We start from the raw sequence: 53,803 nt of genomic DNA, 5'->3' as shown, positions 1-53,803 counted from the left end.
CTGTCGATTTAACCTGCAAATCGAAGCACTTCGGCCCTGCTTACTTCGTCCAACTCTTTGATTACCAAGGAGTTTTCCGTTTCGTCTGCGCCGGAAGTGGGGCGAATTATAGACACATCCAACACCCCGTCAACAGTTAATCTCAAAATCTCTTCAATTAACTCAAATACAAACCTGGGTTCTGCGTGAAAACCCTTTATTAAGGTGCTGATTGACCATCCTTGCGGTTCTTTGACCCTGCGGGCGCCGCGCTGGCTTTGCAGATTGAGAAGCCGTTACACGATGTCGCTAGCATTTTTAACGCTGTTAGGCCATGTTTACCCACGCTGCTGCTTCATCTAGAAATAGCACGGTTGTTGGCTTAGGCAAGGCAAGCGAATTCAAGCTAGGTACTGAGCGGCACATGCCGGTCAGGTAAGGAACTGAATGAAATACATTTTTATAATCCTGACCATTGTGGCTGTTGCCGGGTGCGCCGCCACCTCAAAACCCGTGAAGCAGGGAAAGCGTGGCATCCATATCAATTGTTCTGGTCTTTCATCCTCTTGGGATCAATGCTACGAACTGGCAACCAATTCCTGCGAATCGAAAAACTACCGGATCATTGCCAAATCAGGCGACTCGGCAGAAGACCCAGGCGACTATCCTTTTGGGTTAAACCCCGCCGGGTACACCAGCCGCAGCATGATCATCATCTGCAAAAAGCCACTCTCACCTTAATCGCGCTCCGCCAGCCCATGGATTTACTGAATAAGTAAATCACGACTGGCGCCTGCCGCTGCCTGCTGCCGGACCCAGTTCGACGACGATGCCCCAAAGCGCCCGTCGACGGCGCAATGAAAGCAACGCAGTATTCGAATGGCTGAGCGGACCACCTCAAACGCAATACAAAAGCTATAGGGCGCTGACTCAAACGGCCGCAGTGCGGGCCCTCAACCACTCCAGCGCAGCGCCCTGTAGCAAAGGACTCAACCGCACATTAACCTGCGCGTGGTAGTCATTGAGCCAAGTTCGCTCATCTTGGGTTAACAGGCTGATATCGAGGCAGCGTGTGTCGATTGGGCACAATGTCAGTGTTTCGAACTTGAGAAACTCGCCAAATTCGCTCTTGCCAGCCTCGCGGTTGATCACCAGGTTTTCGATGCGCACCCCCCATTGGCCAGGGCGATATGTTCCCGGTTCGATGGAGGTAATCATTCCTGGCAGCATCGCGGTCTGGGGAGTTGCCGACGCCTGGTAGGCGATCACTTGCGGACCTTCGTGGACATTCAAGAAATAACCCACCCCGTGACCTGTGCCATGACCGTAGTTAACGCCTTCGGCCCACATCGGCGCACGGGCGATAGCATCTAGCAATGGCGATAGAATCCCGCGCGGAAAATGTGCTCTGGACAGCGCAATCACGCCCTTGAGTACCCGTGTGCAATCTCGCTGTTGCTCGGCGCTCGGAGTGCCGATCGGCACCATTCGGGTAATGTCAGTGGTGCCGCCCAAATACTGGCCGCCCGAATCGATCAGCAACAGCCCATCGCCTTCAATCTGCGCGTGCTCTTGTTCGGTAGCGCGGTAGTGCGGCATCGCGCCGTTACTATTGAAGCCTGCGATGGTGGCGAAACTTTGCGAGATATAGCCTGGACGACGCTCCCGTGCCGCGCTGAGTTTTTCATCGATTGTCAGCTCGCTGACCGGCTCATTACCCAACGCCGAATCCAGCCAGGCAAAGAACTCGCACAACGCCGCGCCATCCTGCTCCATTGCCTGGCGGATGTGCTGGGTGTCAGCCTCGCTTTTTTGTGACTTGAACAGCGTTGTCGGGTTCAAGCCCTCGATCAGTGTCACTTCACTGTTAAGACAGTCGAGCAAACCGCACGTCACGCGAGCGGGGTCCACCAGCAACCGCGCCTGCGCCGGCACTTCGCTCAGGGCAGCGCCAATCTGGGCGTACTCGCGCAAGGTGATACCTTCGCTTTCCAATGCCTGACGCAAAGCGGCGTCAACCTTGTCTGAGCCGACAAATAGACTGACGCTGTCCGGGCCAATCAGGGCGAACGAGATGAACACAGGATTGTAAGAAACATCAGCCCCCCGCAGGTTGAACAGCCAAGCGATATCATCGAGTGTCGCAATAAAATGCCAGTCGGCACCCCGCTCAGCCATAGTGCTGCGCAACCGCTGCAGCTTCTCGGCGCGCAACACCGTCGCCTGAGGTGCTTGGTGCTCATAAATAGCCTGAGCAGGTAATGCCGGCCGGTCCTGCCAAAGCTCTATTAGCGGGTCCAGGTCTGTACGCAAACGTGCGCCGCTTATAGAGAGGTTGTTGACCAGCGTGCGCGAGGACGCCACAGCCATGACGGCACCGTCGACCGCAACGACCGTATCGGCTTTCGCTTGCTCGGCCAGCCATTCGAGCGGGCCAGGCTGCCCCGGCTGCAACTTGACCAAGTCGATGCCACTGCCCGCCAACTCCTTACTGGCCTGCTCCCAATAACGGCTGTCAGCCCACAGGCCAGCAAACGCCTGGGTCACGATCAGCGTACCGACTGAGCCGTGAAAACCGGAAAGCCATTGCCGCCCCTGCCAATAACCCGGCAGGTATTCAGATAAATGAGGATCGGCCGAAGGTACCAGCCAGGCATCGATACCTTCTCGACTCATCAAGGCACGTGCCCGTGACAAACGTTCAGCAACCACTCCATTGGTTTTCGACTGCGTGTTCATTGATTCTCCTGCTCGAAATTTGCGTAGCACGGATCAGATAATGGAGCAGTGCTCATGGCCGAGCAACCGCGAGACACCCGCAGCTTTGACACCGCCTGTTGCGTGAATGAGTAAAGGCCCTATCCCGACCTCACCGCCTGGATGCATGCGCGGTGTCTTCCGGTTTTATTGGCGGGCGCAAGTCAACTCACAAGTCCCTTATACCCGTGCTAGTGAGGCTTATAAGAAGCAGTGATAGTGTTCAGCTCAAACTTAGAGCGCTACAGATAAAACAGATAACAACCTTTATATGACTACTGAGCAATTCCCAAACGCAAAAAGTTCAATTAATGAGCGCCATAAAACCGATACCCCAAGCTGGCGCCCAACTTCTGACGTTAGAAAATCGTCTTTTACAGCGTCTTCCCTACGCAGAACGTCGAAACGTCCCACGGCCGAAAACCGTCATTGCACCGGGATAGCGCGTATGATGTTTTTTTGACTCCGTTATAAATCAATGAGTTACAGATAAAAAACACCCACTTATCAAAAACTTAACAGAATGTTGGCGAAATAATTTGACAGAAAGTGCGCTGCCGTCGATATATATCCCTGTCGGATGTTTTCCAGAAGTGCAGCGGTGCCATTAGAGCGCTACGCGGAACTCATCCCGATATTACCTTTCTGTTACTGCCAACGAAGTTAGTTGCCCCATGGCGTATGTCTAGCGTCAGTGGCGATGTGTTGGGCAAAAGAAAATTTCAAAATAACTGAGTGTGCTCGGTGGGGCGGTAGCTTTGTCCGGAGAAAGCATTGAGTCGCTCAATTGCACTCAATGATTCAAGTACTTGGCAGTCACCCGCATCACCCGAAAAGAACAGCAGGATCTGCAGATTCTGGCGGTAGCGTGCCTGAATGCCCCACTTGATGCCGAGGCACAAACAGGTAGCGACACCGGGCCCTGCGCTTTCACACTACCTTCCTTCAAAGGGCTCAACGCAATGCCACTATCTTTCGACACGGATGAGCGGCAGGTTCAACGCCTGGCTGACGAAATAGATACCCACGGCTTTGCCAAATTGAGCAGCGCCGTTAGCGACACCGACCTCGCACAACTGCGTGCCTGGACCGACGCTCAGGCGCAACAACACCAAGGTGAATACTTTGCGTATCACGGCGAACAAATGCTTGCCGGCAGCCTGCTCGCCACTTTCTGGGCAGACCCCAAACTGAAGCATCTGCTGGCAGGCTTATATCGTCGAGCTGCCAAACGGGACGCCGCCAGTGAGCAAATCTTCCCGGTGCTGCGCTGCGTTCAAGGCGCCCACGGCCAACGCGAATCCAACTGTTTTCACTACGATGCGAGCCTGGTCACCGCACTTATTCCTGTGTTCATTCCCACGCAGGGTGCAGAACGCGGCGACTTGATGTTGTTCCCCAACCTGCGTGGGGTGCGGTCCTGGGTGCTGTTCAACGTGATTGAAAAGGCCCTTCTGCAAAACCGCCTAACCCGTGCGTTGATTGGCAAAGCCATGCAGCGCGGTTGGCTCAAGCCTTACGTTCTGAAGCTCGAACCCGGAAACATTTATTTCTTCTGGGGCTATCGGACCTTACACGCGAACAAAGCCTGCAGCCCTGAAGTAAAACGCGCCACTGCACTGTTTCACTTCGGCGATCCCCATACCGGAAGTCTGGCGACACGATGGATCCTCAAGTTCAACCAGGGCCGCGCCCGCCGGATCAGCAATAAAACCGGTAACCAACCCCCGGCATCCACACAGGGTTAGGTCACTGAACTTGCGTTTTACCCGCCTTAGCGCACTTCGTCCGACATGGAGGCTTCGATGATCAACGTAACCAAGACCTATCTAGGTGATATCGACAAGTTCAAGACCTACGTAGAAGGTATCTATTCCCGCGGTTGGTTGACCAACCATGGTCCGCTGGTGTGCGAGCTTGAAGCGCGCCTGCGCGATTACCTTGGCGTCAAACACGTCATTCTGACCAACAATGGCACCCTCGCCCTGCAAGTTGCCTATCGCGCACTGGGCCTGAGTGGCAGCGCCGTGACCACCCCTTTCAGCTTTGTGGCCACCAGCAGTTCGCTGCAATGGGAAGGCATTCGCCCCATCTTCGCCGACATCGATGCACAGACCTGGAATATCTCGCCAGATCACATTGAGAGCAGGATCGTCTCCGACACCACCGCAATCGTCGGCACGCACGTATTTGGCAACCCCTGTGCGGTTGAGCGCATCGAAGCGATTGCCCGTAAGCACAATCTGAAAGTGGTGTATGACGGCGCCCATGCGTTCGCCGTACGTCACGCGGGCAAATCAGTGCTCAATTGGGGTGACATCAGCACCTTGAGCTTCCATGCGACCAAGCTGTTTCACACCATCGAAGGTGGCGCGATCATCACCAACGACGATGAATTGGCACGCCGCGTTTACTTACTGTGCAACTTCGGCATCGCCGACGTCGACAAGATCGAAGGCATCGGCATCAACGCCAAGCTCAACGAATTCTCCGCAGCCATGGGCCTGTGCATCCTCGACGACATTGAGAATATTCTTCAGGAACGTGCTGAAATCGCTGAGCGCTATGTCAGCCGACTCGCTAACTACGTTGACCTGCAGCGGGCCGAATACGACAGCGAACTCAACAACAGCTACTTCCCGATCGGTCTGGCCGACGAGCAGCAATTACTGCGGGTACGCACCGCACTGAACACCAACGGTATCAACCCACGCCGTTATTTCTACCCGTCGCTGGACACCCTTGAGTATCTGCAACCACAAGCTGCGCAAACAGCTTCGCGCGCGCTCAGTGAGCGCGTGCTCTGCCTGCCGATTTACCCCGGTTTGAAGCTTGAAGATCAGGAACGCGTGATCAATACGATCATCGCCGAATGCAGCGTGGGTCGTGCGCAGTATCAGGTTCCTAATCTCGCTCAGGTTATTTAGTCATCATGCAGACCAGACGCTCAGTCATCCGCAACACCGTGTTGAGCTATGCAGGTCAGGCCTACGCCTTATTGGTAGGGATTCTGATCATGCCGTTTTACCTCGGCCATCTTGGCGCCGAGGCCTACGGTCTGATCGGATTTTTTTCGGTGATGCAGGCCTGGTTGCAATTGCTCGATGCGGGCCTGTCGCCCAGTCTGGTTCGCGCAGTGGCTCATCAGCAGGGCACATCGGCGGCCGAACGCAGTACCGGCCGACTGCTGCGCTCGTTCGAAATGATCTTCCTGCCGCTGGCGACTGTTTGTTGCCTGGCGATGTATCTAGGCAGCACATGGATTGCGCTTCACTGGCTTAACGCAAAAGAGTTGAGCACGCAGACGCTGATCGACTGCATTAGCCTGATGGGACTCATCATCGCGCTACGACTGTATTCGACGCTCTATAAAAGTGGCATTCAGGGCCTTGAACAACACGCCTGGCTGAACGCCGCCAACGTGATCATCGCCACCCTGCGTTACTTCGGCGGGTTGTTGCTGGTGAGCAAGTACTCGCAAGACCCGATCGATTTTTTCATCTTCCAGGCTGCGGTAGGCGTGATCGAAACCTTGATCTTCGCGGCCAGGGCCTACCAGCAGATGCCGACGCCAAAGTGGTACACCGGCTTCGACTGGCGCCTGGTGAAACCGATCATCCCGTTCGCGGCAAATATGTCCGGCGCCGCGATCCTATGGATTCTGCTAACGCAGATCGACAAGGTGCTGCTCTCGGAACTGCTGCCACTCAATGAGTATGGTTACTTCTCGTTGGTGGCGCTGATCACCACCGGCATCATGATGCTGAGCAACCCCGTGGCGCAGACACTACTGCCGCGCTTGACCGTGTTGATGGCCGAGGGTCGCCGGGATGAAATGCATGCGCTGTTCCTCGCCGCGCATCGTTTCATTTGCACCTTCATGTTTCCGCTGGCGGCATTGATTGCGTTGCACGCCGACTCAATGGTCTACGCCTGGTCAGGCGATCAGGCCGCCGCGCAATGGTGCCGCTCGATCTTGCCGTGGTACTCGCTAGGCAGCGCAATCATGGCCGTCAGCGCGTTCCAGTTTTACCTGCAATACGCCTACGGCCAGATGTATTTGCACATGTGGTACAGCGTGATATCGGCGCTGATCACGGTACCGGCGATGTTCCTGGCGATTCATTACTACGGCGCCTTCGGTGCCGCGATCACCTGGTTTGTATTGCGCATCGTGTCATTTGCCATCTGGCCGGCGATTGTTCACAACCGGCTGGCGCCAGGGATTCACGCCCAATGGCTGCGAGATGTCATTCGCATCAGCGTGATGACCGCTATCGGCCTTGCGATCAGCGAGCCGGTCTTTCGCATGATCGCCAGCGAAGACCGATTGAATACGTTCATGGGACTTGCCGTCAGCGGCCTGATCACATTGGTCGTGGTGGTCGCCAGCTACAAGCCACTGGTGACGAAGATTTCCGTTCTGTTCAGCAAATTGAGTACATGAGCCATGGATGCCATTAGTAAAAAGACGAGCACCGAGCAATCTCCCGCTCCCCTGTTGAGCATCGTTTGCCCGGCCTACAACCAGCAAGCCTACATCGCTCAGACGCTGGACGCCTTTCTGGCCCAGCAAACGACATTTGACTTCGAGATCCTGGTCAATGACGACGCCTCCACCGACGGCACGGCCAGTATCATTGCCGACTATGCCAAGCGTTATCCGTCGCTCATCCGCCCTTTCTACAGTGAAGTGAATCAGTATTCGCAAGGCAAGCCCTCGGTACCGGGCCTGTTCGGCGTCGCACGCGGCCGCTACATCGCTTACTGCGAGGCCGACGATTACTGGACCGATCCGCGCAAGCTGCAAATCCAGGTGGACTTTCTCGAAAGCCATCCGGATTACGTGCTCACCTATCACGACGCCATCTCCTTCGATGCCAACGGACAGTACGGCATTCAACTGCAAGGCAAACTGCGCGGCGATGCCACCTCACTGGAACTGCAGCAAGCCCGGCCGATCTCGACCTTGACTACTTGCTTTCGCAACGTGTTCGACAAGCTGCCGCCGGAATTGCAGGCAGCCCCGCTCAATGACCTTGTGTGGTGGTCGTTGCTGGGTGCTTTTGGCAAAGGCAAGTTCCTTGGCGAAATCAAACCTGCCGCCTACCGATTGCATGCTGGAGGTGTGTTCTCAATGCGCTCAAACAAACGAAAGCTGCACATGAGCCTGCAAACCGCCGGGGCGCTGGCGAACTACTACAACCGCTTGGGCAACCAGAAACTGTATGAGCACTTCCTGATGCAGCTGGTGGGTTACTCGCTATCGGCCATGACCCCGCAAAACAAGGTGATCGCACTGTCGCAGGTGGCTCTGAATTTCAGCACCAACATCAGCAAAAGACTGGTGCCCACGTTCAGCAAAGGCCATGTTCAGTAATGTTCTGGTGGTCTGCGTCGGCAATATTTGTCGCAGCCCCATGGCCGAAGCCATGCTCTTGCAACGTGTCTCGAAAGCAGGGGTTTTGGTTTCATCGGCCGGCACCCACGCCATGCTCAGCTCGACCATGGACCCGCTTGCCCAGGCAGTCCTGCAGGTCAACGGTGTGTCCCCACACAAACATCGTAGTCGTCAAGTCGATGTGCAGATGCTGCATCAGGCCGACCTGATCCTGCTGATGGAACACAGCCAAACGCAAAGCGTGCTCAAGCTTGCACCGGAAGTACGTGGCAAAACGTTTTTGATTGGCAAATGGCAGCACGAACTGGAAATAGCCGACCCGTATCGACGCCCGAAACTAGCCTTTGAACAGACCTACGAGCAGCTTTCGCGTTGCGTCGACGACTGGCTTCCTTATCTTCAGTCAGGAGAAACAAGATAAATGACCGTCATGAACCGTACTTCCCTGGAGGACTTTCAGGACTCCCGGATCGATTTGGCGACTATCTTGCGCACATTATTCGATCACAAAGGAATGATTGCATCGATTGTTGGTGTTTGCGCCCTGCTGGGCCTGACCTACGCGATCATTGCAACGCCGATTTACCAGGCCAACGCGATGATTCAGATCGAGCCTAAGAAGATCGGTATTGAGGGTCGCACTGAAATCAACAGCAAGCCGCTGTCGGTGTCCCAGGCGACCACCGAAATCGAGCTGATCAAATCTCGCGCCGTGCTGGGCAAGGTCGTCGAAGACCTGAAACTCAACATCGTGCAGAAGCCAAATTACGTACCTGGCATCGGCGCCTATATGGCTCGCCGTTTCAAGCCTGATCACGAAGGTGCATTGGCCGATCCCATGTTCGGCATGAACAGCTACGCCTGGGGTGGCGAAAAAATCGACATCTTCCAGCTGGAAGTACCCGATGCCCTACAGGGGGCGAAACTGACGTTGGTGGCCGGTCAGCCTGGCAACTTCTCGCTGTATGACGATGATCACACGCTGCTGCTCAGCGGCCCGATCAATCAAACGGTCGAAGGTCACGGGGTAAAAATCCAGGTCGCCGCGCTCAACGCTCGCCCGGACACTGAGTTCACCGTGGTCAAGCAGCGCACCCTGACCAGCGCACTGGACTACCAGGATCGTCTGAAAATCCTTGAGGCCGGCAAGGACTCGGGGATCGTTTACCTGTCGATTCAAGATCCCGATCCGGTGCTGGCCAAACGCATCCTCAACGAAGTCAGCCGCCTGTATGTCCGTCAGAACGTGGAACGCAGCTCGGCCGAGGCGGCTCAGCGTCTGGAGTTCCTGCGTTCGCAATTGCCTGCCGTGCGTAAACAACTGGAGCAGTCGGAAACGGCATTGAACAACTTCCAGACCAGTGCCAAGTCAGTCGACCTGAGCATCGAGACCAAAGCGGTACTCGATCAGGTGGTGAAACTTGATGGCACCCTGTCGGAACTGAAAATGAAGCGCGTTGAAATTGAACGCCTCTACACACCGGAACACCCGACGTATCGCGGGTTGATTACGCAGATCGGTCAGATCGAAGCGCAGAAACAGGGTTTGCTGAAGAAGATCGAAGCGTTGCCTGCCACTCAGCAAGAACTGCTGCGCCTGACCCGCGACATGCAAGTCACCTCGCAGACCTACACCCTGTTGCTCGACAAGAGCCAGGAACAAGACATTCTGCGTGCCGGCAGCATCGGGAACGTGCGAGTCATCGACAACGCCGACGCCAACGTCGAAGAACCGGTCAAACCGATGAAGAAAATCATCGTCTTGATCGCGACACTGGTAGGCCTGTTGATCGCTGTCGCAACTGTATTCGTGCGTCAGGCCTTCTACCGGGGCGTCGACAACCCGGAAGTGATCGAACACCTCGGCATGCCGGTGTACGCGTCACTGCCGTTCTCGCGCCAGCAAGAACGCATGGACAAGACCACCCAGAGCGGACGGGTGAACAAAGGCTCGAAATTGCTCAGCGTCAGCGCGCCCACAGAACTGGCCATCGAGTCGTTACGCAGCCTGCGTACCAGCCTGCATTTCGCAATGCTTGAAGCGCGCAACAACGTGTTAATGATTTCAAGCCCCACACCCGGCGTGGGCAAGTCGTTCGTCTCCAGTAATCTGGCGGTGATCATCGCCCAGACTGGCAAGCGCGTCCTGCTGATCGACGCCGACATGCGCAAGGGCTACCTGCACAAGGTGTTCAACCTGACGCCCAAGCATGGTTTGTCTGACACGCTGGCCGCCCGGTTAACGAGCAAGGAAGTGATCAATCACACCGAAGTGCGCAACCTGGACTTCATCTCTTGTGGTTTCGCGGCACCCAACCCGTCGGAGTTGTTGATGCATGACAACTTCAACAAGCTGATCAGCGAACTTGCACCGCTGTATGACCTGGTGCTGGTCGATACCCCGCCGATTCTCGCGGTCACCGACGCCACTCTGGTGGGGCGTCAAGCAGGCACCTGCCTTCTGGTGACGCGTTTCGGCCTGAGCACCGCCAAGGAAATCGAAGCGTCCAAGCGGCGCCTGGGCCAGAACGGCATCGTTATCAAAGGCGCGATCTTCAACGGCGTACTGCGCAAGGCCTCGACCGCCGATTACGACTGCGCAGCGTATGGATACGACTACACAACGGTTCGCAAATAACAAAACCGTTCACGCACAACTGGAGACGTAAATGGCCAGGACCATTGCAGTGATGCAGCCCTACCTATTCCCCTATCTGGGCTATTTCCAGCTTATCGGCGCAGTAGACGTCTTCGTCCTGGGAGACGACCTACAGTACATCCGGTCAGGCTGGGTCAATCGCAACCGCATTTTGCACAACAATGAGGCGAAGATGATCACCTTCCCTCTCAAGAAAGACCGCTTCCAGTTGCCGATCAACCAGCGGCAACTGTGCGACAACTTCAACGAGGAAGCTGAACGCCTGATCAGGCTCATCAAGCATTGCTACATCAAGGCGCCGTACTTCGCCCAAGTGATGCCACTGATCGAAAGGTTGATTCGTTTCCCGCAACAAAACATCGCGCTTTATGCCGAACATGCAATCCGTGAAATGTGTGCTTATCTACACATCGTCACACCGATTATGCGCGGTTCCGACCTGATTCTGGGCAATCCGGCGGATAAGCAGGAACGCATCATCCGCATTGCTCATACCTTTGAAGCGACGACCTTCGTCAATCCAGAGGGCGGATCGGTGCTGTACGACCGTGATCACTTCGCCCGCAACGGGCTGCTGGTGCGTTTCTTCCGGATGAATCCGGTGGTTTACCGGCAGTTCAGGCAGCCCTTCGTTGCCAATCTGTCGATCATTGATGTGCTGATGTTCAATTGCGTCGAGCAAGTCCAGCAACTGCTTAGCTGTTACACACTGGACAAGGATGGACCGGTGACTGAACCCGACCTGCTGGGCGGGCTCGCGCAACATCCTGACGTCGTATCTACCTTGTCGAACCGGATTGCAGTGGAGTGAAGAATATGTCTCAAACCCATAATCCCGCGCGCTGGTACTTGATTCAAACCAAGCCTCGTCAGGAAGCCCGCGCCGAAGAACATCTGCAGCGTCAATGTTTTGAGTGCTACCGCCCACTCAAGACCGCCGAGAAAAAGCGTGGCTCGCGGGCGGTGGCCGAGGAAGAGTTATTCCCAGGCTATCTGTTCATCCGCATGGACCAAACCCATGACAACTGGTATCCGATCCGGTCTACCCGGGGCGTTGCACGCATCGTGACGTTTGGTGGCCTGCCCGTTCCGGTGCAGGATGTGCTGATCGATCAGATCCGCGAACGACTGCTGGCGCCGCCGCCCAAGCTTGAGTTTCAGCAAGGTGAAGCGGTGCGCATTACCGCGGGTGGCTTCAGCGACGTCGAGGCCATTTTCCTGACAGCCGACGGCGACGAACGGGCGATCATCTTGCTCAATCTGTTGCAACGCGAGCAGAAAGTCACCCTCCCCGTCAGCAGCCTGGCTCGGATCGAAGCTCGGGTCTGAAAACACGGGCTCCCTGTAGGAGCCAACGTGTTGGCGAGTCAGCTGACGCGATGTGCCAGCCCTGACGCTTTGCCAACACGTTCGCTCGTACGGATGAATTCACCAGCTCGCCATTCCCTTGGCCGCGCCCTGCCGTTGCCCTTCGCCCTTCTTCGCCCCGGAACTCACCATGACCAACAAAACGACTCTGGTGACGCTCACCTATGGTGATCGTTTCAATTATCTGCACACGCTCGTCAGCCGCTCGTTGGAAAGTCCGCTGATTGACCGAGTAATCATCGTCAGCAATGCCTCAAGCGCACCGCTGGAGACCTTGCGTCGCAGTTGGCCCGATCAGGTCAGCGTGATTTATCTGCACGAGAACACAGGTTCTGCCCGCGGCTATTCGGTGGGGATTCAGGCCGCACTGGACGCCGGTGCCGAGCATATCTGGCTGATGGATGACGACAACGCACCGACCATCAATGCCATCGCCACTCTGCACAAGGTGTTGGACGACCGTAAAATCATCGATGGCGAAGACAAGGCCGCCGTGCTGGGTTTCCGCCCGACACATCAGGCCGACATCGCCGCCGGCGTGCCGAAGCGCTTTGCCATTCAGCGTCGCTCCAGCTTCTTCGGCTTCCACATCGCGCAATTGCCTTACAAGATCTGGCGTCGTTTGCCGTGGGGTAGGCCACAGCGAACGGAGAAAAAACTGCAGATAGTGCAGTTGCCGTTTGCCACCTATGGCGGGCTGCTCGCCCACCGCAACGTGTATCGCCGGATCGGCTTGCCGCTGGACGCATTGATGCTCTATGCAGACGATAGCGAATACACCTGGCGCATTACCGCTGGCGGTGGACGGATCTTCCTGGTGCCGGATGCCCTACTCGATGACTTGGAGAGTTCCTGGAACATCAAAGCACGCACCAACAACATCTATGAAAGCTTCCTGTTGGGCGGCTCGGATTTGCGGGCCTATTACGGCGCGCGTAACCAAGCCTGGTTCGACAAAAATATCTGGTCCAACTCATCGATGCTGTACAGCCTCAACCGCTGGGTATTTTTCCGCCTGCTGCGCTTGATTGCCAAGCGACGTGGCGCCGAAGAGCGCTTGAGTCTGATCGAAAAGGCCATCCGCGACGGCGAGTCCGGCGTGCTGGGTCTGAATCAATCGTATCCGCTATGAAAATACTGTTCATCAACAGCCTTTATTCACCTCACATTGGCGGCGGCGCAGAAATCATTCTTCAGCGCACTGTCGAAGGGCTGCAACAACGTGGCTGCGAGGTTTGCGTGCTGGCCACCGGCCCCGACGTCGGCCTGGCCGTTGACACGGTCAATCAGGTCAAGATCTACCGCGCCGGATTGCATAACTTCTACTGGCAGTTCAACGCACAGCGGCCAGGCCGGCTGGCTCGTCTGGGCTGGCATGTGCGCGATCGCTACAACGGCGCCATGCGCGCCTATGTCAAGCAAGTGATCGAACAGGAACAACCGCACGTGGTGGTATGCCACAACCTGGCGGGCTGGTCAGTGTCCGTGTGGGATGAAATCACCGCTGCCGGACTGCCCATCGTTCAGGTGCTGCATGACATGTACCTGATGTGCCCCAGCAGCAACATGTTCAAAAAGGGTCGTTGCTGCGAGCAACAGTGCAGCAGTTGCCAGCGCTTTCGCAAAGGCCACGACGCTCGCTCGACGCAAGTCTCGACGGTGGTCGGAGTCAGCCGCTTCATGCTCGAAAAGTTGCAACAACAAGGTTACTTCAGTGCCGCACGCGGTTATGTGGTGCATAACGCCAGTCCCTATGCGGCGGTGCCTACCCTCCACCCTCTGCGACACCGTGCGCCCTCGGTGAAAAAGGCGCCTTTGCGCTTCGGCTACATGGGCACCTTGTCTGAACAGAAAGGCGTGCGTTGGTTGATCGAACAATTTCAACGCTTGCCCTTCGACGCGACGCTGCAGATCGCCGGGCGAGGACAACTCAATGATGAGGCGCAACTCAAGGCCTTGGTGACATCGCCGAACATCAGCTTTGTCGGTTACCAGAAACCTGAAGTGTTTTACCGCCAGCTCGACGTTGCCGTTGTGCCGTCGATCTGGAACGAACCGTTCGGCATGGTCGCCGTCGAGGCTTGCGCACATTCGGTGCCGGTCATCGCCAGTCGCATGGGGGGACTGCCGGAAATCATCCAGGACTCACTCAACGGTTTGCTGTGCAACCCGCAAGATCCAGATTCGCTGGGGCACGCGATGCTTACATTGCACCAGCAACCGGAATTGCTCCAGCGCCTGAGTACGCAAGCCAGGCTCAGCGTCACATCATTGTTGAACCTGGACCTGATGCTCGACAGTTACCAGGGCATCTTCACCCAGACCGTACAGGACAACATTGCGCATCCAGACCCGTTTATCGCATCCAATACCGTTTGACTCACATCCTTGGCTCTCCCCCTGAAAAGCCCGAGCCACACCGCAGGTGATGCTGGCTGTTCTTACCTACGGCCCGAGACCTACCTGAGCAAGCGCTCCGGACCGTGCCTCTTCATTGAGACAAACCATGCCCAACACGCGCCTGACAAGGTTACGACAACCGTTGATGGTTCTTCTGCTGGGCTTGTTTTTCAGCCGTGTAGCGCTCGCCGATGAGTCGTTCATCATCGGCGTCGACACTCACCTGATGAACAAAAGCGCCACTTCAGCCAAAGCGTTGCAGATGCTTGAAGCGGCCGGTGTCGATTCAGTTCGCGACGATGCCTACTGGTCGAGCGCCGAGCCACGACGAGGCCTGATGAGGATCGAACCCGCCTGGCAGGCCTTCTTGAGTAAAGCCCAGGAGCATCATTTGCGTCCGCTGTTGGTGCTCGGTTACGGCAACCCGTTTTACGACAACTACGCAAAACCGCGTGTCCCAGCAGTCAGGGAAGCGTTCGGTAATTACGTCAAGTTCGTCACGCGGCAGCTGATCGACAGCGTGGACTTCTACGAAATCTGGAACGAGTGGGACAAAGAAAACCCCGTGGACCCGGCGTTCGCCAAGGACTACAGCGTGCTGGTTGAGGAAAATGCCCGGCGTATCCGTAGCAATGAACGGCCAATGACAATTCTTGCGGGGGCGGTCACAAGTCAAGGCATGGACCTGGGGTTTGCCGACCGGCTGGTGGAGTCAGGGATTCTCGATCATGTCGATGGGCTGTCGCTGCACCCGTATGTGCATTGCCGCTACGAAGAGCGTCACACGCCGGAGCGCTGGATCGCCTGGTTGCGCTGGGTGAACGCAGACCTCAGAACCATCGCAGCCCGCCCGGTGCCGTTGTACCTGACGGAGATGGGTTGGCCGAGTAACGACAGCAAGTGCGGGGTCGGTGAACAACTGCAATCGGCGTATCTGGCCCGCAGTTTTTTCCTGGCCCAGACACTGCCAGACATCAAGGGATTGTGGTGGAACGGCCTGCTCAATGATGGCGCCGACCGCCATGACCCGGAACAGAATTTTGGCCTGCTCAATCAGGACCTCAGCGTTAAACCTGCGTACCTGACCCTGAAAGCCATCAGTCCGACGCTGCACGAATACAGTTACGACGCGGAAAAAAGCCGTGAAACAGACTCGCAATACTTGCTGCGGTTTGCCAAGGGTTCGGAGCAGATCCTGGTGGCCTGGAGCACAGGCCTGGCCCGTCCGATCAGGGTCGAGGCGAGCAGCGTGCTGCACGGCAATGTGCATTACATCGACACCACGCACCCCCAGAACGGCCTGGTCGACAGCGGTATCCCGTGGTCCTGCAACGACGGTCGCTGCTCGGCACAGGTGCCAATAGACGAGTTTCCGAAAATTATCAGCCTGGGCACCCGGCCAGCGCTGTTCGCCTCGCCCTGAGGCTTAACCAAGGCTTGTGCCCAACACGCTTGTGCCCGCTGCGCGAGCGGCCTTCAGGTCGAGGCGTTTCTGGATCTGACTTCCCAACGACCCATCACCTTTACAACAGGTCGCCCCCGATGATTGTGATCAATGCACGCTTTCTCACGCAGGAACTTCGCGGTGTTCAACGCTTTGCAGAACAGACCTGCCTGGCGTTGAAACAACTGCGCGACGACGTGGTATTCGTCGCACCGCATGGCATCAAGATGCACGAAAGCGCTAAAACACTGGACGTCCAATGTATCGGCCGCAACAGCGGTCACTTATGGGAACAACTGGACCTGCCGCTGTACCTCAAACGTAATGCCAATCCGTTGTTGATCTCCCTGTGCAGCACCGCGCCTCTGTTTTACGGCAACCAGATCGCTACGCATCACGACATCACCTACGTGCGTCACCCGCAAAGCTACACCCGCACCTTTCGCACACTGTACCGGACCATGACGCCGATCATGCTGTCGCACACAAGATCGTTGCTGACCGTGAGCAATTTTTCCAAGGGCGAGATTTCGCAGTTCTACAAATACCCGGAGAAAAACATCCTCGTGGTACCCAACGCCGTCAGCGACGCGTTTCAACCCGGGCCGCCGCTCAAGGACCACACCGATTATTTACTCGCAGTGTCCTCGCCCAGCGCGCACAAAAACTTCAACCGGATGATTCAGGCGTTCCTGATGCTGCGCGATCACGACGATTTGCAATTGCACATCGTTGGCGCCGCCAGCGAGATTTTCGCCGATGAAAGCCTGCAACGCCTGGCCTCACGTGATTCACGCATTCGCTTTCTCGGTCGGCTCAGCGACCGAGAACTGATCGCTCAGTACCAGGGCGCCACGGCGTTCGTGTTTCCGTCGCTGTATGAAGGTTTCGGGATTCCGCCACTGGAAGCTCAGGCCTGTGGTTGCCCGGTGCTGGCGGCCAACGCTGCGTCAATTCCAGAAGTGCTGCAAGCCAGCGCCCTGTATTTCGATCCGCTGGACGTCGAGCACATCGCCTCGGCGATGGAACGCATTCTCACTGACATGCCGCTGCGTCAGTCGCTGCGCCGGCGCGGCTTGAACAACGTGTCGCGGTTTTCCTGGGAAGAGTCGGCACGTCGTGTATCGCAGCGCATCGACACCTTGATGGACATCTCCAAAGATCGGCGCGGCGCAAATAGCAGCACCCATAACCGCGGCGACAACCTGCAGCGCGAATCTCCTTCGAGCAAGCTGTGAGGCATACACATGAAACGTCTGGCCTATCTTGATGCACTGCGCGGCATTGCTGCTCTGCTGGTGGTCTTCACCCATTTGTATGTGCCGTTGATCGGGCATGTCTGGGTGCTCGACTACCTGATCGATCCGGGCAAGCTCGGTGTGCTGTGGTTTTTCATGATCAGTGGCGTGGTGATCCCGTTCAGTCTGAAGCCGGGCCCCGATGGCCCTAAGCGGTTTCTGATTTCGCGCTTTATGCGTTTGTACCCCGCTTACTGGCTTTCATTGCTGGTGTTTCTGGTGATGTTGAAACTCACCAGCGGCGTGTTTCCCTCCTGGCCACAGATCGTCGCCAACCTGAGCATGGTGCAAGCGGCCCTGGGTTTTGACGACGTGATTGGCCTGTACTGGACGCTGTTCATCGAAGTGGTGTTTTACGCGCTGTGCCTGGCGCTGTTTGTCGCCGGCAAGTTGTATGACCTGACCTCGCGCAGCCGTTGCGCGCTGGCATTCCTGTTGATGGCGTTGGCCATGAGCATGGTGCGTGCGGTGACAGAACGCAAGTTGCCCGTGGCGCTGCCGCTGGCCCTGTCATTGATGTTCTTCGGCTCCATTTGGCGCCAATGGCTGCTGGGCGAACACAGCCGTCAACTCACGCGCAATCTGCTGATGCTGCTGGGCGCGTTCGTCGTGTTACTGCCCCCGACGCTGATCATGGCTTACAGCAAAGACATGGGCACTGGCGAAACCTGGGGCCGTTACCTGTTCACTTACGCCGTGGCCATCGGCAGTTTCCTGCTGTTGACCCGCAGCGTGCGCCTCGATCATCCGCTGTTGGTGTGGCTCGGCGCGGTGAGCTACTCGCTGTATCTGTTGCACCCGTCGATGTTGATGCTGAGCGAGTTTCTGCTCGCCCCCACTGGCGCCCCGGCGCTGATCGTCGCGCTGTTCGCAACGTTGCTGACCCTGGGCGCTGCCCACCTGAGCTTTAGCTTGATCGAAACGCCTTTCATCCAGCTGGGTAAACGCCTCAATAACCGCAATGCCAAGACGCAGCCTGTCAGCGTCTGACGTAGCACTTGCGTCAACACAGGAAGTGGGAGGTCCCTTGCGAGCTTGGCTCGACGTGCAGGGCTTTTCTTCGGCCGCTAAAGCAGAGAATCCAATGAAAATTGCAATCGTCCATGACTGGCTGGTGACCTACGCTGGTGCCGAACGGGTACTGGCTTCCCTGATCAACATCTGGCCCGAGGCGGACCTGTTTTCCGTCATCGACTTCCTCAGCGACGAGGATCGCGCCCACCTGGGCGGTAAAGTCGCCAAGACCACCTTCATTCAGCGCCTGCCCAAAGCCAAGACCCGTTATCAGCGATACCTGCCGCTGATGCCAATGGCCATCGAGCAACTCGACCTGTCCGGCTACGACCTGATCATCAGCAGCAGTCACGCGGTGGCCAAAGGCGTGCTGTGCGGTCCGGACCAGGTACACATCAGCTACGTGCATTCACCGATCCGTTACGCCTGGGACCTGCAGCACCAGTACCTGCAGGAAGCGGGCCTGTCCAGCGGCCTCAAAAGCAAAGTCGCACGGATGATTCTGCATTACATGCGTATGTGGGATCAGCGCACGGCGGCTGGCGTCGACGACTTCGTTGCTAACTCTTATTTCATCGGCGGGCGAATTTCCAAGGCCTATCGGCGTGAATCCACCGTGATCTATCCGCCGGTCGACACCCAAGGTTTCACCCTGCAAGAACACAAGCAGGAGTACTACTTCACCGCCTCACGCATGGTGCCGTACAAGCGCATACCGATGATCATCGAGGCGTTCGCGGCGATGCCGGACAAACGCCTGATCGTGATCGGCGACGGCCCGGAAATGGAAAAAGCCAAAGCCATCGGCGCGCCCAACGTCACCCTGCTCGGCTACCAGCCCTTCGCGGTGCTGCTGGAGCACATGCGCAATGCCAAGGCGTTCGTCTTCGCCGCCGAGGAAGACTTTGGCATTAGTCCGGTTGAAGCACAGGCCTGCGGCACCCCGGTGATCGCCTTCGGCAAGGGCGGCACGCTGGAAACCGTCTGCGGTCTGGATCATCCGCAACCCACTGGCGTGTTCTATCAGCAGCAAACGGTGGAATCGCTGGTGGCCGCAGTGGGTGAGTTTGAAGCGTCGCAGTCGCGGATCACCGCACAGGCGTGCCGCAACAATGCCGAGCGCTTTTCCAAAGAGCGCTTTGAGCAAGAGATGCGCCAGTTCGTCGAACTTCGTCTGAGTATTGCGCGTCAGGCGCGGGTGCCTGCGCAGTATCGACAAGCGCAAGCAGCACCTACGCTGGTCAGCAATGACCTCACCGCCCGCGTTGTTCCGATCAAATCTGTCTGAGCGAGCAACGTCATGAAAACCCCTTTACGCGGCATTTTGCATGCTCATCAATCATCACTTTCGGTCGCTCACCGTCTATTGGACCTGACCGTGATCGTGCTGGGTGGTTACTGCCAGAATGTGTTCACCGGCACACCCATGACTTCCGAGTCATGGATTCAAATCCTGCTGGCGGTGTTGGTCTTTCACTGGTTGGGTGAATACCACCAGTTGTATGGGTCATGGCGGGGTGAGCGGATCGTCCGTGAATTGCTCAAGGTCTTTAATTACTGGGCGCTGACGTTTGTCATTCTGCTATCGGTGGATTACCTGCTGCTCAATCACGCCGACCTGCCCGATAACGGCCAGATGACCTGGTACGCCAGCGTACTGTTGGCGTTGTGCGGCTATCGTCTGGGCATCCGCAGCCTGCTGCATGGGCTGCGCAGCCGGGGCTTCAATACCCGGCGGGTAGCGATCGTCGGCACGGGGCACTGCAGCGAACGTCTGGCGATGTCCATCGACCGCGCGCCCTGGATGGGCTTGAACTTGCTCGGTTTTTACGACGAGCAACCACAGCAGATGGACCTGGCGCGCATCGGTCGACGCATACCGGTGTTGGGGGATCTGGACCAACTGATCGTGGATGCCCGCGAAGGCCGTATCGACAAGATCTACATCACGCTGACCCTGGACAGCCAGGCACGCTTGCAGGAACTGATCAAGGGCCTGAGCGACACCACCGCTTCGGTCTATGTGATCCCGGATGTGTTCATGTTCGAGCTGTTGCATGCGCGCAGCGAAAGCATCAACGGCCTGCCCAGCATCAGCATTTTCGATTCGCCCATGGACGGCGCCTGGAGCATGGTCAAGCGCGCCGAAGACATCGTGCTGTCGAGCATCATCCTGAGCATGATCGCCCTGCCGCTGCTGCTGATTTCAATCGCCATCAAGCTGACATCGCCAGGTCCGGTGTTGTTTCGCCAACGCCGCTATGGGCTGGACGGACGCCCGATCATGGTCTGGAAGTTCCGCAGCATGAGCGTTCAGGAAAACGGCGATGTGGTCACCCAAGCCACGCGCAACGACAGCCGCATCACGCCACTGGGCGCGTTTCTGCGCCGCACCTCGCTGGATGAACTGCCGCAGTTTTTCAATGTGCTGCGCGGCGAGATGTCCATCGTCGGGCCAAGGCCACACGCCGTCGCGCACAACGAGCAGTACCGCAAGCAGGTTTCCGGCTACATGTTGCGTCACAAGGTCAAGCCAGGGATCACCGGCTGGGCACAGATCAACGGCTGGCGTGGCGAAACCGACACGCTGGACAAGATGCAGAAACGTGTGGAATTCGACCTGCAGTACATCGAGCACTGGTCAGTCTGGCTGGACATGAAAATCATCCTGCTGACGCTCTTCAAAGGCTTCGTCAACAAGAACGCTTTTTAACCGTTATTCAAAACAACCACCCACAACAAATAAAACAGCCGGGGCGACGACGCTCGGCAGGAGGTGAGCACCTGCATGAGTACCTGTAATCAGAAGTTCGGTGTTGGTAAGGGATGCAATGAAATCACTGTGGTGCCAGAACGCACCTATTAGGAAGGAACATCATATGAAAGTAACGTTAGCTGTTGTGCTGCTTTCCAGTCTGATTTTGCAAGGCTGTGCTTTTGCTCCCGGGCAGCACATGACTCTCGATGAAGTCACCGAAAAGGACCCGGACGGTCCGAATGTCACACTCGTCAAAATCACCCCGGCCACACTTCAACAGCAGCAACAACGTGCGGCCTCCCTGGCAAAACCGCTACCGCCTGAACTGTTGAGCTACAAAACACCTGAATACATCGTGGGCCCGGGCGACGCCTTGTTGGTGACCGTCTTCGAACACCCTGAGTTGACCGCACCTGGTTCTACCGAGCAACTCGATGCCAACAGCCGGGAAGTGTTGAACGACGGCACCGTTTTCTTCCCGTACGTTGGCCGTGTACAGGCCGCTGGCAAAACCGTTTCACAGATCCGAGAGCAGTTGCGCATGGGCCTGTTGCCGCAGTACACCGAGGTCAAGGTCGACGTCAAAGTCCTGCGTTACAACAGTCAGCGCGTGTTGCTTTCCGGTGCGTTCAAAACGGCTGGTCCGCAACCGATCACCAACATTCCGCTGAGCCTGGTTCAGGCGATCAGCCAGGCAGGTCTTGACCTGACCGATGCCAACCTCGCAGGTCTGACCTTGCGTCGTGATGGCAAGGACTATGTGATCGACGTCGACTCGCTCAACCGCAAGGATTCGCAACTGAGCAAGATCTACCTCAAGGACGGCGACTACCTACACCTCAACAGCAACTCGAAAAACAAGATTTACGTGTTGGGTGAGGTTCTAAATCCACACGTCATTTCTTTCAGCACCACCAGCGTGACCTTGCTCGAAGCATTGGGTAGCTCCGGTGGCCTGAGCCCTGACGCTGCAGATGGTGACGCGGTGTATGTGATCCGTGGTGGTCAGGACGCCACACGCGGCTCGACGGTTTATCACCTGAACGCCGAAAAACCGACAGGTTACCTGCTAGCCAAACAGTTTGAGCTCGAAGCACAGGACGTAGTGTTCGTAGGTCCGGCCAACATCACCCGTTGGAATCGCTTCATCAGCCAACTGCTGGGCTCCAACAACATCGTGCAAACCGGTGCAATGTTTAGGAATTAAAAGCAGCTGTAAGCTTCAAGCGGTAAGTTTCAAGTCAGAAGTAAGCGTAAAAATCCTCGCGGGTGCCGACTGCGGGGATTTTTTTTGCCTGTGATTTGGCACTAAAGTGTTCCCAAATCAACAGCCATTCAACAGTTGCACGGGTTATGCGCAGTGAATGACAGGGCCGTATTCGAAGCGTTGCCGCTACCAGGCCCAGTTTTCGGGGTGTTTGGATGACCCGCGACACTGGCATACATGCTGCTATGCACTGGGTAGGGTTGATTTTCAACCAATACACTCGCGCTCAACGTTCCCTGCATGACCCGGTCTGCACAGCGGTGACCTGATCCAAGGAATTTTAAGCATGTTGGTAGTTTCAATCTCAGGTAGCCCAGCGCAAAAGTCCCGTTCTGGTGTAGTACTCAAACACGCCGCCCGCTGGCTAAAAGATCATGGGGTAGAGGTCAAGGCCCTGCGCATTCATGACTTCAACGCCGAAGACCTATTGTTCGCGCGCTTCGACAGCCCGCAGGTGATCGACTTCATCGAAGCGGTGAGACGCGCAGATGGCCTGCTGATCGGCACACCGGTATACAAAGCGTCGTTTTCCGGGGCGCTGAAGACCTTGCTGGACTTGCTACCGGAGCGCTCACTGCATGGCAAAGTGGTGTTGCCACTGGCCACCGGCGGCAGCATCGCACACATGCTGGCGGTGGATTACGCCCTGAAGCCGGTATTGTCGGCGCTCAAATGCCAGGAAGTGCTGCACGGCATTTATGCCATCGACAGCCAAGTCACCTATAACGACGACGAAACCGGTGGGGAACTGGATGACATTCTCACTGAGCGCCTATATGAAGGCCTGGAGCACTTTCAACTGAGCCTGCAACACCGAGCCCATGCGCGACATAAGGATGCGGGCGGGCATTTGAAATTGGCGCTTTAAACGGCGGTACATTTTAAGTTGCAGGTGAAACAGACCGCGAGTTCCAGCGCTGCAAGCGTGAAGCATCAACCTTGACGGGCTGGGCTCTGCACGCTGAACGCTGCGTTGAATTCGCTGTGGTTATCGAATTCATGAGCGCGCTGAAGCTGCGGCTGCACCATCAATTGCGTTTTACGGGCCTGATACTCATCGTAAGACAGACCGCGACGGTTCAAATCTTCAAGTGCTAACTGATGGGTTTCTTCAGCGGTGTAAGGACGTAATTCGGGATGATTGCCAGCGGCACAGCCAGAAACAACGGCGACTGAAAGCAACATGGCAAGGGCAAGAAGACGGTTCATGAGAGCCTCCATTCGGCTCGTTTCTGGAATGAGCCAAGGCTACGCCCATAGCCTTTTCAGCAGAAATCACCCGTCTTGATAGTCGTTATTGTCGCCAGGAACTTAGACATGAGTATAACGAGCAGTGGCGATGGCCGGATTGAACACCGGCCCTGATAGGCGCTGCCGAAGGCTGCGATCATGATGTGCCCAAACGCTTCGCAGCCTCGTGCCTCGTCAACTCCGTATGCGTTCTGGCCCTGCCCCCATAACGCATTTGCGATGACGGCGTTCTGGCCCTTTTGATACGGCCAGGCTTTTCAGCGAAAAACACCTGCTGAGAGCTTGACCGGGAACAGAGTATCTACAGGGGTTATGCCGTGAGTCGAATCAGATCAACCACTGCCACAACAGCAATGTACCGACCAATCCGACCACCGAAACGATCGTCTGCAGCACCGACCAGACCCAGATCGTCTGCTTGAGCTCAAGCCCGAAGTACTCGCGCACCATCCAGAAACCTGCATCGTTGACGTGACAGAAGAACACCGAACCTGCGCCAATCGCCAAGGCCACCAGCGAGCTTTGGGTCGCCGCCAACCCCGCCATCAATGGCGCAAGAATCCCCGCGGTAGTCGTCGTTGCCACGGTCGCCGAGCCAGTCGCCTGGCGCAGCGCGACCGCAATTAACCAGGCCAAAACGATGTAAGGCATGTGCGCGCCTTCGGCGACCTTGCTGATGGTCTGGCTGACACCTGCATCCAATAGCGTCTGCTTCAAGCCACCGCCAGCGCCGATGGTCAGCAACAACACAGCAATCGGCGCCAGACTTTTACGCAGCGTACCGCCCACGTGTTCGCGGGAAGTGCCGTTGGCCCAGCCCAGGCAAATCACCGCAGCCAGCACTGCGATACCCAGCGCCACCAGCGGTTCACCGAGGAATTTCAGGGTCAACGCGACATGGCTTTCCGGCTCCATGGCGACCTTGGCCAGCGTACTGCCGAGCATCAAAATCACCGGCAGCAGAATAATCAGCAGCGAGATGCCAAAGCCTGGTTGGTGCTTGGCGTCGGGCTTTGCAGAAAATAGCTCGCCCAGCTCGGCGGGCGCTTCAATGTGCAGGCGCTTGGACAACCAGTTGCCATAGAGCGGCCCCGCGAGGATCACGGCCGGGATCGCGATGCATAAACCCAGCAACATGGTCAGCCCCAGATCGGCGTGCAGGGCGCTGACCGCAATCAGCGGTCCCGGATGCGGTGGCATCAGCGCATGCAGAGTGGTCATCCCCGCCAGCGCCGGAATGGCGATTTTCAACAACGGCTGACCGGACTGCCGAGCCATGACAAAGATGATCGGCACCATCATCACCAACCCGACTTCAAAGAACAGCGGCAGGCCGATGACCATCGCCACCAGCGCCATCACCCAGGGCAGTGTCTTGCCTTTGCCAGCCCTGAGCAGCGTCGAGGCAATCCGATCCGCTGCGCCGGATTCGGCCATCACAGCCCCCAGCATCGCGCCCAACGCAATGATGATCCCAGCCTCGCCGAGAATCCCGCCCGCGCCTTTACTGAACGCCTTGGCCACCGCCTCGGCCGGCAGCCCAGCGCCGATGCCGGCGATGAAAGTACCCACCAGAATGGACAAAAACGGCGGCAGCTTGGTCGCACTGATCAGCACGATGATGGTGGCAATAGCAATCAGGCAGCAGATGATCAATTGGGTGTCGTGAAACACCCACGCAGCAGAAGAAGCATCCAAAAAAAGGACTCCTTATCGTTTGGTTTTTATTAACGCGACGCAGAAACAATTTGTATTGATCTGCCAAACGATACCGGATGCGGCATTACGCCGCAGTGAATTTTTTGACAGCGAAGCTCTAAAACAGCTTGTTGGAGCGAGGCCGGGCGGCATTCCGCTTGCCCGCCAATAGGCCGGTGTATTCGATACATTTGCGAACCTGAAATAACCCCTTCGCGGGCAAACCTCGCTCTAACCGAATGCCTACAGGCCCGCAGTTTTTTGTGCGCACTCGATCAGCACGTCGCGCAACGCTTGCGCCGCCGCCGATAGCTTGTGGTCGGCCAAGGTCATCAAACCGATACGCCGTTCAATCCTCGGTCCTTCCAGCGCGATGCACCGCGCGCCCAACTCCTGCATTTGCTGAATGCACAACGACGGTACGGCGCTCACCCCCAACCCATTGGCGACCATTCTGCCCACAGTGGACAATTGATGACTCTCGAACGCCACCGACAGCTTGCCATGCTGGGTCTGCAAGTCTTGTTCGAGCAATAAACGCACCGCAGAGGGGCGTTGCAGCGTAATGAAGTCGTGCTGCAGTAACTCGCCCCACGTCACCAGGCCCTTCTCTGCCAACGGCGAGTCCATCGGCACCACCGCCACAAAGCGGTCCAGGTAAAACGGCGTAAACGACAGCGTGTTGCTGGACTCGGGCTCAAAACCGATACCCAGCTCAACCCGCCGATGGTCTACCATTTCCAGCACCTGTTCGTTGATCACGTCATGCACCGCGACATTGACCCGAGGGTAACGCTCACGAAAGACCTTCAATGCGGCCGGCAACAGATTGCCAGCGAACGAGGGCATCGCCGCCACCGAGACTTTGCCCAGTTGCAACGTGAAGCGCTGCCGCAACAATTCCTCGGTATTGTCCCAGTCGGCGAGCAACTGACGGGCAATCGGCAGCAGGGTTTCGCCTTCCGGGGTCAGGCTGACGTTGCGGGTGGTGCGGGTCAGCAACTGTCCGCCGAGGTCTTCCTCCAGCGCCTTGATGGTCAAGCTCAAGGCCGGTTGCGACAGATGCAGCCGTTCCCCGGCCTGGGCGAAACTCAGGCACTGCGCGACAGCAAGAAAGGCACGGAGCTGCTTGACGTTCATATATTTGTTTTCTTTATTAATCGATGACAAAAACAAAATTAACAAATCACTGAACGCGAGAGAAGATGCAATGAACGCTATCCGACAATCAAATTGTCGGACACAACTACAAAGAAGGCGGGATTTACCATGGCCGGACTCGACAAGCGAGTTGCTACATACGAAGAGGCCCTCGATGGGCTGACCGATAACATGACCGTGCTTTCCGGTGGCTTCGGCCTCTGCGGTATCCCGGAAAACCTGATTGCCGAAATCAAGCGCCGTGGCGTCAAGGGCCTGACTGTCGTGTCCAACAACTGCGGCGTCGATGGCTTCGGCCTGGGCATCCTGCTGGAAGACCATCAGATCCGCAAAATGATTGCCTCCTACGTCGGTGAAAACGCCCTATTCGAGCGCCAATTGCTCAGCGGCGAACTCGAAGTCGAACTCACCCCACAAGGCACCCTGGCCGAAAAACTGCGCGCAGGCGGTGCCGGCATCCCCGCTTTCTATACTGCCACCGGATACGGCACACCCGTCGCCGAAGGCAAAGAGAGCCGCCAGTTCAATGGCCGCAATGTGATTCTGGAAGAGGCTATTACTGGCGACTTCGCCATCGTCAAAGGCTGGAAGGCTGACCACTTCGGCAACGTGATCTACCGCCACACCGCGCAGAACTTCAATCCGGTGGTCGCCACCGCTGGCAAGATCACAGTGGTGGAAGTCGAAGAAATCGTTGAGCCCGGCGTGCTGTTGCCGAGCGAGATCCACACTCCCGGCATTTATGTGGACCGCGTGATCCTGGGCACTTTCGAGAAACGCATCGAGAAACGCACGCTCAAACAAGCGTAAAGATTCGTCGCACTCCAAGCGCTTCCCCCTCGCGCTTTTACCTGGAACGCTCTGGCCGACTCAGCGGCCGAACAGAATAAAAGAGACCCAAGATCATGGCACTCTCCCGCGAACAAATGGCACAGCGCGTTGCGCGCGAACTGCAAGACGGCTTCTACGTGAACCTGGGTATCGGCATTCCGACCTTGGTCGCCAACTACGTGCCGGACAACATCGACGTCATGCTGCAATCGGAAAACGGCCTGCTGGGCATGGGCGAATTCCCAACCGAAGAAACCATCGATGCCGACATGATCAACGCTGGCAAACAAACCGTCACCGCACGCAAGGGCGCGTCGATTTTCGACTCTGCCCAATCCTTCGCCATGATCCGTGGCGGCCATGTTGACCTGACAGTGCTGGGTGCATTCGAAGTCGATGTCGAAGGTAACATCGCCTCGTGGATGATCCCCGGCAAGCTGGTCAAGGGCATGGGTGGGGCGATGGATTTGGTGGCCGGTGCCGACAACATCATCGTCACCATGACTCACGCCTCCAAGGACGGCGAATCCAAGCTGCTGTCGCATTGCAGCCTGCCGCTGACCGGAGCCGGTTGCATCCGTAAGGTGCTGACCGACCTGGCTTACCTGGAGATCGAAAACGGCGCCTTCATCCTGCGTGAAACCGCACCGGGCGTGACCGTTGAAGAAATCATTGCCAAGACTGCCGGCAAATTGATTGTGCCGGACGATGTGATTGAGATGACGTTTTAAAGGACCCTAACCTTCTGTAGGAGCGAACGTGTTCGCGAAGCGTTGTTCCTGACGAACCACGTAAAGACCTCTCGCCAACAAGTTGGCTCCTTGACCGTTCTGTCGTGAAGGGGTTTGTGCATTCAAGGCCGCAGCTTTTTTGCAGCACTGCCAATAAAAAACAGCTATTTCAATAGCACCGACACAATAAATCCAAGAGGTAAATAACGTGGCCGTCGACATCGAAGAAAGCCGCTATGCCCGCTTTGCCCTGCGCTGTGCCAAATGGGCGGAACGCTGGTTCCCTGACTCCTGGGTATTCGCCGCCCTGGCCGTGGTGATCGTGACCCTCGCCACGCTGGTCATCGGCGCCAAACCCGCCGACACCGCCAAGGCCTTCGGCGACGGTTTCTGGAGTCTGATTCCGTTCACCATGCAGATGGCCTTCGTGGTCATCGGCGGTTACGTGGTCGCCAGCTCGCCACCCGCGGTCAAGTTGATCGACCGCTTGGCACGCATCCCGAAAAACGGTCGCTCAGCCGTAGCCTGGGTAGCGCTGATCTCGATGGTTGCGTCGCTGCTTAACTGGGGCTTATCGCTGGTATTCGGCGGTTTGCTGGTTCGCGCCCTCGCCCGCCGTACTGACCTGAAAATGGACTATCGCGCCGCCGGTGCCGCAGCCTATCTGGGCCTGGGCGCAGTGTGGGCCTTGGGCCTGTCATCGTCGGCTGCGCAATTGCAGGCCAACCCGGCCAGCCTGCCGCCGTCGATCCTTGCCATCACCGGCATGATTCCCTTCACCCAGACCATCTTTCTCTGGCAGTCCGGCGTCATGCTCCTGGCGTTGGTGGTTGTTTCGATCATCGTCGCCTACGCGACAGCCCCCGGACCCAACAGCGCCAGGGACGCTAAGGAATGCGGGATCGATCCTGCGTTCAGCTTGCCGCCCTTGCCACCGCGCACGCGTCCTGGCGAATGGCTGGAATACAGCCCGCTGTTGATTATCCTGATGGTGATCCTGGCGTCTGGCTGGTTGTTCAACGAGTTCTCGACCAAACCGGCGATCACTGCGATTTCCGGCCTCAACACTTACAACTTCCTGTTCATCATGGTCGGCGCGCTGCTGCACTGGCGGCCGCGCAGCTTCCTCGATGCGGTGGCGCGTGCAGTGCCGACCACCACCGGCGTGCTGATCCAGTTCCCGCTGTATGGTTCCATTGCAGCTTTGTTGACCACTGTCAAAGGCGGCGATGCTCAAACTGTCGCGCATCATATCTCGACGTTCTTCACCAGCATCGCCTCGCACGATACCTACGCGCTGCTGATGGGCGTGTACTCGGCGATCCTGGGCTTCTTCATTCCGTCGGGTGGCGGCAAATGGATCATCGAAGCGCCGTACGTGATGCAAGTTGCCAATGACCTGAAATACCACCTGGGCTGGGCGGTGCAGATCTACAATGCCGCTGAAGCGTTGCCAAACCTGATCAACCCGTTCTACATGCTGCCGTTGCTCGGTGTACTGGGCCTCAAGGCTCGGGATCTGATCGGCTTCTCGTTCGTGCAACTGCTGGTGCATACGCCACTGGTGCTGTTTTTGCTGTGGGCGCTGGGTACCACGCTGGCGTACATTGCGCCGGTCATGCCTTAGCGGTTGATCCTGACCAAGGAGCTGCAGAAGGTTGCGATGCCTTCGGCAGTTCCTGCACCGCGTTTTATTTCAGCCCCGTGCCTTCGGACATCGGATCGAATGCTTGGGCTACACCCCATAATCGCCCTTCGACAGCAGCAACACGAAGCCACGCCTCCAGCAGGGAAACGCTTTACTGCACAGCTTTCTATTCCAAGACGTAAGGATGACGATTTGTAGCCGACCAGCCATGTAGGCACAATCGCTTTCCCTCAAGCTTTCCAACTGCAGGTTGAACCCCCCCATGAAAAACATCGCCTACTTCGCCTTCGCTCTCCTAGGGCTGATTTGGGGCACCAACTTCATGTTCATGAAGTGGGCGGTGGAATGGATTTCTCCGGCACAGATCGTGCTGTTACGCGTCATTTTCGGCTTCCTGCCGATTCTGATTTATGCGCTGATTCGTCGCTCGTTGAGTTGGAGCCATTTGCGCCACGCCCATCATTTTCTGGTCATGGCGCTGCTCGCGACAGTGGTTTATTACTACCTCTACGCTCAAGGCACGTCGCTATTGCTGTCGAGTGTCGCCGGTCTGTTGAGTGGTGCTATTCCGCTTTTCACATTCGTCTGCGCGTTTTTGTTTCTGCGTGAAGAAAAACTCAACGCGCGCATGACCAGTGGCGTACTGCTGGGCTTCATTGGTGTGCTATTGATCGCACGCCCCTGGGCCAGCGGTGATGCTGCGATCTCGGTACAGGGTGTGATGTACATGGTGCTGGGTTCGCTGAGCGTTGGCTGTTCGTTCGTTTATGCCAAGCGCTTTTTGACGGGTCTGAACATCTCTGCGGTGGCGCTGTGTACCTATCAAATCGGTTCGGCACTGGTGGTCATCGCCGTGGTCAGTGACTGGAGCGGCATCGAACGCATTACTCAAAGCCCGAAAGCCATGCTCGGCGTTTCGCTCGGGCTGGGTGTATCGGGCACCGGTATCGCCTACATCCTCTACTACTTTATCGTTGAACGATTGGGCGCCGTAGTAGCAGCCTCGGCCACCTACATCCCGCCGGTGATCGCATTGTTGATCGGCATTTTTGTCGCTGGCGAGCCGGTGCATGCAATGGATCTGCTGGCGATTGTCGCGATTTTTGGCGGGGTTTATCTGTTGCAGATGGGGCGCCGGGCTGTGCAGAAAGTGCCGTTGAAGGTTGCGGTTGTTGCAGAATGACCCACTGGAGCCCTTGAGTTAATCCTTGCCACCTTCGTATTCGCCCGCCGTCACCGCCGCCAAAAACTCGCGCAGCTGCTGAGATTGCTCAACACCATATCCGTTCTCGAAACTGGCCTGGGCCTGCTCCCAGAGTGGCTGCGACTCTAACAATTTGTTCATCCCGGCCTGGGTCAAGGTCACCAGACGGCTGCGCTTGTCGAGCGGATCAACCGTTACCGTGAGCAGCCCTTCACGCTCCAACGGCTTGAGGTTCTGCGCCAGCGCAGAGCGATCGATCACCAATAAAGCCGCAAGCTCGGACATGCCAGGTGCCTGGCTGCGGGCGATTTGCATCAGGATCGAACGCTGGGTCGAGCGCAGCCCACTGGGTGCCAACGCGGCGTCGTACAGCAGCGTGATGCGACGAGTGGCCTTGCGCAAGTACGTTGCATGGCACATGACCTGTGGGGAAATGTGCAGCCCTTCCGGCACCTGCACGTGGTCGCGTTGCTTGTTCTTCATCAATTGCTCTCCGGCACATCCATCAATCCGTGGCACTTCCAGGCTGTCTGTGGCGTTACCGCGTTGCCCAATGCAGGCATACCCTGTAAATCGAAATAGGACCCTATACCCATAACTCAGTTTTCGCATCGACGCGGCCCGATTGCCACGCCATATCAAGGCAAAAGCGCGGGTGCGCCTCAGGTCGAATAACTGTAGCTGCGCTCGACCCTGGCCACGCGAGTGGTGCAACCCTGATACCAGGTCGAGCGTCCCCGCTCGCGAATCGCCCGATGCTCGGGGTGCTGCTTCCAGGCCAGAATCGCTTCCGGGCCTGACCAATACGACACGGTGATGCCCAAACCATCGTCGCCTCGTGCCGACTCCACGCCGAGAAACCCCGATTGCTCGCGAACCAGTTCGAGCATCCGTTGTGCGGCCTGGTCATAACCTTCAGCATCTTCAGGTGTTCGGATAGAGGTAAAGATCACGGCGTAATACGGCACGGGGAAGGCGTCGGTAATCATCACATTCAGCCTTCTCTTGCCACACACGCCTGCACGAACGCCTTGACCAGCGGCGGCGTCTGACCTTCCAGCGCAGCCCTTTCCGGCTGAAACAACGTAGCAACGAAAAACGGATGATCCTGTAGTTCAATCGCACGGATTTCATCCTCATGATCGTAGCCGGACACCTTCATGGCTCCGCCAAACATCGCCTCCTCCAGTTCCCTGCGCAAACCATAACGGCAGCGATAACGTTCTTGGGTATCAAGGGCGCCGTAAGCATCGCAAATCCGCGAACCGGGCAACAGGCGAATGGGTGCAAATGCTTCAACCAGCGAGCAGCTCAGTGGCGTGATGATCGCTCGATGAGAATCCGGTGCAGTCTCGGCATGCTCAGCATCGGCCCATCCCAGGTGGTTACGGGCGTACTCCAGCAGTGCATGCTGGAACCCCCCGCAAGTACCGAGGAACGGAACGTGTTGCTCACGGGCAAACCGGATGGCAGTCAACGCACCATCCATGTCGCGATAGGGGCTAGCGGGAACGCACCAAATACCGTCAAACGCGCGAAGATCGTTGCCATCGCCGACCTGTGCAGTCGGCAACCACTGGAAATCCAGATCGATACCCAGCTCATGCTTTACCCGCTCAAGGGCCACAGGGATGGCCTGATGTGCGGGCACGTCCTGGTCGTAATCCCCAACCAATGCAATACGAATAACCTGCTGCTTCATCACTGCCTCCTTGATGTTAAAACGCTTTGCCGTTTGCCTGGGCAGGACTATAAACTTGCCGCCACGCAATCAAAATTGGCGTTTTAGCAATTGATCAATGCAGCCATGCACTATCGAATCAACCATAACGACCTTGCGCTGATCCTCTCGTTGGTGCGCGGCAAAACTCTGGCGCGGGCGGCGGAGCTGCTCAAGGTTGACGTGTCCACCGTGTTTCGATCGGTACGCCGACTGGAGAAGTCAGTGGGCACGGCGCTGTTTGACAAGAGCCGTGCCGGGTATCAACCGACCAGCGCCGCGCTGGTTTTGGCACAACAAGCCGAAAGCGCCGAACAGGCGTTGGAACTGGCGCAAATCAGCCTCGAACAGGGCCAACAAATCGTCAGCGGCACCGTACGATTGACATGCACTGAAGCCGTGCTGCAAAGCCTCTTGCTACCAGCGCTGACCCGCTTCATGCCGGGCTACTCGGGCCTCAAGCTGGAATTGAACACCTCCAGCACCTTCGCCAACCTCAGCCGCCGCGACGCCGACATTGCCTTGCGCCTGACCAATACGCCGCCCGAGCACCTAGTCGGCAATCGATTAGGCACAGTCTCGTATCACGTCTGCGCCAGCAGCGATTATTTGCGTCGCACCGAGCACCTGGGTTTACAAACCATGGACTGGATCGCACCCGACGACTTCCTCCCGGATCATCCAACCGTCACGTGGCGACGCCAACAATGGCCTGGGGTGAAGCTGGCCTATCGGTGCAGCTCGATGCTGACAGTGGCGCAGATGGTGCGAGCCGGTATGGGGACCGCAGCATTACCGGATTTTCTACTGCTCGACAGTGACGTTCAGCGAATGGGCGAGCCGCTGACAGGTTACGACACTGCGCTGTGGCTGCTAACGCGGCCCGATTGCCGGGCGTTGCGGTCGGTGTCAGCGTTGTTCAACGAATTGACCCAGGCGATCAAACTAGGCTGAGTCAGGTGGGCTTGGGATCTGCTTGCAAGGGTTCTGTCGTTCGACCCAACGCAATCGCGGGCAAGACCGGGCGTCCCTCAAGCGCCTGCGCTTGAGCCTCAAACCCCACGCTGCTCTCGTCGAAACTGCCCTGGCGGCAAACCGTGGACCTTGCGAAAGCGCCTCGAAAAATACGCCTCATCGGCAAATCCGCAGATCTGTGCAACATGGCTCAGGGGTTTGTCGCTGTTCATCAAGTGCGTACGCGCCAGGCGCATGCGCCGCTCCAGCACCAGTTCAGAGAACGTACTGCCGGTTTCCTTGCGCAACAGGTGGGTCAGGTAATTGGGCGAGAGAAACGCCGCAGCGGCCGCATCGGTCAAGGTCATGGCCGGATCGGCGATGTGCTCGCGGATGTACTCCATCACCCGCCCCATGGCATCGCGCCGCCCTCGGCGCTCGGCCTTGCTCGCCGCCAACGCCCGCAATTGCCCCTCAAACAGGTTGCAAACCTTGCCAATCAACTGCAGCAGGTAACCGCGCAGCATTGACCCTGAGCCCAACTGCCGAGCCTGATCCACTTCGCGCATCTGCATCAGCAGCGTGTGTACCTCAGCGAAATCCCCATCGCCGAGGATGAAGTCCAAGTGTTCCTGAAAGCGAAACGGCGCCAGTTCTGGCGCATCCAGGATGGAAATGTCTTCCAGATCCATAGGGTCGCACTGCAAATGCTGCAGGAAGAATTCCTGGGAGAAGTTGATTAATACAAAATTGCCGTCATCCGGGTGCGCAATGACATGCAGCCGATGGGGCAGGATGAACGCCAGGGTATTACGCGGAAACGGTCGGATCGCGCCGCCGATATGCTGCACGGTGTCGCCGCCGAGGTTGATCTGGATCTGAAAGTATTCATGACGATGGGGCGAGGTCAGGGCCGGGCGTGCTGACTTGTCACGGATGTAAAAATCCATGCGGTCGCTGCGTTGCTGCATGCCATACGTGGGCACTTGAGAGAGATTCGCCATCGCTGAAAACACCTGATATCGCCGGGCCTGACCGCCGCATGTTAGGGCAACGGCGGCAGTCAGACCAAGCGATTCATGTCTCAGGCGGCGCCTGGCGATCAGCCGATGGTGACGGTCAGTTCGGCAATGCCCTCAACGCCGGCAGTGACCACATCGCCCTTTTGCAGCACACCGACACCGGCTGGCGTGCCGGTGTAGATCAAATCACCGGCTTTGATACCCACCGATTGCGACAGGTAAGCGATGACATCCTTGACTGGCCAGATCTGATCGGACAGATCGCCCCGTTGGCGGCTTTCGCCATTCACGTCCAGCCAGATCGAGCCCTTCTGCGGGTGACCGATCTTGCTCACTGGCAGCAATGGCGTCGCGGGTGCTGACGCATCGAACGCCTTGGCCCACTCCCAGGGACGGCCCATTTTCTTGGCCTGGGCTTGCAGGTCGCGACGGGTCAGGTCGAGGCCAACGCCATAACCCCAAACGTGGCTCAGGGCATCCTCAGGACTGATATCAACGCCATCCTTGCCAATGGCCACCACCAATTCGATCTCGTGGTGCAGGTCCTGGGTCAGCGGCGGATAGGCAATGTGGCCTTCGGCCGGGACCACGGCGTCCGCAGGCTTCATGAAGAAGAACGGGGGCTCGCGATCAGGGTCGTGCCCCATTTCCCGAGCGTGCTCGGAATAGTTGCGACCAACGCAGAACACGCGACGGATTGGGAAACGGCTGGACGTGCCTTCGACAGCCAGCGATGGGGTGGCGACGGGCGCGATGACAAACTCACTCATGGTCTCTCCTCAAGTGAAGGGTGATCGGGATGACACCAGTGTGTGCGGTTTCTGAAACAGCGGGTTGGACAGAACCCACAGGGTTATGGACGAAACAACGCAGGTAATGGCTCTGTTGGCGAGGCATGCCCGCGCAGAGCAGAGGCCAGCGCAGACAGGAAAATTCGCGGGCAAACCTCCCGCAAAGTGATCCTGTTTGCGGGGCCACGGCATGGCGCGCTGGACGATGGGGCGATCTCCACGCAGCCGGTACAGATCAGACTCAACTGTGTACCGGTGTCAGCACGGGCTTGCCGGCAAAGAACGCCAGCAGGTTGTCCGCCACCAATTGCACCGTCGCTTGCGACGCTTGCGGCGATAGGCCTGCGACATGTGGCGTCAGCACGACATTGCTCAGCATCTTCAGCGCATCCGGCACCTGCGGTTCGTCATCGAACACATCCAATGCAGCACCGGCAATACGGTCGTGCCGCAATGCGTCGATCAAATCGTCAGTGGCGATCACACTGGCGCGGGCAATGTTGACGATGAACCCCTCAGGCCCCAGCGCCTTGAGCGCAGCCTTGTCGATCAGATGCCGAGTAACTGCGCCGCCTGGGGTGGCGACAATCAGAAAATCCGATACCTCAGCTAACGCCAGCGGCGTCGCACAATACTGAAAATCCACGTCGGTGCGCGGTGTGCGGCTGTGATAACAGACCTGCATGTCAAAACCCTGCGCCCGCTTGGCAATCGCCATGCCTACCGCGCCCAGCCCAAGAATACCAATGCGCTTGTTAGCCAACGCAGGCCGGGTGACCTTGCGCCATTCGCTGCGGCGCACGGAGGCATCGGCCAGCGTAATGTCTCGCACCATGGACAATAAAAGGGCCATTGCATGGTCGGCCACCGTTGGTGCGTTCACCCCGGCACCATTGGTCACCGTGATGCCGCGCGCTTGGGCCGCAGGCAAATCCACCCGCTCGTAACCGGCACCAAGCACACAAATGATCTGCAACTTGGGCAACGCATCCATTTCCTCGGCAAAGAAACCCAGCGGGCCGCGGGTCAATACGGCGGTGATCTCATCGCCGCGTGTCGCCACTGCCTCAGCTCGGGTCGCCGGGGTCGGCGCCAGAATCAGGCGAAATCCGTTGTTCTCAAGGATCGGCAAATATTCATTCACGCTCTCAACCAACACCAAAACAGTCGCTGACATCGCCTCGCTCCGAAAAAAAATCGATGCCGCAGACAGTAACGCGAGTTAGCGCGGTTGGGCAGACCTGACAATAATTTTAAAATTCGCGGCGTCGGCGCAAGGCAATAGCCCCCCCTGCACGATAGGGACGCCTTCATCCTTCAAATCGATTGCCCCCGCCCTTCTTCGCGCGGTACATCGCTTCGTCCGCATGGCGGAACAGTTGCGTCAGGTCCTTGGCGTCTTGGGGGTAGTTGGCGATGCCAATGCTCGGCAGCATCTGCCAGTCAGCGCCCTTGAGCACCATCGGGACGTTGAGCATGTTGAGGATTTTCTTAGCGACTTTCACTGAGTCGTCCACATCGTTGACCCGATCCAGCAGCACCACGAATTCGTCACCCCCGATGCGCGCCACGGTATCGGTTTCACGCACGCATTGTTTCAGGCGATGGGCGACCTCCTGGAGCAGCAAATCACCCGCAGCGTGACCGAGGGTATCGTTGACCAGCTTGAATTTGTCCAGATCCAGATACAGCAACGACAAAAGCCCTTCGCCATCACGCGCACGGTCGAGTGAAGCCTGCAAACGCCCTTGCAACAGCATACGGTTGGGGAGTTGGGTCAATTGATCGTATTGCGCCATGCTTTTCAGTTTGTCGTGCAATTGCTTACGTTCGATGGCTGCGGCGATCTGTAGGGAGACGAACTGCAGCAGCACTTTATCCTCCTCGGTGTAATGCGCACTGCCCGCATGACTCTTGACCAGCAGCGCGCCAATCACCCCATTGCGGGTATTGAGCGGCGTTGCCAGCCAGGACAGAGTCTCTTTGTCCAGCAGACGGTTCAGGTGGTCGGGAACCGAGTTCGCACTTGCATGACGCTCCACACCCGGCACCAGCAGCAAGGAATGACCCAAGCCTATGACTTCGCTGGCCAGCGCCTGGACGATTGGCGGCTGACACAGTGGGTCCAGTGCATCGACGTAATACGGAAAATTCAGCAGCCCGCTGTATTTGTCCCGCAGCGCCACCGAGAAACTCTGCACAGCCAGCAGGTCGCCAATGATGCCGTGAATGTCCCGGAACAACGCCTGCAGGTCATCGGCCACATGAGCGGCTTCGGATATGTTGAACAATGCGGTGCGCATCGACTCCGCGCGTTTTCGCTCGGTGATGTCCCGGGCGACAGCGATACGCAGACTGTCCACTGCTGACCAGCGCGCCGACCACATGATGTGGACGATGCGCCCATCCTTGCGCACGTAGCGATTCTCAAAACCGAGATGGGGGTTGCCGGCCATGATGTCCGCAGCGGCTTCAAGCGTGCGTGCCTGGTCATCGGGATGCACCAGTTCGATCATTTTCTTGCCGATCAGCTCGTGGGGCATGTAACCGAAGATGCGTTCCGAGGCCGCGCTGACGAACACATAGCGGCCCTCGGCGTCCACCACACAGATCGCGTCGAGCAACATATCGACAAAGCCCACCAATGCGGCGTAAGTATTTGTTTCCATAGGACAAAACCAACTGAGAAATGAAACGGTCACACACTCGACAACATGTCTTCATACAGGGCGGTGAAACTACCAGCAGTGAGCCTAGTCATACCCACCCTCACGCTGCTGGAGCATAGCGCCGAACCTGAGCTTTAGGGCGAGCTTAGCGATTGGCTGGCACATTCTCTGCGAAGGGTTTTCGCTGATAGCGACAATCAGCTTGTGCGCAGGTGACATAACGACAATGCTTTGGCCAATCCTCAGGAATCTCCACCCGACCCAGATTATGCGCCGCTAAGCATCAATCACCCACGATAAGGAACATCAAAACCATGTTGAAAGGAATTTCCAGAACCTTAGGCTCCGCCGCGCTGGCCGGTGTCCTGTTGCTGTCGGAAGTCGCGTCGGCGGCCGATGAACCGGGTAACGCTATTGCGCAGAAGATCGGTCTGCCGTGGCCTGCAGTCATCGCCCACCGGGGCGCGTCGTACGATGCACCGGAAGAAACTGTTGCGTCCTACACCCTGGCGCGGGAACTGGGCGCCGACTACCTGGAAATGGACATCCAGCGCACCAAGGATGGCGTGTTGATCGCCCTGCACGACGACACGCTGGAGCGCACCACCAACGTTGCCGAGGTCTATCCGAACCGCGCCAGGCAACCACTGAGCAGTTTCACGCTCGAAGAGATCAAGCGCCTGGACGCTGGCTCCTGGTTCAACAAGGCATATCCGGATCGGGCGCGCCCCAGTTATGCAGGGCTGAAAATTTTGACGCTCGATGAGGTGATCGACATCGCCGAGGGCGGCAAAAACAAGCCAGGGCTGTACATCGAAACCAAGGTCCCAGCGCAGTTCCCCGGCATCGAAGCGGACCTGCGCAAGCAACTGCAACAACGTGGCTGGCTGAGTCAGCGCCCTGCGGCGCAAAAAGGCTACGTCAACACTGCTCACATGCCAGGTCGCGTAGTGCTGCAAACCTTCGAGAAACAAAGCCTTGAGCTGTTGCACAAAAGCATGCCGAATGTGCCGAAAGTCCTGCTGTTGTGGCTCGGCGAGGGCTCCATTCAAGCCAGCACCGACGCAACGTTCAAGACATCCGGCGCCAAAGACAAGGCGACGTTCTATGCCAGCCAACAGGTGAAATCCAAAGCGGAGTTTGAAGCCTGGATGGATTGGGCCAAAGCGCACGGCGCTGTCGGCACCGGCCCTGCCTCGGCACTGAAGAATGGTGGCGATCAGAGCTACATGGACCTGGTGCAGCCATGGATGAACAAGATGGCCCACGACCGTGCAATGGTGGTGCATCCGTACACGGTCGACGATGCAGTGGATTTCAAGGAAATCAGCAGCCATGGCGTCGATGGGTTCTTTACCAACCGCACTTCAGAGTTGCTGAAGTTCTATGGCCGTGCCTCTAAGGAGAGCATCGATTCGATTTTGAAGCGAAATGGTTTCTGAAATCCCACAGCCTGATCAGGAGCGAATTTGTTCGCGAAGCGGCGGCCTGCCTGACACACCGATGTCTCGCCAACACGTTGGCGCCTACAGATATCACCGATATGCCTTATGCCAACTCAGCCACCACAGCCGCCAACGCTTTCGCCGGATCGGCTGCCTGGCTGATCGGGCGGCCGATGACCAGATAGTCGGAACCTGCATCCAGCGCCTGACGTGGCGTCAGAATGCGACGCTGGTCATCTACGGCGCTGCCCGCAGGACGAATCCCCGGCGTTACCAGCTGCAAGGTTGGGTGCGCGCTCTTCAACGCATGGGCCTCGAGCGCCGAACACACCAGCCCGTCCATGCCGGCTTTTTCGGCCAGGGCCGCCAGGCGTAGCACTTGCTCCTGTGGCTCGATGTCCAGACCGATAGCGGCCAGATCCTCGCGTTCCATGCTAGTCAGCACGGTCACGCCGATCAGCAACGGCTTGGGCCCGCTGCGCTGATCCAGCACCTCACGGCAGGCTGCCATCATGCGCAAGCCACCGGAACAATGCACGTTGACCATCCACACGCCCATCTGCGCAGCGGCCTTGACCGCCATCGCCGTGGTGTTGGGAATGTCGTGGAATTTCAGGTCCAGGAATACTTCGAACCCTTTGCTGTTCAACGTCTCGACGATGTCGGATGCGCAACTGGTGAACAGTTCCTTGCCCACTTTGACCCGGCACAACTTGGGGTCCAGCTGATCGGCCAGGTTCAACGCGGCTTCACGGGTAGGAAAATCCAGGGCGACGATGATGGGGGTCTGGCAGACGGACATGAGCGGGTTCTCTGGCAAGTCGAAATCGGCGCGCATTGTAGCTGAACATGGTGTGGCGCGGGGTCCTCTGATCGTTAAAAGCTAACCTTGTATCGTTCGTACCGTTTGCACTACACCTGCGCATCCGCCGCACCAATCACGCACGTCTATGCTTACATCCAGTAACGAACGTTCTGCAAACGACGTGTTTTCAGACATAACGACGTACCCGCCAAACACTGGCATGGGCACTGCAACAGGATGCTCGATGATCCAATGAATCCAGGGAGAGACGCATGAATACGCAGCTAAAGCCCACGCTGGGCACGCTACATTTGTGGGGAATTGCCGTCGGACTGGTTATTTCAGGCGAGTATTTCGGCTGGAGCTATGGCTGGGGCGTTGCCGGAACGATGGGCTTTCTAGTGACCTCGTTAATGGTCGCGGCAATGTACACCTGCTTCATTTTCAGTTTTACCGAATTGACCACCGCCATCCCACACGCAGGCGGCCCCTTCGCTTACAGCCGTCGAGCCTTTGGTGAAAAAGGCGGATTGATCGCCGGGCTGGCGACGCTGATCGAATTCGTGTTCGCGCCGCCGGCCATCGCACTGGCAATCGGCGCCTACCTCAACGTTCAGTTTCCGGGCCTGGACCCCAAACACGCAGCCGTGGGCGCGTACATCGTGTTCATGACGCTAAACATTCTAGGGGTAAAGCTGGCCGCCACCTTTGAACTGGTGGTTTGTGTGCTCGCCGTGCTGGAACTGCTGGTATTCATGGGTGTGGTGGCCCCGGCCTTCAGCTTCAGCAATTTCGCCCTCAACGGTTGGGCGGGTTCGGACAGCTTCAGCGCACCGGCGATTGCCGGGATGTTCGCGGCCATCCCCTTTGCGATCTGGTTCTTTTTGGCCATTGAAGGCGCCGCAATGGCCGCCGAAGAAGCCAAAGACCCCAAGCGCACCATTCCGAAGGCCTATATCAGCGGCATCATCACCCTGGTGCTGCTGGCGATGGGCGTGATGTTCTTTGCCGGTGGCGTGGGCGACTGGCGCACCCTTTCAAACATCAACGATCCGTTGCCACAAGCCATGAAAACCGTGGTCGGCGAAAACTCCGGCTGGTTGCACATGTTGGTCTGGATTGGCCTGTTCGGTCTGGTCGCCAGCTTCCACGGCATTATCCTTGGCTATTCGCGCCAGTTCTTCGCCCTCGCTCGCGCGGGTTACTTGCCGGCCTCGCTGGCCAAGCTTTCACGCTTCCAAACCCCGCATCGCGCGATCATCGCTGGCGGTGTAATCGGTATCGCGGCGATCTACAGCGATGGCTTGATCAACCTGAGCGGCATGACACTGACCGCCGCAATGATCACCATGGCGGTATTCGGCGCCATCGTCATGTACATCATGAGCATGCTCAGCCTGTTCAAGCTGCGTAAAACCGAGCCGCTGCTGGAGCGGACCTTCCGCGCACCGGGCTACCCTATCGTGCCGGGCATTGCGCTGGTGTTGGCGGTGGTTTGCCTGATCGCCATGGCGTGGTTCAACGCGTTGATCGGTCTGATCTTCCTGGCGTTCATGGCAGTGGGCTTCCTTTACTTCTTCCTCACGGGCCACTCCCGCGCCGCCGCACCGGCCGACGCGATGCTCACCGGCCTGTAACGACCAAAAAAACCTGAGGTCTGTTGCCGTTTCGTCGTGAGCCGCAACGAAACGCAACAGATCCCAGGGCTGCGCCGACAAGACGCAGCCCCGTCGGGCACCTAGAATTGAACCACTGGACAGCACCGCTGCTCCAACTCGGTATCACAAGAAGGAGAGCCCCAAATGCCCTGGTATGCCTGGTTAATTCTGGTAATTGCAATCGGCTCGATCGTCGGTGGCCTATTAATGCTGAAAGACTCAGCGAAGAAGCTGCCCCTGACCGAAGAGCAACTCAAACGTGTCCATGAGCGCAACGCCGAAATGGACGCAAAAGAAGCCCGGGATCGCTAGAACAGCAAGACTAATCGCGGTCACTGCGCAAGCGCTGGCTCGTGATGGGAAGGTTCAATCGGTTGTCGATTGCCTGACCACTCGCGAGCAGCTTGCGCGCAAAGGTTCTTGAAGCCCCCCTCTCGCCAAATCCTCTATCGCCTCGCAGCCTTGGCTAATGCGCGCGTTGATTTGTCGCCGTCAGTTGCGCCCTTGCAAATCGATTGCCACAGCGCGATGAGTGGCCTGCAGTGTCACGGCAATCCGAAACGGCTGGAAGATTTTGAACATCTGGCCGTTATCACGCAGTTGCTGCAACAGCGCATTGAACTGTTCAGCCGTAATCGGTGCATTGGGACGCAACAACGCAAAGTGCCGATAGACCTGATCGATCCGGTCAGACACCAGAAACTTACTCGCGTCGCTGGGATTGGCCGCCATGAAGGTACTGAGGTAAGACCGGGTGACCAAAGCGATATCTGTTCGATCACGCAATACCATCAGCAGGTTGCTGTCGTGAGAATAGGTCAGTGTGGCGGTGTAATGCTCGGTCAGGTATTTCGGATCGGCGTTGAAATGGGCGAAGGCATAGTGATAACCGCTGAACAAGGCCAGGCGCTTGCCATGCAGGTGATCGAAATAACTCTGATCGCGCCCGTCAATACGGTGGGTGACGAATATCTCGGCGTCTTCCAGGCCCATATCGACCTCCACGTGAGGGATGTCTTTCCAACCCCAATCAGGGTTCTCAAAGATTGCCACGTCAAAACGGCCCTGCTGGAAGTCTCTGAATCGACGGGGAATCGAGGTTGGCACCATCTGGAAGCGAAAATCGCTTTGCATCGTGTTCAGCGCAACGATCATTTGCGGGAGCAAGCCGGTGTCTTCACCACGTTCAGGGCGAATGGTGTAAGGCGGAAAATGCGCCGCACCGATGCGCACGATCTGCGCTGCGCCAGCCTGCCACGCCCACAGCGTTGCGGTCACCAGGATCAACGTGTTGGATACGGTTCTGGAAGCGGTTCTAAAAACCATCCGCACTGGCGTAAACGTCAAGACAAAGCACCTCTGGCGAATCGAGTCCCGCTAAGCTAGGCGTTTGCAAACGATTAGACAACGATCAAATCACCGCAAACGGTCCTTTACCTCAATCAATACCTTTAAGTATTGATGCACCAACGTCTCCATCGTCATGCTTGCATCGGCGCGAAACCAGGTGGTGGTCCGCCGCGGCTCTCCACGATAAAAATATCCGGACGTCGGAAAACCATCCGCCGCGAGATGAGTCCTACAGATAAACCCGATATTGAATTGCCGGCACCCTGGTTGGACGACTCGGGCTGAATATGACTACGCTCAAGTTGATTGCGTACTGGGTTGAAATTGGAGTTCGACATGCCCCATTGGTTGGTGATTGATCTGGAGGCCACCACCGAGGAAGGCGGTTGGCCGGTAGCAGAAATGGAAATCATCGAAATCGGCGCTACCGTGGTCAATCATGATGGACGCGAGGTGGACCATTTCGAACGCTTCGTGCGGCCAGTGCGCCGACCGCTGCTGACGTCGTTTTGTCGGGAATTGACTCACATCAGTCAAAGCAATATCGACAGTGCGTCACCGCTGAACGTGGTCTGGCCGTTGTTTGAACGCTGGCTGGGCCATCATCAAAACAAGTTGGCGGGATGGGCCAGTTGGGGCGATTACGATCGTCAACAACTCGAAGCCCAATGGCGGCAACAGCAACTGAGCAGCGCATTGAGCACCCTGCCCCACCTCAACCTCAAGCAGCGTTTTGCCCAAGCACGCCAATTGCACAAAGCACCGGGCCTCAATGGCGCGTTGCAACTGGCGGGGATGCACTTCAATGGCCAGCAACATCGTGCATTAAACGATGCACGTAACACCGCACGGTTGTTGCCACTGATCATTCCCGCATGAAAATGACGCATTAATCAAAGCGGATGACGGCCTTTTGTACGTTCGGCATACTGTCAGGCCTTTTTAAGCCCTTTCCAAGGAGACCCTTCATGCTCAAGGTCAACGAGTATTTCGACGGCACCGTCAAATCCATCGCGTTCACACCCATTGAAGGTAAAACCGCCACGGTCGGTGTGATGGCTCCGGGCGAATATGAATTTGGCACCGGCCAACCTGAAACCATGCGCGTCGTGTCCGGTTCCCTGACTGTCAAGCTTCCAGACAGCAGCGACTGGAAAACTTTCGCCGCCGGCGAGACGTTCGATGTGCCGGGCGACAGCAAATTTCAGCTCAAGGTTGCGGTAGACACTGCGTATCTGTGCGAATACCACTGATAACCGCAACGCATTGACCTATAGATACTCTGTTCCCGGCCAAGCTCGGTTGATCAGCTGGAGCGAACTTGTTCGCGAGGCGGTGTTTCAGGCGCACCGTGTTAGTCGCCTCGCCAACAAGTTGGCTCCTACAGATTGAACTGCGTTCTGTAGTAAACCCGGTGCGCGCGGTTTGCCCGTCACACCGCGTGTGCAGGTTTTACGACGGGTTCCCCGCCGGTCGCGGGACAAACCCAGTTGCTACACTGCGTTTGATCGGCGGCCTCGACCACAAGCACCCACCTCACACCACCGTCCCTACTCCCTGATTGAACTGCAACGCCGCCAGCCGCGCGTACAGCGGATTGTTGGCAATCAATTGCTGGTGCGTGCCGACCGCCATCAAGCGCCCCTGATCGATGACCGCAATGCGATCCGCGTTCTGCACCGTCGCCAGTCGATGTGCAATCACCAGCGTTGTACGACCCCGCATCAAGGTAGGCAGCGCTTGTTGAATCAAATGTTCGCTCTGCGCATCCAGCGCACTGGTCGCCTCGTCCAGCAACAGGATCGGTGCATCGGCGAGTAACGCCCTGGCAATTGCCAATCGCTGCCTCTGACCGCCAGACAAGCCCATGCCGCTGTCACCCAAGTGTGTCTGGTAACCCTGCGGCAACTGCTCAATGAACTCATGCGCGTGGGCAATTCGCGCGGCGGCTTCAACCTGCTCGAATGTCGCATCAGCGTTGCCATAACGAATGTTGTCCTCGACGCTGCCGAAAAACAGCGCCGGAGTCTGCGAGACCCAGGCAAAGCAACGGCGCAGATCCAGCGGATCCAGGCGATCGGCCGGCACACCTTCGATCAGCACCCTGCCGCGCTGGGGGTCGTAGAAGCGCAGCAATAGATCAAAAATCGTCGATTTGCCCGCCCCGGAAGGCCCGACCAATGCGACGGTCTCGCCCGGTTCGATGGCCAGGCTCAAGCCGTCGATAGCGTTGCGTTCGGGACGCGACGGGTAGGCGAAAGTGACATCTTCCAGCGCCAAACGCCCGCTGATCCGCTCAGGAAGCCGCAGCACATCGGTTTTCGGCGCAGTGATTTCACTGCGCGCCTGCAACAACTCGGTGATTCGCTCGGCTGCGCCTGCCGCCCGTTGCATTTCGCCAATGACTTCGCTCAACGTGCCAAAAGCGCTGCCAACGATCAGGCTATAAAACACGAAGGCGGCCAGCTCACCGCCGGAAATGCGTCCGGCGATCACGTCCATGCCGCCGACCCACAGCATTACCGCGACAGCGCCCAGCACCAAAACGATGACCAGCGTGATCAACCAGGAGCGCTGCAAAATTCGCTTGCGCGCGGTTTCGAACGCATCTTCGGCGGTCCTGGCGAACCGCTGTTTGTCTTGTTCCTGATGGTTGTATGCCTGCACGGTCTTGATCTGGCCGAGCGCTTCGGACACATAACTACCGACATCAGCCACCCGGTCCTGACTTTCCCGCGACAGGCTGCGCACGCGACGGCCGAAAATCAGAATGGGGGCCACCACCAACGGCAACGCCACCACCACAATGCTGGTGAGTTTGGGGTTGGTGAAGAACAGCAGAATGATCCCACCTATGACCATCAGCGCGTTGCGCAGGAACATCGACAGCGACGAACCGATCACCGATTGCAGCAGCGTGGTATCTGCGGTCAGCCGTGACTGGATCTCGGAGCTGCGATTGTTCTCGTAGAACCCGGGATGCAAATTGACAAGGTGGTCAAACACTTGCTTGCGCAGGTCTGCGACCACGCGCTCACCAATCCACGACACCAGGTAGAACCGCGTGAACGTACCGACGGCCAACGCGAGAACCAGCAGCATGAACAAGCCAATGGTTTCGTTGAGCAACGCTGGCGAGCGGGTCATGAAACCCTGATCGACCATCAGCCGAATGCCCTGCCCCATCGACAAGGTGATGCCAGCGGTGAGCATCAGAGCAATCAATGCGCCTATGGCCTGCTTACGATAAGGCGCGATCATCCGCATCGCCAGGCGAATGGCATGCCGCTGACGACCGGAAAGCACTGAGACCATAAAGAGAACCACCTTGAGAAATGACTCGAGCGCAGAGCCTACACCTCTTGGGGGCCTGAACTTGCCGAATTATCGCCAGTCAGTTCGCTTATGACCACATGATGGGGACGCTAGAGAGGATTGATCTAAAGCCGGGCTGGCGATTGGTCAGCATTTCTGGTGGACTGACTCGACGCTTGAAAGCGCCCAGGGATGTCATGGCGCGGTCATCAAGCGCAGGTAGTTTAAAAGCGCACAACCTGATGAGGAGACAGGCCATGAGCTTGCACGAGAGCAGCGATTCCATTCCATCCATCCGTGCCAATCCCAACGTTAACGTCGGGGGCGCGATTCTCGATAAAGACGGGAAAGAAGTCCTGATTACCGAAGAGATGGTTCAGGCCGCCTGTCAGGAATGTGAAAAGTATTGGGTTATACCTGAAAAACAAAATTGATAGACCGCTTATTTAGGACCCGGCCACCGAGCCGGGTTTTTTATGTCCTGACACTGACAACTCCGCAACACCAGGCAACAGGTGTGCAGTTGCACTTATTTCACTTTCCCTGTTACGTCGGCGCTCTTTAAATAATTCTCCAGGGAAAACAACGTGGCCGTATCAATACTTTACTACCCTTACACCGCTGCTGAACTTAACAACGTCTATAACAAACTTGAGAAAGAATTATTCGCCACTACAAAAGACATCGGAGACGATGGAAAACCAGCCCCCAAAATTCTCGTAGTGGCCGGCGTACAGGGTTCAGGAAAAACGTACATGTTAAACAACACGTTGCTCAAACAGGCTCGCTACTCTAACTACGTTCGCCTGTACCTGGAGAGTTTTCGAGAACTGCACCCCCGCTATGACGAGATGCGGGGGCTGAGTGTCACTGATCGTTATCGATCTACAGAGACGTTCATATGGGAGTTGTGTGATCGCATCTTAAAATATGCGTATGAGAGCCACCACAACATCATTATGGAAACAGCGCTAGACACCAAGGCCTTTGCCAGCCTCATTTCGGGTACAGCTCTGGCCCACTACCAATTTGATGTGCATTTGATTGGCTGCAAGCTGGATTTTTCACATTTATCGACCATCAAGCGCGCACTTGACAGCCTAGAGCTAGGAATACTTGAGCGCTTCGTCGATATTGCCAGTATTGAATCAAGTATGGAAAACGCAGAAATCATCCTTAACGCTTTTGAGACGGCCTGTATGAGAGTCAGCGGCTCGCAAATCACTATGTATGAGCGAGGTTTTGGCGCACTGAAGAATCGGAAAATGCTATGCAGCAGCCGATGCGATCGGATCAATATATTGACGCCATACCCGTTTTTAAATGAAGAAGGAGTGGAAATACCGGTATTCGAGCATGCTCATCACATCGAACGTAATGAAACGTCAGAATTATCGTGCAGCTATGACAGCTTTACGACAGTGGTCAATGGGTTGATCGACACACCAGCGGACCGAACCGAAGCCTGGGGGGAAGCCTACAGTTCATTGGCGCGTATGCGCCCATTCTGGAAGCAGGTTCCCCCACGATTGCGAAATACATTGTGGTCCTACATCAAGAAATATTCGGTCTGACCTCATCGTTGATCGAAACAGCACCTAATGCCTGAACGATCCGTGACAATGCCGCCGATTGCCCATTGATCTTCACCGGTAACCCTTCGATCTCCCGTCGTGCTGGATAGTGTTTGCGCAGCACATCGAAAGCCAGACGCTGGCTTTGGGCATCCCCCACGAGGCTGCGTCTAAAGTCAGCGTCGTCTCGTCGCGGGTCATAGACACCTCGACACAGCATGTTGAGCGCCCAGGCAGGATCGGTGGCTGCATCAAGAGTGACTTGCGCCAGCCAGGGTTTGGGCAGCAGTTGGTCGAGGGTCAAGTGCGGCGCTTCTCCGAGATGCGCGCACAACGCCTGATAAATCTGCGCGGTGCCGCGCTGCCTGCCATCCAGGCTGTAACCGGCAATGTGCGGGGTGCCGATGACGCACAGCTCCGCAAGTTCGACATCCACATGGGGTTCTTTTTCCCACACGTCCAACACGGCCTGCAGGTCTTCTCGCTCCAGCAACACTTCTCGCAGTGCGCTGTTGTCGACCACCGGGCCGCGCGCCGCATTGATCAGCCAGGCGCCTGGCTTGAGTTGTTCAAGACGCACGCGGTCAAACAGATGCCAGGTTGCCAAGTCGCCGGTTTTGGTCAGCGGCGTGTGCAGACTGATGACATCGCAGCGTTCAATGACCTCCTCAAGGCTAATGTAATCGCCGCCTTCGGCTGCTTGACGCGGCGGATCGCAAACCAGCACGTTCCAGCCCAGACCGCGTAAGACGTTAGTCAAGCGTCCTCCCACTTGCCCGGCTCCAACCACGCCATAGGTGCGTTGGTTGAGGTCTACCCCTTCGATTTCCGCCAGGGTCAGCAAGCTGCCCAACACGTAATCCACCACGCCGCGAGCGTTGCAGCCGGGCGCGCTGGACCACTGAATGCCTGCTTCTGCGAGGTAATCGAGGTCCAGGTGATCGGTGCCGATGGTGCATGTGCCGACGAAACGTACCGACGAGCCTTCGAGCAATTGACGACCGACTTTTGTGACTGATCGCACAAGCAAAATATCGGCATCGGCCACCGCGGCGCGATCGAGCGTACGACCCGGATAGCGGCTAATTTCGCCAAATCCTGCAAAAAATGCATCGAGCAGTGGAATGTTTTCGTCAGCAACTATGCGCATGATGGGCTCCCTGAGATCGCGGCAGTGTAGGTGCTAGCGCCCTGCCGGGCCAGCGCGAAGGCTCAGAATACCGAGACCGGGGCTAATCAGTCCTGCTTCTTGCGAATCCAATACAAGAAAACGCCATCGGGCGTCTGTTGATCCACCAGATCGTGCCCCAGGAATACACAAAACTTGGGAATGTCGCGGCGGGTCGAAGGGTCGGTGGCAATCACCTTGAGCACTCCGCCTGCGTGCAAGTCGCGAATCTTCTGGTGCAGCATCATCACAGGCTCAGGGCAATTGAGGCCACTGGCGTCGAGGACGGCATCGGCTGAAAGGCTTTCTATAGATTCAGGCATAGGGCACTCCAAAAACTGACGGGTATTGTCGCTTAAATGCGTGAGAGCGCCAAATTGAGCGTGTTGATGGGATATCCACGCACGGATTGGAGCAGAGCGTGCCCGCGAAGTTGGCCCGTCATGTTCGTTGCACTACGACGCGGCCAGTCACGTCAACCACGCTGCCGCCGACAGACCCTGTAGGATTCTGCGACACCTTGGCGTTTTGTGATCGCTGATGCGCCACGTATCATCCTTGCCATTTCCCGCAGATTAGAAGCCTATGTCCCTGATAGTTCTACTGCTTCTGCCGTTCATTGGCAGCTGTATCGCAGCGGTACTACCGCACAACGCCCGCAACAGCGAATCCATTCTGTCGGGCCTGATCGCCTTGGTCGGCGCGGTTCAGGTGGCATTGTGGTACCCGCAGATCGCCCACGGCGGGGTGATTCGCGAAGAGTTCTTCTGGTTGCCCAGCCTGGGGCTGAATTTCTCGTTGCGCATGGATGGCTTCGCCTGGCTGTTTTCGATGCTGATACTGGGTATCGGCACGCTGGTCTCGTTGTATGCACGCTATTACATGTCACCGAACGATCCGGTGCCACGGTTTTTCTCGTTCTTCCTGGCGTTCATGGGCGCGATGCTCGGCCTGGTGATGTCGGGCAACCTGATCCAGATCGTGTTTTTCTGGGAGCTGACCAGTGTTTTTTCCTTTCTACTGATTGGCTATTGGCACCACCGCGCCGACGCCAGGCGCGGTGCCTACATGGCATTGATAGTGACCGGCGCGGGCGGTCTGGCGTTGCTGGTAGGGATGATGCTGCTCGGCCATGTGGTCGGCAGCTATGATCTGGATCGCGTGTTGGCCTCGGGCGATGCTATCCGCGCCCATGCGTTATACCCGGTGTTGCTGACACTGATTCTGATTGGCGCGTTGAGTAAAAGCGCGCAATTCCCTTTCCACTTCTGGCTACCGCATGCCATGGCGGCACCGACGCCGGTCTCGGCCTATCTGCACTCGGCGACGATGGTCAAGGCCGGGGTGTTTCTCCTGGCCCGGCTGTGGCCTTCTTTATCCGGCAGTGAGCAGTGGTTCTGGATCGTCAGCGGTGCAGGCGCTTGTACCTTGGTGATCGGCGCTTATTCGGCGATTTTCCAGAACGACCTCAAAGGCCTGCTGGCCTACTCCACCATCAGCCATTTGGGGTTGATCACGCTGCTACTGGGCCTCAACAGTCCCCTTGCCGCCGTGGCGGCGGTGTTTCACATTCTTAACCATGCCACCTTCAAAGCGTCGCTGTTCATGGCTGCGGGGATCATCGACCATGAAAGCGGCACGCGGGACATCCGCAGACTCAGTGGGTTGATCAAGCTGATGCCGTACACCGCCACGCTGGCGATGGTTGCCAGCGCGGCGATGGCGGGCGTGCCGTTGCTCAACGGCTTTTTGTCGAAAGAAATGTTCTTCGCCGAGACCGTGTTCATCACCTCAAGTGCGTGGGTTGAAATGGCCCTGCCGGTGATTGCCACGGTTGCCGGGACCTTTAGCGTCGCCTATTCCCTGCGTTTCACGGTGGATGTGTTTTTCGGCCCGAAGGCCACCGAACTGCCGCACACGCCCCACGAACCGCCGCGCTGGATGCGCGCCCCAGTGGAGTTTCTGGTGCTCGCTTGCCTGATCGTTGGTGTGTTTCCGGCGCTATCGGTCGGGCCCTTGCTGGCGGCGGCGGCACAGCCGGTGGTCGGCGGCACCTTGCCCCAATACAGCCTGGCGATCTGGCACGGCTGGAACGCGCCGATGATCATGAGCCTGATCGCCATGGGTGCGGGTATCGCGCTGTATCTGCTCTTGCGCAAATCATTCAGGCGCGAGCGGTTTGTCGGACCGCCGCTGATCTGGCGGCTCAATGGCAAACGGCTCTTCGAGCGCGTTCTAGTAACCGCAATGCGTCTGGCTCAGCGCCTAGAGCGGTTGTTAACCACGCGCCGCCTGCAAGCACAGCTGTTTTTAATGGTGTTCGCAGCACTCGTCGCAGGCTTCATTCCGATGTACGACGGTGGCCTGACCTGGGGCGAGCGGCCGAAAATCGAGGGCTCCGGGGTGTTCGTGATGCTCTGGCTGATCGCCATCGCTTGCGCTCTAGGCGCGGCCTGGCAAGCCAAATATCATCGACTGGCCGCCGTGACCATGGTCAGCGTCTGCGGCCTGATGACCTGCGTGACCTTTGTCTGGTTTTCGGCGCCAGATCTGGCCCTGACTCAACTGGTGGTCGAAGTGGTGACCACGGTGCTGATCCTCCTCGGCCTGCGCTGGCTGCCGCGACGCAACGAAGACGTGCCCGGCCGCCGCGCGCGTAATCGTGCCCGCGCACGTAGGGTTCGCGATTTCGTGCTCGCCGTCGGTGTCGGTGGCGGCATGGCGCTGCTCTCCTATGCGATGCTCACCCGCGCCACACCCAATACGATTTCCGAGTTCTACCTTAGTCACGCACTGCCCCTGGGCGGCGGCACCAACGCGGTCAACGTCATGCTGGTGGATTTTCGTGGGTTCGACACCTTCGGCGAAATCACCGTGCTGACGGTTGTGGCGCTGACCGTGTTCGCGCTACTGCGCCGCTTCCGCCCCCCGAAAGAAAGCATTGCGTTGCCAGCACAACAACGCTTGCTGGCCCGTGACGTGGTCACCGATTTGGTCAATCCGCGCAGCGCCAGCGATACCGCACTGGGCTTCATGATGGTCCCGGCAGTGCTGGTGCGTCTGCTGCTGCCTGTGGCGTTCGTGGTCTCGATGTATTTGTTCATGCGCGGCCATAACCAGCCGGGCGGCGGTTTCGTCGCAGGGCTCGTGATGTCAGTGGCGTTCATCCTGCAATACATGGTCGCAGGCACCCAATGGGTCGAGGCGCAGATGAGCCTGCGTCCGCTGCGCTGGATGGGCACTGGGCTGATGTTCGCGCTGGCAACCGGTTTGGGCTCGATGGTCCTGGGCTATCCATTCATGACGACCCATACCGCGCACATGCACCTGCCGCTGCTGGGGGATGTGCATGTGGCCAGTGCGCTGTTTTTTGACATCGGGGTGTACGCGGTGGTAGTCGGCTCGACACTGCTGATCCTTACAGCGCTGGCGCACCAGTCGGTGCGTAGCCATCGCCCCACTTCGCTCAACGCGCAGCTTAAGCCCACCAACACGCAAGGAGTCGCCTGATGGAAGAAGTCATCGCCATCGCCATCGGAGTCCTCGCCGCGTCAGGCGTCTGGCTGATTCTGCGCCCTCGGACCTTTCAAGTGGTCATGGGCCTGTGTTTGCTGTCGTATGGCGTCAATCTGTTCATCTTCAGCATGGGCAGCCTGTTTATTGGCAAGGAGCCGATCATCAAGGACGGCGTACCCCAAGACCTGCTCAATTACACCGATCCGCTGCCGCAAGCGTTGGTGCTGACCGCCATTGTCATTAGCTTTGCGATGACCGCGCTGTTTCTGGTGGTGTTGCTGGCGTCACGCGGGCTGACCGGCAATGACCATGTGGACGGTCGGGAGTCCGGCGAATGACGTGGATGAATCAACTCATCGTCGCGCCGATTCTGTTGCCGGTCCTCACGGCGGCCTTGATGCTCTGGTTGGGTGAGAAACACCGCCCGCTCAAGGCGCGGATCAATCTGCTGTCTACGGCGCTAGGTCTGGTCATCTCAATCAGCTTGATGATGTGGGTGCAGAAAACCGGCACCACCGGCTCAATCGGCGTGTACTTGCCAGGCAACTGGGAGTCGCCCTATGGCATCGTGCTGGTGGTCGATCACCTCTCGGCGCTGATGCTAGTGCTGACCGGCATCGTCGCCTTCTGCGCGTTGCTGTTCGCAATGGCGCGCTGGGACAAGGCGGGTGCCAGTTTCCATGCGCTGTTCCAGATCCAATTGATGGGGCTCTACGGTGCCTTCCTCACGGCCGATCTGTTCAATCTGTTCGTGTTCTTCGAAGTCTTGCTGGCCGCATCCTACGGTTTGATGCTGCACGGTTCCGGTCGTGCGCGGGTCTCAGCGGGGCTGCATTACATCACCATCAACCTGCTGGCCTCTTCATTGTTTCTGATTGGTGCGGCACTGATCTATGGCGTCACCGGAACGTTGAACCTGGCCGATCTGGCAATGAAAATCCCGCTGA

The 53,803-nt window shown here is 57.4% G+C and carries 49 protein-coding genes; 33 read left to right on the top strand and 16 right to left on the bottom strand.

Annotated features, from left to right (window positions below; translation table 11 throughout):
• The first annotated feature begins 426 nt into the window (after nucleotides 1-426).
• A complete protein-coding gene (locus tag VGC62_RS17995) occupies nucleotides 427-720 on the top strand; it encodes a hypothetical protein (RefSeq protein WP_331188430.1) in 294 nt (97 codons plus the stop codon).
• A gap of 189 nt (nucleotides 721-909) precedes the next feature.
• On the opposite strand, the gene VGC62_RS17990 is transcribed toward VGC62_RS17995, so the two are convergent.
• The gene (locus tag VGC62_RS17990; protein ID WP_331188429.1) at nucleotides 910-2,718 is read right to left on the bottom strand and encodes an aminopeptidase P family protein; all 1,809 of its coding nucleotides are present in this window, start codon (nucleotides 2,716-2,718) and stop codon (nucleotides 910-912) included.
• A gap of 980 nt (nucleotides 2,719-3,698) precedes the next feature.
• On the opposite strand from VGC62_RS17990, the gene VGC62_RS17985 reads away from it, so the two are divergent.
• From VGC62_RS17985 to ssuE, 17 genes are all read left to right on the top strand, one after another.
• On the top strand, nucleotides 3,699-4,484 hold the full coding sequence (locus VGC62_RS17985; RefSeq protein ID WP_331188428.1) for a hypothetical protein: 786 nt from the start codon (nucleotides 3,699-3,701) through the stop codon (nucleotides 4,482-4,484).
• Nucleotides 4,485-4,541: 57 nt separating this feature from the next.
• Nucleotides 4,542-5,663 (top strand): DegT/DnrJ/EryC1/StrS family aminotransferase, encoded by a 1,122-nt coding sequence (locus tag VGC62_RS17980; protein ID WP_331188427.1) that lies wholly within the window; start codon nucleotides 4,542-4,544, stop codon nucleotides 5,661-5,663.
• Nucleotides 5,664-5,668: 5 nt separating this feature from the next.
• Complete coding sequence (locus VGC62_RS17975) at nucleotides 5,669-7,183, top strand: lipopolysaccharide biosynthesis protein (RefSeq protein ID WP_331188426.1); 1,515 nt, start codon at nucleotides 5,669-5,671, stop codon at nucleotides 7,181-7,183.
• A 3-nt stretch (nucleotides 7,184-7,186) separates the two neighbouring features.
• Nucleotides 7,187-8,116 (top strand): glycosyltransferase family 2 protein, encoded by a 930-nt coding sequence (locus VGC62_RS17970; protein WP_331188425.1) that lies wholly within the window; start codon nucleotides 7,187-7,189, stop codon nucleotides 8,114-8,116.
• Nucleotides 8,106-8,558 (top strand): low molecular weight protein-tyrosine-phosphatase, encoded by a 453-nt coding sequence (locus VGC62_RS17965; RefSeq protein WP_331188424.1) that lies wholly within the window; start codon nucleotides 8,106-8,108, stop codon nucleotides 8,556-8,558. The genes VGC62_RS17970 and VGC62_RS17965 overlap by 11 nt, the downstream gene beginning before the upstream one ends.
• Complete coding sequence (locus tag VGC62_RS17960; RefSeq protein ID WP_331188423.1) at nucleotides 8,559-10,775, top strand: polysaccharide biosynthesis tyrosine autokinase; 2,217 nt, start codon at nucleotides 8,559-8,561, stop codon at nucleotides 10,773-10,775.
• A gap of 31 nt (nucleotides 10,776-10,806) precedes the next feature.
• The gene (locus VGC62_RS17955) at nucleotides 10,807-11,607 is read left to right on the top strand and encodes a WbqC family protein (RefSeq protein ID WP_331188422.1); all 801 of its coding nucleotides are present in this window, start codon (nucleotides 10,807-10,809) and stop codon (nucleotides 11,605-11,607) included.
• 5 nt (nucleotides 11,608-11,612) lie between these two features.
• Nucleotides 11,613-12,125, top strand: coding sequence for a transcription/translation regulatory transformer protein RfaH (gene rfaH / locus VGC62_RS17950; protein ID WP_331188421.1), 513 nt, complete (start codon nucleotides 11,613-11,615; stop codon nucleotides 12,123-12,125).
• 169 nt (nucleotides 12,126-12,294) lie between these two features.
• Nucleotides 12,295-13,296 (top strand): glycosyltransferase, encoded by a 1,002-nt coding sequence (locus VGC62_RS17945; protein ID WP_331188420.1) that lies wholly within the window; start codon nucleotides 12,295-12,297, stop codon nucleotides 13,294-13,296.
• Nucleotides 13,293-14,543: a glycosyltransferase family 4 protein gene (locus VGC62_RS17940; RefSeq protein WP_331188419.1), complete on the top strand. Its 1,251-nt coding sequence runs from the start codon at nucleotides 13,293-13,295 to the stop codon at nucleotides 14,541-14,543. Before VGC62_RS17945 ends, VGC62_RS17940 begins: the two co-directional genes overlap by 4 nt.
• A 127-nt stretch (nucleotides 14,544-14,670) precedes the next feature.
• Complete coding sequence (locus VGC62_RS17935; protein ID WP_331188418.1) at nucleotides 14,671-15,987, top strand: hypothetical protein; 1,317 nt, start codon at nucleotides 14,671-14,673, stop codon at nucleotides 15,985-15,987.
• Nucleotides 15,988-16,106: 119 nt separating this feature from the next.
• A complete protein-coding gene (locus tag VGC62_RS17930; RefSeq protein WP_331188417.1) occupies nucleotides 16,107-17,246 on the top strand; it encodes a glycosyltransferase family 1 protein in 1,140 nt (379 codons plus the stop codon).
• A 9-nt stretch (nucleotides 17,247-17,255) separates the two neighbouring features.
• Nucleotides 17,256-18,296 (top strand): acyltransferase, encoded by a 1,041-nt coding sequence (locus VGC62_RS17925; RefSeq protein ID WP_331188416.1) that lies wholly within the window; start codon nucleotides 17,256-17,258, stop codon nucleotides 18,294-18,296.
• A 94-nt stretch (nucleotides 18,297-18,390) separates the two neighbouring features.
• Nucleotides 18,391-19,608: a glycosyltransferase family 4 protein gene (locus tag VGC62_RS17920; RefSeq protein WP_331188415.1), complete on the top strand. Its 1,218-nt coding sequence runs from the start codon at nucleotides 18,391-18,393 to the stop codon at nucleotides 19,606-19,608.
• 12 nt (nucleotides 19,609-19,620) lie between these two features.
• Nucleotides 19,621-21,033, top strand: coding sequence for an undecaprenyl-phosphate glucose phosphotransferase (locus VGC62_RS17915; RefSeq protein WP_331188414.1), 1,413 nt, complete (start codon nucleotides 19,621-19,623; stop codon nucleotides 21,031-21,033).
• A gap of 166 nt (nucleotides 21,034-21,199) precedes the next feature.
• Nucleotides 21,200-22,285 (top strand): polysaccharide biosynthesis/export family protein, encoded by a 1,086-nt coding sequence (locus tag VGC62_RS17910; protein WP_331188413.1) that lies wholly within the window; start codon nucleotides 21,200-21,202, stop codon nucleotides 22,283-22,285.
• 346 nt (nucleotides 22,286-22,631) lie between these two features.
• Complete coding sequence (gene ssuE, locus VGC62_RS17905; protein WP_331188412.1) at nucleotides 22,632-23,213, top strand: NADPH-dependent FMN reductase; 582 nt, start codon at nucleotides 22,632-22,634, stop codon at nucleotides 23,211-23,213.
• A 65-nt stretch (nucleotides 23,214-23,278) separates the two neighbouring features.
• On the opposite strand, the gene VGC62_RS17900 is transcribed toward ssuE, so the two are convergent.
• The 3 genes from VGC62_RS17900 to VGC62_RS17890 all read right to left on the bottom strand — a co-directional run bounded on the left by VGC62_RS17900 (nucleotide 23,279) and on the right by VGC62_RS17890 (nucleotide 26,434).
• The gene (locus VGC62_RS17900; RefSeq protein ID WP_331188411.1) at nucleotides 23,279-23,554 is read right to left on the bottom strand and encodes a hypothetical protein; all 276 of its coding nucleotides are present in this window, start codon (nucleotides 23,552-23,554) and stop codon (nucleotides 23,279-23,281) included.
• A 369-nt stretch (nucleotides 23,555-23,923) separates the two neighbouring features.
• Nucleotides 23,924-25,294: a gluconate:H+ symporter gene (locus VGC62_RS17895; protein ID WP_331188410.1), complete on the bottom strand. Its 1,371-nt coding sequence runs from the start codon at nucleotides 25,292-25,294 to the stop codon at nucleotides 23,924-23,926.
• Between the two features lie 243 nt (nucleotides 25,295-25,537).
• Nucleotides 25,538-26,434, bottom strand: a complete 897-nt coding sequence (locus VGC62_RS17890) for a LysR family transcriptional regulator (protein WP_331188409.1) — start codon at nucleotides 26,432-26,434, stop codon at nucleotides 25,538-25,540.
• A 129-nt stretch (nucleotides 26,435-26,563) separates the two neighbouring features.
• Between VGC62_RS17890 and VGC62_RS17885 the strand changes: the two genes are divergently transcribed.
• From VGC62_RS17885 to VGC62_RS17870, 4 genes are all read left to right on the top strand, one after another.
• Nucleotides 26,564-27,265, top strand: coding sequence for a CoA transferase subunit A (locus VGC62_RS17885; RefSeq protein ID WP_331188408.1), 702 nt, complete (start codon nucleotides 26,564-26,566; stop codon nucleotides 27,263-27,265).
• 95 nt (nucleotides 27,266-27,360) lie between these two features.
• Nucleotides 27,361-28,017, top strand: a complete 657-nt coding sequence (locus tag VGC62_RS17880) for a CoA transferase subunit B (RefSeq protein WP_331188407.1) — start codon at nucleotides 27,361-27,363, stop codon at nucleotides 28,015-28,017.
• Nucleotides 28,018-28,225: 208 nt separating this feature from the next.
• Nucleotides 28,226-29,644: a short-chain fatty acid transporter gene (locus tag VGC62_RS17875; RefSeq protein WP_331188406.1), complete on the top strand. Its 1,419-nt coding sequence runs from the start codon at nucleotides 28,226-28,228 to the stop codon at nucleotides 29,642-29,644.
• Between the two features lie 283 nt (nucleotides 29,645-29,927).
• On the top strand, nucleotides 29,928-30,848 hold the full coding sequence (locus tag VGC62_RS17870; RefSeq protein ID WP_331188405.1) for a DMT family transporter: 921 nt from the start codon (nucleotides 29,928-29,930) through the stop codon (nucleotides 30,846-30,848).
• Between the two features lie 18 nt (nucleotides 30,849-30,866).
• On the opposite strand, the gene VGC62_RS17865 is transcribed toward VGC62_RS17870, so the two are convergent.
• The 3 genes from VGC62_RS17865 to VGC62_RS17855 form a co-directional block, all read right to left on the bottom strand.
• A complete protein-coding gene (locus VGC62_RS17865; protein WP_331188404.1) occupies nucleotides 30,867-31,352 on the bottom strand; it encodes a MarR family winged helix-turn-helix transcriptional regulator in 486 nt (161 codons plus the stop codon).
• 179 nt (nucleotides 31,353-31,531) lie between these two features.
• Nucleotides 31,532-31,858 carry an antibiotic biosynthesis monooxygenase gene (locus VGC62_RS17860; RefSeq protein ID WP_331188403.1) on the bottom strand — a complete coding sequence of 109 codons (327 nt, stop codon included), beginning with the start codon at nucleotides 31,856-31,858 and terminating at the stop codon, nucleotides 31,532-31,534.
• 5 nt (nucleotides 31,859-31,863) lie between these two features.
• Nucleotides 31,864-32,571 (bottom strand): CTP synthase C-terminal region-related (seleno)protein, encoded by a 708-nt coding sequence (locus VGC62_RS17855; protein ID WP_331188402.1) that lies wholly within the window; start codon nucleotides 32,569-32,571, stop codon nucleotides 31,864-31,866.
• Nucleotides 32,572-32,676: 105 nt separating this feature from the next.
• Between VGC62_RS17855 and VGC62_RS17850 the strand changes: the two genes are divergently transcribed.
• A complete protein-coding gene (locus tag VGC62_RS17850; RefSeq protein WP_331188401.1) occupies nucleotides 32,677-33,543 on the top strand; it encodes a LysR family transcriptional regulator in 867 nt (288 codons plus the stop codon).
• Nucleotides 33,544-33,641: 98 nt separating this feature from the next.
• Here VGC62_RS17850 and VGC62_RS17845 read toward each other — a convergent pair whose 3' ends face one another.
• The 4 genes from VGC62_RS17845 to VGC62_RS17830 form a co-directional block, all read right to left on the bottom strand.
• Nucleotides 33,642-34,547, bottom strand: a complete 906-nt coding sequence (locus tag VGC62_RS17845) for an AraC family transcriptional regulator (RefSeq protein WP_331188400.1) — start codon at nucleotides 34,545-34,547, stop codon at nucleotides 33,642-33,644.
• A 98-nt stretch (nucleotides 34,548-34,645) separates the two neighbouring features.
• Nucleotides 34,646-35,335 carry a fumarylacetoacetate hydrolase family protein gene (locus VGC62_RS17840; RefSeq protein ID WP_331188399.1) on the bottom strand — a complete coding sequence of 230 codons (690 nt, stop codon included), beginning with the start codon at nucleotides 35,333-35,335 and terminating at the stop codon, nucleotides 34,646-34,648.
• Nucleotides 35,336-35,597: 262 nt separating this feature from the next.
• Complete coding sequence (locus tag VGC62_RS17835) at nucleotides 35,598-36,533, bottom strand: 2-hydroxyacid dehydrogenase (protein WP_331188398.1); 936 nt, start codon at nucleotides 36,531-36,533, stop codon at nucleotides 35,598-35,600.
• Between the two features lie 133 nt (nucleotides 36,534-36,666).
• Complete coding sequence (locus tag VGC62_RS17830; protein WP_331188397.1) at nucleotides 36,667-38,025, bottom strand: sensor domain-containing protein; 1,359 nt, start codon at nucleotides 38,023-38,025, stop codon at nucleotides 36,667-36,669.
• A gap of 314 nt (nucleotides 38,026-38,339) precedes the next feature.
• Between VGC62_RS17830 and VGC62_RS17825 the strand changes: the two genes are divergently transcribed.
• Complete coding sequence (locus tag VGC62_RS17825; protein ID WP_331188396.1) at nucleotides 38,340-39,467, top strand: glycerophosphodiester phosphodiesterase; 1,128 nt, start codon at nucleotides 38,340-38,342, stop codon at nucleotides 39,465-39,467.
• 106 nt (nucleotides 39,468-39,573) lie between these two features.
• Here VGC62_RS17825 and pyrF read toward each other — a convergent pair whose 3' ends face one another.
• Nucleotides 39,574-40,272 carry an orotidine-5'-phosphate decarboxylase gene (gene pyrF, locus VGC62_RS17820; RefSeq protein ID WP_331188395.1) on the bottom strand — a complete coding sequence of 233 codons (699 nt, stop codon included), beginning with the start codon at nucleotides 40,270-40,272 and terminating at the stop codon, nucleotides 39,574-39,576.
• Between the two features lie 275 nt (nucleotides 40,273-40,547).
• Here pyrF and eat point away from each other — a divergent pair, with 275 nt between their 5' ends.
• Entirely contained in the window at nucleotides 40,548-41,912 is a 1,365-nt protein-coding gene (eat, locus tag VGC62_RS17815; RefSeq protein ID WP_331188394.1) for an ethanolamine permease, read from the top strand.
• A gap of 165 nt (nucleotides 41,913-42,077) precedes the next feature.
• Nucleotides 42,078-42,245 (top strand): DUF2897 family protein, encoded by a 168-nt coding sequence (locus VGC62_RS17810; RefSeq protein WP_074758439.1) that lies wholly within the window; start codon nucleotides 42,078-42,080, stop codon nucleotides 42,243-42,245.
• 180 nt (nucleotides 42,246-42,425) lie between these two features.
• On the opposite strand, the gene VGC62_RS17805 is transcribed toward VGC62_RS17810, so the two are convergent.
• On the bottom strand, nucleotides 42,426-43,259 hold the full coding sequence (locus VGC62_RS17805) for a transporter substrate-binding domain-containing protein (RefSeq protein WP_331188431.1): 834 nt from the start codon (nucleotides 43,257-43,259) through the stop codon (nucleotides 42,426-42,428).
• A 360-nt stretch (nucleotides 43,260-43,619) separates the two neighbouring features.
• Between VGC62_RS17805 and VGC62_RS17800 the strand changes: the two genes are divergently transcribed.
• Nucleotides 43,620-44,162: an exonuclease domain-containing protein gene (locus tag VGC62_RS17800; protein WP_331188393.1), complete on the top strand. Its 543-nt coding sequence runs from the start codon at nucleotides 43,620-43,622 to the stop codon at nucleotides 44,160-44,162.
• Between the two features lie 89 nt (nucleotides 44,163-44,251).
• A complete protein-coding gene (locus VGC62_RS17795) occupies nucleotides 44,252-44,536 on the top strand; it encodes a pyrimidine/purine nucleoside phosphorylase (protein WP_331188392.1) in 285 nt (94 codons plus the stop codon).
• Nucleotides 44,537-44,819: 283 nt separating this feature from the next.
• Here VGC62_RS17795 and VGC62_RS17790 read toward each other — a convergent pair whose 3' ends face one another.
• Complete coding sequence (locus tag VGC62_RS17790) at nucleotides 44,820-46,598, bottom strand: ABC transporter transmembrane domain-containing protein (RefSeq protein ID WP_331188391.1); 1,779 nt, start codon at nucleotides 46,596-46,598, stop codon at nucleotides 44,820-44,822.
• Nucleotides 46,599-46,855: 257 nt separating this feature from the next.
• Between VGC62_RS17790 and VGC62_RS17785 the strand changes: the two genes are divergently transcribed.
• Entirely contained in the window at nucleotides 46,856-47,032 is a 177-nt protein-coding gene (locus VGC62_RS17785) for a PA1571 family protein (protein ID WP_331188390.1), read from the top strand.
• Nucleotides 47,033-47,185: 153 nt separating this feature from the next.
• Nucleotides 47,186-48,172 carry a zeta toxin family protein gene (locus tag VGC62_RS17780; protein ID WP_331188389.1) on the top strand — a complete coding sequence of 329 codons (987 nt, stop codon included), beginning with the start codon at nucleotides 47,186-47,188 and terminating at the stop codon, nucleotides 48,170-48,172.
• Here VGC62_RS17780 and pdxB read toward each other — a convergent pair.
• A complete protein-coding gene (pdxB, locus tag VGC62_RS17775; RefSeq protein ID WP_331188388.1) occupies nucleotides 48,153-49,322 on the bottom strand; it encodes a 4-phosphoerythronate dehydrogenase PdxB in 1,170 nt (389 codons plus the stop codon). The two genes, VGC62_RS17780 and pdxB, sit on opposite strands and share 20 nt — an antisense overlap.
• Before the next feature lie 86 nt (nucleotides 49,323-49,408).
• Nucleotides 49,409-49,663, bottom strand: a complete 255-nt coding sequence (gene tusA / locus VGC62_RS17770; RefSeq protein WP_331188387.1) for a sulfurtransferase TusA — start codon at nucleotides 49,661-49,663, stop codon at nucleotides 49,409-49,411.
• Nucleotides 49,664-49,925: 262 nt separating this feature from the next.
• Between tusA and VGC62_RS17765 the strand changes: the two genes are divergently transcribed.
• The 3 genes from VGC62_RS17765 to VGC62_RS17755 form a co-directional block, all read left to right on the top strand.
• A complete protein-coding gene (locus VGC62_RS17765; RefSeq protein WP_331188386.1) occupies nucleotides 49,926-52,850 on the top strand; it encodes a monovalent cation/H+ antiporter subunit A in 2,925 nt (974 codons plus the stop codon).
• Nucleotides 52,850-53,194 carry a Na+/H+ antiporter subunit C gene (locus tag VGC62_RS17760; RefSeq protein WP_331188385.1) on the top strand — a complete coding sequence of 115 codons (345 nt, stop codon included), beginning with the start codon at nucleotides 52,850-52,852 and terminating at the stop codon, nucleotides 53,192-53,194. The genes VGC62_RS17765 and VGC62_RS17760 overlap by 1 nt, the downstream gene beginning before the upstream one ends.
• Nucleotides 53,191-53,803, top strand: a 613-nt coding sequence (locus VGC62_RS17755; RefSeq protein ID WP_331188384.1) for a proton-conducting transporter membrane subunit, incomplete at its 3' end; no start/stop codon positions are given. The genes VGC62_RS17760 and VGC62_RS17755, both read left to right, overlap by 4 nt.

This window comes from Pseudomonas sp., assembly GCF_036404235.1.
GTDB lineage: Bacteria > Pseudomonadota > Gammaproteobacteria > Pseudomonadales > Pseudomonadaceae > Aquipseudomonas.
The sequence above is the reverse complement of the archived record's forward strand: the minus strand, read 5'-3'. Positions and strand labels throughout refer to the sequence as shown.

What these genes read in the sequence shown, in the direction of transcription:
- VGC62_RS17995 (WP_331188430.1), top strand. Translation starts at nt 427, where the DNA reads ATGAAATACATTTTTATAATCCTGACCATTGTGGCTGTTGCCGGGTGC.
- VGC62_RS17990 (WP_331188429.1), bottom strand. Translation starts at nt 2,718, where the DNA reads ATGAACACGCAGTCGAAAACCAATGGAGTGGTTGCTGAACGTTTGTCA.
- VGC62_RS17985 (WP_331188428.1), top strand. Translation starts at nt 3,699, where the DNA reads ATGCCACTATCTTTCGACACGGATGAGCGGCAGGTTCAACGCCTGGCT.
- VGC62_RS17980 (WP_331188427.1), top strand. Translation starts at nt 4,542, where the DNA reads ATGATCAACGTAACCAAGACCTATCTAGGTGATATCGACAAGTTCAAG.
- VGC62_RS17975 (WP_331188426.1), top strand. Translation starts at nt 5,669, where the DNA reads ATGCAGACCAGACGCTCAGTCATCCGCAACACCGTGTTGAGCTATGCA.
- VGC62_RS17970 (WP_331188425.1), top strand. Translation starts at nt 7,187, where the DNA reads ATGGATGCCATTAGTAAAAAGACGAGCACCGAGCAATCTCCCGCTCCC.
- VGC62_RS17965 (WP_331188424.1), top strand. Translation starts at nt 8,106, where the DNA reads ATGTTCAGTAATGTTCTGGTGGTCTGCGTCGGCAATATTTGTCGCAGC.
- VGC62_RS17960 (WP_331188423.1), top strand. Translation starts at nt 8,559, where the DNA reads ATGACCGTCATGAACCGTACTTCCCTGGAGGACTTTCAGGACTCCCGG.
- VGC62_RS17955 (WP_331188422.1), top strand. Translation starts at nt 10,807, where the DNA reads ATGGCCAGGACCATTGCAGTGATGCAGCCCTACCTATTCCCCTATCTG.
- rfaH (WP_331188421.1), top strand. Translation starts at nt 11,613, where the DNA reads ATGTCTCAAACCCATAATCCCGCGCGCTGGTACTTGATTCAAACCAAG.
- VGC62_RS17945 (WP_331188420.1), top strand. Translation starts at nt 12,295, where the DNA reads ATGACCAACAAAACGACTCTGGTGACGCTCACCTATGGTGATCGTTTC.
- VGC62_RS17940 (WP_331188419.1), top strand. Translation starts at nt 13,293, where the DNA reads ATGAAAATACTGTTCATCAACAGCCTTTATTCACCTCACATTGGCGGC.
- VGC62_RS17935 (WP_331188418.1), top strand. Translation starts at nt 14,671, where the DNA reads ATGCCCAACACGCGCCTGACAAGGTTACGACAACCGTTGATGGTTCTT.
- VGC62_RS17930 (WP_331188417.1), top strand. Translation starts at nt 16,107, where the DNA reads ATGATTGTGATCAATGCACGCTTTCTCACGCAGGAACTTCGCGGTGTT.
- VGC62_RS17925 (WP_331188416.1), top strand. Translation starts at nt 17,256, where the DNA reads ATGAAACGTCTGGCCTATCTTGATGCACTGCGCGGCATTGCTGCTCTG.
- VGC62_RS17920 (WP_331188415.1), top strand. Translation starts at nt 18,391, where the DNA reads ATGAAAATTGCAATCGTCCATGACTGGCTGGTGACCTACGCTGGTGCC.
- VGC62_RS17915 (WP_331188414.1), top strand. Translation starts at nt 19,621, where the DNA reads ATGAAAACCCCTTTACGCGGCATTTTGCATGCTCATCAATCATCACTT.
- VGC62_RS17910 (WP_331188413.1), top strand. Translation starts at nt 21,200, where the DNA reads ATGAAAGTAACGTTAGCTGTTGTGCTGCTTTCCAGTCTGATTTTGCAA.
- ssuE (WP_331188412.1), top strand. Translation starts at nt 22,632, where the DNA reads ATGTTGGTAGTTTCAATCTCAGGTAGCCCAGCGCAAAAGTCCCGTTCT.
- VGC62_RS17900 (WP_331188411.1), bottom strand. Translation starts at nt 23,554, where the DNA reads ATGAACCGTCTTCTTGCCCTTGCCATGTTGCTTTCAGTCGCCGTTGTT.
- VGC62_RS17890 (WP_331188409.1), bottom strand. Translation starts at nt 26,434, where the DNA reads ATGAACGTCAAGCAGCTCCGTGCCTTTCTTGCTGTCGCGCAGTGCCTG.
- VGC62_RS17885 (WP_331188408.1), top strand. Translation starts at nt 26,564, where the DNA reads ATGGCCGGACTCGACAAGCGAGTTGCTACATACGAAGAGGCCCTCGAT.
- VGC62_RS17880 (WP_331188407.1), top strand. Translation starts at nt 27,361, where the DNA reads ATGGCACTCTCCCGCGAACAAATGGCACAGCGCGTTGCGCGCGAACTG.
- VGC62_RS17870 (WP_331188405.1), top strand. Translation starts at nt 29,928, where the DNA reads ATGAAAAACATCGCCTACTTCGCCTTCGCTCTCCTAGGGCTGATTTGG.
- VGC62_RS17865 (WP_331188404.1), bottom strand. Translation starts at nt 31,352, where the DNA reads ATGAAGAACAAGCAACGCGACCACGTGCAGGTGCCGGAAGGGCTGCAC.
- VGC62_RS17860 (WP_331188403.1), bottom strand. Translation starts at nt 31,858, where the DNA reads ATGATTACCGACGCCTTCCCCGTGCCGTATTACGCCGTGATCTTTACC.
- VGC62_RS17855 (WP_331188402.1), bottom strand. Translation starts at nt 32,571, where the DNA reads ATGAAGCAGCAGGTTATTCGTATTGCATTGGTTGGGGATTACGACCAG.
- VGC62_RS17850 (WP_331188401.1), top strand. Translation starts at nt 32,677, where the DNA reads ATGCACTATCGAATCAACCATAACGACCTTGCGCTGATCCTCTCGTTG.
- VGC62_RS17845 (WP_331188400.1), bottom strand. Translation starts at nt 34,547, where the DNA reads ATGGCGAATCTCTCTCAAGTGCCCACGTATGGCATGCAGCAACGCAGC.
- VGC62_RS17840 (WP_331188399.1), bottom strand. Translation starts at nt 35,335, where the DNA reads ATGAGTGAGTTTGTCATCGCGCCCGTCGCCACCCCATCGCTGGCTGTC.
- VGC62_RS17835 (WP_331188398.1), bottom strand. Translation starts at nt 36,533, where the DNA reads ATGTCAGCGACTGTTTTGGTGTTGGTTGAGAGCGTGAATGAATATTTG.
- VGC62_RS17830 (WP_331188397.1), bottom strand. Translation starts at nt 38,025, where the DNA reads ATGGAAACAAATACTTACGCCGCATTGGTGGGCTTTGTCGATATGTTG.
- VGC62_RS17825 (WP_331188396.1), top strand. Translation starts at nt 38,340, where the DNA reads ATGTTGAAAGGAATTTCCAGAACCTTAGGCTCCGCCGCGCTGGCCGGT.
- pyrF (WP_331188395.1), bottom strand. Translation starts at nt 40,272, where the DNA reads ATGTCCGTCTGCCAGACCCCCATCATCGTCGCCCTGGATTTTCCTACC.
- eat (WP_331188394.1), top strand. Translation starts at nt 40,548, where the DNA reads ATGAATACGCAGCTAAAGCCCACGCTGGGCACGCTACATTTGTGGGGA.
- VGC62_RS17810 (WP_074758439.1), top strand. Translation starts at nt 42,078, where the DNA reads ATGCCCTGGTATGCCTGGTTAATTCTGGTAATTGCAATCGGCTCGATC.
- VGC62_RS17805 (WP_331188431.1), bottom strand. Translation starts at nt 43,259, where the DNA reads ATGGTTTTTAGAACCGCTTCCAGAACCGTATCCAACACGTTGATCCTG.
- VGC62_RS17800 (WP_331188393.1), top strand. Translation starts at nt 43,620, where the DNA reads ATGCCCCATTGGTTGGTGATTGATCTGGAGGCCACCACCGAGGAAGGC.
- VGC62_RS17795 (WP_331188392.1), top strand. Translation starts at nt 44,252, where the DNA reads ATGCTCAAGGTCAACGAGTATTTCGACGGCACCGTCAAATCCATCGCG.
- VGC62_RS17790 (WP_331188391.1), bottom strand. Translation starts at nt 46,598, where the DNA reads ATGGTCTCAGTGCTTTCCGGTCGTCAGCGGCATGCCATTCGCCTGGCG.
- VGC62_RS17785 (WP_331188390.1), top strand. Translation starts at nt 46,856, where the DNA reads ATGAGCTTGCACGAGAGCAGCGATTCCATTCCATCCATCCGTGCCAAT.
- pdxB (WP_331188388.1), bottom strand. Translation starts at nt 49,322, where the DNA reads ATGCGCATAGTTGCTGACGAAAACATTCCACTGCTCGATGCATTTTTT.
- tusA (WP_331188387.1), bottom strand. Translation starts at nt 49,663, where the DNA reads ATGCCTGAATCTATAGAAAGCCTTTCAGCCGATGCCGTCCTCGACGCC.
- VGC62_RS17765 (WP_331188386.1), top strand. Translation starts at nt 49,926, where the DNA reads ATGTCCCTGATAGTTCTACTGCTTCTGCCGTTCATTGGCAGCTGTATC.
- VGC62_RS17760 (WP_331188385.1), top strand. Translation starts at nt 52,850, where the DNA reads ATGGAAGAAGTCATCGCCATCGCCATCGGAGTCCTCGCCGCGTCAGGC.